Source organism: Microbispora sp. CA-102843 (genome assembly GCF_050936215.1).
GTDB lineage: Bacteria > Actinomycetota > Actinomycetes > Streptosporangiales > Streptosporangiaceae > Microbispora.
Genome location: NZ_JBNJNF010000001.1, coordinates 9,152,930 through 9,208,663 on the forward strand (window position 1 = coordinate 9,152,930; position 55,734 = coordinate 9,208,663).

Sequence of the window (55,734 nt, forward strand, 5' to 3'; positions counted from 1 at the left end):
TCGCCGTGCCGGCTCCGTCAAGACCGCCGGCGCCGTCCGGGCCCTCCACCGGGATCTGCAGGCCGCTCACTCGGCCGCCTTTCCTGTCTCGGGAATCATGAGCACCATCTGCCCGTCCACCTCGGCGGGCTCCGGCAGGACGGTCGTGATCGACCGGGGGCAGGCGAGCGCGTCTCCCGCCGACTCGAACGCCGCCATCTCGGCCAGCGTCTGGAAGGTGGGCGGCAGCATGTGCGCCGTTCCCGCTCTCGCGGCGGCCAGCGCGTCCCGTGGCCGCATCCAGGCCACCCCGGACGCCTCCCCGCCCACGTCACGCGTACGCTGCCCGGGAGGCAGGGCCGCCACGAAGAAGCGGGTGTCGAAGCGCCGGGGCTCCACGACCGGCGTGATCCAGTGCGCCCACGCCTTGAGCAGGTCGGACCTGAGCACAAGACCGCGCCGGTCGAGGAACTCGGCGAACGACAATGTGCGTGCGATCAGCGCGAGGCGGTCGGCCTCCCAGTCCGGGCCCGTCGTGTCCGTCACCACCGTGTCCGGGCCCGGCCCGGCCAGGAGCACGCCCGACTCCTCGAACGTCTCCCGCACGGCGGCGCAGACGAGGCCCCGGGCCGTGCTCTCGTCGGCCCGAAAGACCTCGCCCCACGCGGCGGGCGACGGACCCGCCCAGGCCACGGTGTGGTCGGCGTCCCGCGGGTCGACCGATCCGCCGGGGAACACGTAGGCACCGGCGGCGAAGGCCATCGTGGCCTTGCGCCTGAGGAGGTACACCTCCAGGGGGTCGTCACGCAGCAGCACCACCGTGGCCGCGTCCCTGGCGGGGATGGGAGCCAGGCGGCCGGCGAGGATCTCCCGTGCCCGCTCGCCGATCTCGCCGGGCAGCGGAAACCCCATGAGGCCCTCCAGAACAACGATCGGGTCAACCGGCCCCCATGCTCCCCCACGCCTTCGCGGAACCGCAAACCCCGGTTCCGGTCGGCCGGACGGTCAGCGGACCTCCGCGATGACCTCCACCTCGACCGGGGCGTCGAGCGGGAGGACCGCCACGCCGACCGCGCTCCTCGCGTGCTTGCCCGCCTCGCCCAACACCTCGCCGAGCAGTTCGCTGGCGCCGTTGACGACCTGCGGCTGCCCGGTGAAGCCGGGGGCGCTCGCGACGAACCCGACCACCTTCACGATCCGCACGACCTGCGACAGGTCGCCCACCAGCGCCTTGATGGCCGCCAAGGCGTTGACCGCGCAGATGCGCGCCTGTTCCTTGGCCTCCTCTGCCGACACCTCCGCGCCGACCTTGCCGGTAACGCCCAGCTCGCCCTTCACGAGCGGAAGCTGGCCGGAGGTGTAGACGTGGTCGCCCGTCCGTACGGCGGGCACGTACGCGGCCAGCGGGGGCACGACCTCGGGCAGCGCGAGCCCGAGCTCGGCGAGCCGCTCCTCCGGGGTCGCCATCACTTGGCCCGCTTCATGTAGGCGACCAGCTGCTCGGGGTTGGGCCCCGGGATGACCGAGACGAGCTCCCACCCGTCTTCGCCCCAGTTGTCCAGAATCTGCTTCGTGGCGTGCGTGAGCAACGGCACGGTGACGTATTCCCACTTGGTCATGGGCAAAGGCTATCGAGGCACGGCACGCCGGGGATGCTCAGGAACGCGGTTCGGGCCGGGGCGCGTGGGCGGGCACGTCGAACGGCGTGCCGGGCAGGTCGGCCGAAGCGTCGATGGCGGGCAGCTCCTCCAACGCCTCCTCCACCGGCTCGGGTTCGGCCGTGGTCTCCTGGGCGGCGACGGGCGTCTCGGCGGCGGGAGCCATCTTGTCGAAGAAACGCAGCAGCTCGACCGGCAGCGGCATGACAAGGGTGCTGTTCTTCTCCGCCGCGACCTCCACCACGGTCTGCAGCATGCGCAGTTGCAGGGCCGCCGGGTCGGCCGACATCTGCCGCGCGGCGGCGGCCAGCCGCTTGGACGCCTGGAACTCGCCGTCGGCCGTGATGATGCGGGCGCGCCGCTCCCGCTCGGCCTCCGCCTGCCGGGACATCGACCTCTTCATGCCTTCCGGCAGGGCCACGTCCTTGATCTCGACCCGCTCGATCCGGATGCCCCACGGACCCTCGGTCGGCTCGTCGATGACGGCCTTGAGCTGGGCGTTCAGGGCGTCCCTGTCGGACAGCAACTGGTCCAGCTCCGACTGGCCGATCACCGACCGCAGCGACGTCTGCGCCACCTGGGAGACGGCGAAGAGGTAGTTCTGGACGTTCACGACCGCCTTGATCGGGTCGATCACCCGGAAGTAGACGACCGCGTCGACGCGGACGGACACGTTGTCCTTGGTGATGCCCTCCTGCGCGGGCACCCCCATCGTGACGATCTGCATGTTCACTTTTTGCATGCGGTCGACGATCGGGACGATCAGGTGCAAACCAGGGCCCCGCACCTCCTGCTGGATGCGGCCGAGCCGGAACACGATCCCGGTCTCGTACTGCTGGACGATCCGCACGCCCCGGGCCACCGCGACGAGCAGGGCGAACCCCAGGACCACGACCAGCGTCAACAGCACCGACTCCACGGCCGGCACCTCCTTCGTCGACCCGATTGGGCGAACGCCCATTGTCGAACCCTTACCCAATGGACGCGCAAGCCGTACCTCGGGTTCCGGCTCGGGACGACCCCCGCGAATCGGCAGGTAACCCTTGGGTAGCCTTCCTCACGTGGGCGAGTGGAGCAGGCACGCCGACGGGAACCACCGCGCGACGATCCGCGCAAGCGATCTCGCCGGCCGTCCGGAGGAGGCACGGTGAGTCAGCCGACCAGCAGTCGCGGCGGGAGCAACGGGGAGGCCCGTGACACCGACTGGGACGGCGTGCGCCTGCACGTGGTGAGCGGCAAGGGCGGCACCGGGAAGACGACGGTCGCCGCCGCGCTCGCGCTGGCCCTGGCGGCGGGCGGGCGCAAGGTGCTGCTCGTCGAGGTCGAGGGACGGCAGGGCATCGCCCAGGCGTTCGACCTGCCGCCGCTGCCGTACGAGGAGCGCAAGATCGCCGTGGCGCCCGGCGGCGGGGACGTGTACGCGCTGGCCGTCGACCCCGAAGAGGCCATGCTCGAATATCTCGAGATGTTCTACGGCTTCAAGCGCGTGGGCAAGGCGCTGACCCGCATGGGCGTGGTCGACTTCGCCACGACCATCGCCCCCGGCCTGCGCGACGTCCTGGTCACCGGCAAGACCAGCGAGGCCGTACGGCGCCGCGACAAGCTGGGCCGGAGGGTGTACGACGCGATCGTCATGGACGCGCCCCCGACCGGCCGGATAGCCCGGTTCCTGAACGTGACGCAGGAGGTCGCCGGGCTGGCCCGGGTCGGGCCCATCAAGAACCACGCCGACCTCGTGCGGGGCGTCCTCGCCTCCCCGGAGACGGCCGTCCACTTCGTGACGCTCCTGGAGGAGATGCCCGTCCAGGAGACGCTGGACGGCATCGAGGAGCTGCGCACGACCGGCCTGCCGGTCGGCGGCGTGTTCGTCAACATGGTGCGCCCCAGCGGGCTGCCCGAGGGTGTGCTGGAGGCGGCCGGCCAGGGCCGGTTCGACTCCGCCGAGCTCGCGCTCGGCCTCAAGGCGGCCGGGCTGACGGACGGCAGGTCCGACGCCCCCGCGGTCGCCGAGGCGCTCGCCCGCGAGGTGACCGAGCACGCCCTGCGGACCGAGCTGGAAAAGCGCGAGCGCGTCGCGCTTGAGGAGGCCGGCGTGCCGCAGTACGACCTGCCGCTGCTGCCCGACGGCGCCGACCTGGCCGGGCTCTACGAACTGGCCGACGCCCTGCGCGCCCAGTGTGTGGCGTGAACAGTGCGCGGCGTGAACTTCGACCGAGTGAGAGGCTGAGCTGTGACCAGGACGGCGCCCGCGCTGGACATCGACGCGATCTTGGATGACCCGGACACCCGGATCATCGTGTGCTGCGGCTCGGGCGGTGTCGGCAAGACCACGACGGCCGCGGCCCTCGGGCTGCGCGCCGCCGAGCGGGGCCGCTCGGTGGTCGTCCTGACGGTGGACCCCGCCCGGCGGCTGGCCCAGGCGATGGGCCTGACCGAGCTCGACAACACCCCCAGGCGCGTACAAGGTGCGGACGGCGCCGGAAAGGCCGGCGGCGAGCTGCACGCGATGATGCTCGACATGAAGCGGACCTTCGACGAGATCATCGAGGCCCACGCCGATCCCGAGCGCGCGCAGCAGATCCTGACGAACCCCTTCTACCAGTCGTTGTCGTCCAGCTTCTCCGGCACGCAGGAGTACATGGCCATGGAGAAGCTTGGCCAGTTGCGCCGGTCGAACGAGTGGGACCTGATCGTGGTGGACACCCCGCCGTCGCGGTCGGCGCTCGACTTCCTCGACGCCCCCGAGCGCCTCGGCAGGTTCCTGGACGGCAGGCTGATCCGCATTCTCACGGCACCGGCCAAGGCGGGCGGGCGCAGCGCGTTCAAGCTGCTCAACGCCGGCTTCGGGATGGTCGCGGGCATCCTGACCAAGGTGATCGGGGCCCAGGTGCTCCGGGACATCCAGATGTTCGTCACCGCGCTCGACGCGGTGTTCGGCGGCTTCCGCCAGCGCGCCGAGCAGACGTACCGCTTGCTACAGGCCCCGGGCACGGCGTTCGTCGTCGTCGCCGCGCCGGAGCGCGACGCGATGCGCGAGGCGTCCTACTTCGTCGAGCGGCTGGCCGACGAGCGCATGCCGCTGGCCGGGCTCGTCGTCAACCGCGTGCACCGGCCGCTGGCGCCGTCCCTGTCGGCCGCGCGCAGCTCCGCGGCCGCCGAGGACCTGGACGCCAGGGGCGAGCACGAACTCACCGCGGCGGTGCTGCGGTTGCACGCCGGAAGAATGCAGCTCGCCTCCCGGGAGCAGCGTCAGCAGGAGCACTTCACCTCGGCCCATCCGACGGTGCCCATCGCGCAGGTGCCCGCGATGCCCGAGGATGTGCACGATCTGGCGGGACTGCGCCAGATCGGGCAACTCCTCGCGTCCTAAAGGCGTGTCGTCCGGCGTCCCGCTTCGCCGCGGGACGCCGCGCCGGGCTCAGCCGGCGATCAGTTCGTTGGTCCGCTCGTACTCTTCCTTGGCGCACTCCAACAGGTCGCGCCAGGACTCCACGTCCGGCCTGCGCCTGAGCAGCGCACGCCGTTCCCTCTCCGTCATCCCGCCCCACACCCCGAACTCGATGCGATTGTCCAGCGCATCGGCGAGGCATTCGGTACGGACAGGGCATCCACGACAGATGAGCTTGGCCCGGTTCTGGGCGGCGCCTTGCACGAAGAGTGCGTCAGGATCCGCACCTCGGCAGGCGGCACGGGAGGTCCAATCCGTGATCCACATGTTCGACCCCACTCCCCTTAGGTGGTCAGTCGTCGTTTCGGCCGACGGGCGCGGGCGTCGGGCCTCCTGGTTGCAGTAGCCGCAGAGGAGAAAGTACGCAACGAAACGATCGAACCGACATACCCCGGGGGGACCAAATTCGTGCATGGTCATGTCAGGCCATGTGGCCGGGAATGACTAGTCCCCCCCGCGAGGGGGTAATGCCGACCTGTGAGGTCGATGCCGGGAGAGTCGCCAAACGGACGTACCCTTGGATCCGTGCAAGCTCACGGCAAAACTCTGGCATCCCGGGCAGGTGCGGCCCTGCGTCTCATCGGCGCCGCGGGCGTCGCGGGAGTGCTGGCGGCGGCCATTGCACTACCCGCCGTGGGCGGGGCCGGCGTGACGGTCAAGTCGAGCATCGACACCCTGAGCCTCAAGCCGGCGGACCTCAACGAACCGCCGCTGCCCGAGAAGACGGTCCTCCTCGACGCGGACGGCAAGCAGTTCGCCCAGTTCTACTTCGAGAACCGGGAATCGGTCCCGATGGACCGCATCGCGCCGATCATGCGTAAGGCGATCGTGGCGATCGAGGACTTCCGCTTCTACGAGCACGGCCCGCTCGACGTCGAGGGCACGACCCGCGCCCTGGTCAAGAACATCACGACGGGCGGGGTGACCCAGGGCGGTTCGTCCATCACCCAGCAGTACGTGAAGCAGGTCCTGTTCAACCAGGCGGAGACCGACGAGGACAAGGCCGCCGCCGTCGCGCCGACCGTCGGGCGCAAGCTCAACGAGATCCGCTACGCGATGGGGCTCGAGCAGAAGTACGGCAAGGACGAGATCCTCAACCGCTATCTCAACATCGCCTACTTCGGCGCCAGCGCGTACGGCATCGAGGCGGCGTCCAAGCGCTTCTTCGGCAAGCACGCCTCCGAGCTGAGCCTGAGCGAGGCCGCGACGCTGGCGGGAGCCGTCCAGGACCCGAACGCCACCGACCCCAACCGGGGCAAGGCCTTCCGCGACCGGCTGCTGGCCCGGCGCAACGTCGTGCTCGACCGCATGGCCGAGCTGAAGATCATCACCGAGGCGGAGCGCAACGCGGCCAAGAAGAAGAAGCTGGGGTGGAAGGACAAGGAGATCCCCGGCGGCTGCGAGGAGAGCGAGTACCCGTACTTCTGCCTGTACGTGCGCAACGAGATCCTCAACGACACGCAGTTCGGCAAGACGCAGAAGGCCCGGCAGGACTTCCTGGCCCGCGGCGGCCTGACGATCAGGACCACGCTGAGCCGGAAGATGCAGAAGGCCGCGGAGAAGGCCATCAAGAACTACGTCTTCCCGAGCGACAAGCCGGTCGCCTCCGAGGCGCTCGTCGAGCCCGGCACGGGAGCCATCAGGGCGATGGCCTCCAGCCGGAAGTTCGGCACCAGCCGGAAGAAGAACGAGATGTCGATCAACGTCGTCGCGGACGCCCTGCACGGCGGCGGCACGGGCTTCCAGGCCGGATCGACCTTCAAGATGTTCACGCTGGTGACGGCGCTGAAGGAGGGCTACAAGTTCAACGACGGCTTCAACGTCGGCAGCACCTACACGGCGCCCAGCTACTCCGCGTTCAAGGACTGCAAGGGCAACTCCGTCGGCGACATCAAGACCCCGCTGCACAACGCGGAGGGCCACGGAGGGTTCCTGACCCTGCAGACCGGCACGTGGGGCTCGGTGAACACCTTCTTTCTCACCCTTGAGCAGAAGGTCGGCCTCTGCGACGTCGTGAAGACCGCCAAGGACTTCGGCATCAAGCGCGCCGACGGCGGCAAGCTCCAGGAGTTCGAGCCGTTCACGCTCGGGTTCAACGAGATGGACCCGGTCACCGTCGCCTCGGCGTACGCGACGCTGGGCGCCCGCGGCAAGTACTGCGCGCCGATGGCCGTCACCGAGATCACCGACCGCTTCAACAAGGTGACCTCGTTCAAGCCCGAGTGCAAGCAGGTCGTCGAGGCCGAGGTCGCCGACGCGGCCACGAGCATCCTGTCGGGCGTGTTCACCAAGGGCACCATGTCCGGTGTCGGCGGCATCGGCAGGGACGCGGCCGGCAAGACCGGTACGGGGGACGTCTCCCGGACCGTCTGGTTCGCCGGTTTCACCCCCGACCTCGCGGGCGCGGTCAGCCTCGGCGACCCGCGCGGCCCGGTCCGCTACCCGCTGAGCAACCGCGTCATCGGCGGCCGGTCGTACGGCTCGGTCTTCGGCGCCAGCATCCCGGGCCCGATCTGGAAGGCGACCTTCCTGTCGGCGCTCAAGGGCGTCGACGCCTCGTCGTTCGTCAAGCCGAATATGTCGAGGTTCGGCGGCTGCGCCCACCAGTGCGCGCCCCCGCCGAAGCCGAAGTCCGACCGGGGCGGCGGCGACGATCACGGAGACGGTCGCGGCGGCGACGGTCCCTTCAACGGCCGTGGCAACGGCCGTGGCGGCGGCAACGGCGGTGGCCCCGGTGGCGGCGACTCGCCCTTCGACCCGTTCGGCTGATCCTTTTCCCGATGGGCCGCTCCTCTCACCGGGAGCGGCCCATCGGCGTTTCCGGGCTCGGGCCGGACGCTCCAAGGCGTCCAGGTTTCGCCCGGACGCTCCAGGCCGTCAGGCGGACAGACGGGCGCGTACGGCCTGGGCGACCCGGCCGCCCTCGGCGCGGCCCGCGACCTTCGGGTTCAGGATCTTCATGACCTGGCCCATGGCCTTGGGGCCCTGCGCGCCGCTCTCGGCGAGCGCCTCGTCGACGAGCGCGTTCAGCTCGTCGTCGCTCAACTGGGCGGGAAGGTACTCCTCCAGGACAGCCTGCTCGTCCAGCTCCGCCTGGGCCTGCTCGGCCCGTCCTGCGCCCGCGAACGCCTCGGAGGCCTCACGGCGCTTCTTGGCCTCGCGGGTCAGCACCTTGATCACCTCGTCGTCGGAGAGCTCGCGGGCCTCCTTGCCGGCGACCTCCTCGACGTTGACGGCGGCCAGAGCCATCCGGATGGTCCGGACCCGTACCTCGGCACGGGCCTTCATCGAGGCCGCGAGGTCGGCCTTCAGCTTGTCCTTCAACGCACTCATGCGTCCATCTTGCCGTGCCCGGGCTCCCGTCTTCGCCAGGTTATGCGGGAGGCGGGCCGTACGTCGGGCATCATGGCTGTGTGAGGAAAGCAGCCGCGATTCCCCTGTCCATCCTCGGCCTCGGCGTGGCCGGTGTCGGCTACGCCACGGTGATCGAGCGAAACTGGTTTCGGCTGCGCCGGTTCGACGTACCCGTCCTGGCTCCGGGCCAGCGACCGGTCCGGATCCTGCAGATCTCCGACCTGCACCTCACGCCCCGGCGTCACCGGCTGATCACGTGGGTGCGGTCGCTGGCCTCGCTCGACCCCGACCTCGTCGTGAACACCGGCGACACGCTGGCGCACCCCGACGCGGTCGAGTCGTACATGTACGCCGTGGAGCCGCTGCTCGACCGGCCGGGCCTGTTCGTCTACGGCTCCAACGACCTCTACGCCCCCCGGCCGAAGAACCCCGCCCGCTACCTGTGGCGTACCTCCAAGGGGGACTCCCGGCAGCACGTGCCGACCCTGCCCTGGGCCGAGCTGGGCGCCGCGATGCGGGAGGCCGGCTGGCTGGACATGAACAACGCGACGGCCCGCCTCAAGGTGGCCGACCTCGACGTCCACGTGGGCGGCATCCACGACTCCCACATCGACCGGGACCGCTACGACGAGATCGCGGGCCAGGCCCCTGTCGACGCCGACCTGCGGCTCGGCGTCATGCACTCTCCCGAGCCGCGCAACATGTCCCGCTTCGCCCAGGACGGGTATCAGTTGCTGCTGGCCGGGCACACCCACGGCGGGCAGCTGTGCATTCCGTTCTACGGCGCTCTGGTGACCAACTGCGGCATCGACCGCGCCCGCGTCAAGGGGCTGAGCAGGCACGAGAGCGCATGGCTGCACGTCTCGGCCGGCCTCGGCACCTCGCCGTACGCGCCCGCGCGATTCGCCTGCCCGCCCGAGGCGACCCTGCTGACGCTCGTCCCCCGCCGCCCCGTCGTGCCGGATGACACAAGCAGCCGCAAAGTCCGCTAGACTTGCCGAGGCGCAGGACGGAAAGTCCAAGCGACCGGGGTGTAGCGCAGCTTGGCAGCGCGCTTCGTTCGGGACGAAGAGGCCGTGGGTTCAAATCCCGCCACCCCGACCATGTAGTACCAGCTGAGAGGCCGGTTCCGAAGATCGGAACCGGCCTTCTGCATTGCTGAGTGACTAACTGAGTGACTATGACCTTTATGGCCTCAGTCAGTGAGCAGACCGGACGTAGCCGAGCAACGCGAACCTGTCACACATACCGGGTACCGCCTACCTCAGATCATGTGCGAGCTGGAGGGGCGGCGCATGCGAGACAGCGCTAGACAACCAAGTGGCGCCACAAGAAGAGACGAGCAGTCGTTTGACGAGCTTCTAAGCGCGCCCAGCATCACGGATGCCGAAAGGAAACGGCTCCGGGCCGAGGCGACTCTTGGACATGCCGCCGCTCTCCTCGTGCTTCGCGGAGAAAAAAAGCTCGCAGAGCTCCTGCTACAGGTGAAGAACGCCGTTATCGAACGGGACTATCAAGCCGACGAGGACGACTTTTGGCTGGAGGTAGCTCCCGAATCTCAGCAACTCTTCACTGAAGAGGCGACGGACAAGCTGCGAGCGATTTGTATCGAAGTTTCACAGCGTCGCGGTTATGGCGTCGCATGGATGGGCATCCGCGAGATCATGCCGACCGTTGGACCTCAATGGCGGGAGCAGGTCCGCGAACGACTCTCCGGTAAGCGACAGACAAACCAGGGGCGTACCGTTCGACTAGAGTCCTCTGGGCTCAACGAAGATAATCTAGCCTTCACAAACAGCGGCGAACTTGCCGTGTATCGGGCACTCAAGCAAATGCAGGAAAAGGATTTTCCCGCCGAAGACACAATCGCGATATTCCCCCTTGCGGGAGGAAGAGTTCCCGGACATACCTGGGAACCGGACGTTCTTGTCACGTACAAGGGTCGAGTCGGCGTGCTAGAGATTGACGGCCCTCACCACAATGGCCGTCGAGCTCTCGATAATTCACGCGACCACTTGCTGCGAGACGCAGGGATAGCCTTCGTTGATCGCGTCACGGTGGAAGCGCTCGACAACCCCAATGAGTTGTATGCCGTACTGCGACGGTTCCTTAGACGTCTTGGGGATACCAAGTAACTCCAGCGAGGGGGCGACCCTGTGGGAGATCACCCCTCGTACAGCTACTCCTCTCGGAAGATGCGATCCATAGCTACCGCGCCAGCTTGCAGAACCGGACGGATCTGCTTCCGGTAGACGGCCTCCGTGACGGCAGTGCTGCTGTGGCCGACGAGCCGGGAGATCTCCTCCAGGGGGAGGCCGTTGTCCGAGAGCAACGAGACGAAGCTGTGCCGGAGCTCACGGGGCGTCCACTCGGCCGGGTTCACCCCCTCGGCGTCCTTGATGGCGTTGCGGAAGTCGCGCCGCACGTGCGAGGGATCGAGCGGAGTCCCCACCTTGGAGGCGAACACGAGGTTGTTCTCCTGCCACTTCTCCCCCGCGGCTTCCCGCTCCCTTTCCTGCTGCTCCCTCTGCCGCTGTAACGCGTCCAAGCAGCGCTTGGACAGAGCAAGAGTCCGGCGCGACTTACGTGTTTTGGTGTCGCCCCCGGCCCGCACAGAACGCCAGACGGCCACGTGCGGCGGCACGGGCGGATTGGCGTTCGGGTCACCTTCAATATCGACGTGATCCCACGTCAACGCCCTGAGTTCTTCCGTCCGTGCTCCCGTGAGCAGTGACAGGACGATGTAGGCGTACATCCGCGAGCCCTCGGCCGCCTTGAGTACGGCCTCCGCCTGAGCGAACGTTAGGGCCTTGGACGGGCGGCCTGCTTTGCCTTTCGGGACTGAACAGAGCGCCACCACGTTCCGCTTGACCTTGTCGCGGGCCATCGCTCGCTTGATTGCCCGGTTGAGGCACGAGTGAAGCCCTTGGAGGGTTCGCGTGCTCAGGGTCTTCGCCTTCTCGGCGAGCCACTTGTCCACGTCTTCCGCGCTGAGGTCCCGGAGCTTTCGAGCACCGAGCGCGGGAATGATGTGGGCATTGCACAAGATCGTGCAGGCGGTGACGGTGCCCTTGTCGCGTCCATTGAGCCCGTAGACCAGCCAGTCATTCACCGCGCGCTCCACCGTGTAATCTGCCGGAGCGATGGCGAGGCCGTCTTCGTAGTCGCGGAGTATCTCTTTGAGCTTGGCCTTGGCTTCGGTCTTGGTCTTGCCGCTGGCCTTCTTGACGATGCGCTTTCCGGCGGGGGTGTAGCCGACCGTCACCGAGGCGATCCAGCGTTGCCGCTGTTCGTCCCAGTGCAGGCCGCCGTCTCCCCGGCTGCGTCGTGCGGTCATGATGCTTTCGCCTCCTGTTCGAGCAGGGAGATGTAGTCGTCGATAGCCGAGGCCGGGATGAGCCGGGTACGGCCCTGGCGGACGGTGCGCAGACGGCCCGCCCGGATCTGCTCGTAGATCACGCTGCGGCTCAGGCTGAGCAGGCGCATCGCGTCACGGACGCGGTAGAGCCGCCGGTCGTCGCTCCCCGATTCGGTCATTCGGCCGTCCGCTGGGCGGCGATCTTCCGGGCCAGTTCGATGCGCTGGCGGAGCTGTTCGGCCAGGACGGCTTCACCAGGGGTGTAGCCGCTGCCGGCGAATCGCCAGTGAGCGAGCACGAGCGTGGTCTCTTCACCGGGATCGGGCAGGCCGTAGCGTTCGCGCGCCTGCTTGGCGCGGTGGGCGGTGCGCGCCTGCCTGAGGTCGAGGAGGCGGGTGGAGTAGCGGCGGCTCTTACTGGAGAAGTGGCCCCGGAAGCCGAGCATGTGCGCCCAGGGTCGGAGCCGAAGGCCCGCGAACTCCGGCCGCGCGCCGAGGTCCCAGCAGGTGCGGATCATGCGCCGGGCGTGGTCGGTGACGGGGAGCGCCTCCAGGTCGAGCCCCGGCTTGAGGCCAGTCCCCTTGCAGCGGGCACAGGTGACCAGCAGGCCCCGGCCCGAGGGGCGGGCCCCGGCCGCCGCAGGTGCCGCAGGACAGGCGGTGATCGACGGTTCCGGAGGCTTCCGCGCCCTTGGTGGCGTACTTGGCGATGTAGCCCGCCACCGCCTCCTCGCTGAGGCCGTCCAGATCCCGCGAGAGGAGGATGGGGCGAACGTCGAGCTGGTCACCCCAGCCGAGCAGGCGGGCGCCGATCGCGCTGTCCGGCGTGGAGATGTGAACCGCGCGGACAGCCAGCGGGATCGCCTCGCTGAGCAGGTCGGTGGTCGCCCACGCGGGCGGCCTGTCGGCCGGACCCTCCGAGCCGTCGAGCCGAATCACGGTGTGGAAGTGGACCAGGCCGCGCCGCTGATATTCGGCCACCTTGGCGAACGACAGCCGGACCTGCCGCGCGAAAGAGGTGCGGCTGATCCCGGCGAGCTTGGCCATCTCCCGGCGCAGGCCGAGGGTGAAGCGGTGCCACAGCAGGCCCGCATGCGCCTGCCAGAGCACCGCACCTGGGTAGTCGTAGCACTGTGGGCAGATGGGCTGCCCGAGAAGCTGGTCACCCGTGTCGTGGACCTCTGGGCAGCCCACCGGGTTCCCGTGCGGGCAGGTGCCACCGTTCTTGCGGGGGCGGCAGCGCAGCGTCTTGCCGTTACGCTCGCGCAGTGTGTGGACCGGCCCGAAGGACGGCGCGGTGAGGGTGGCGAACACGCGAGGGTGTTCGCTGACCTGTTCCGGCACGCCTTTGCCGCCGGACAGGCCCGCCCGGATGAGTTGGTAGGTGTCGGCCTGATAGACCTCCGAGCACGCGGGGCAGACCGACGCGCGGCGGTTCCCGCACGCGACCAGCAGGTGCCCGGACGGTTCATCGGCCGTCCGGTAGGAGTGCAGAACCTCGCCGGTCGCCGCGTCGATCACGTGCGATTCGCCGGCCAGGTGCACGGGGTGGGAGCAACCGCCGGTTGCCGCCACCATGGAGCGCCACCGCTCATAGCCGGGGTCGTTGAGGACCCGGACCATGTCGGTGAGCCATTCGGGGTGGGCGTCCGGTCCGTTCGTGGACGCCGGGTTTGCCTCCTCGTTCATCGTTGACCTCCTTACCTCGTTGCCGACAGGTAGTCCAAGACGTGCTACGTGTTCGGTCACATAGACATGTTAGCCAACACGTGCTACCTCTTGTAAAGACATCAGCGACGAGAAGAAGGGACAACGGCACATGGCCGAGGAGAAGGAAGCCGCCCGCTGGCGGATCATCGCCGACCTCTTGCGCAACGACGTGCTGGAAGACCACTACCAGCCCGGCCAGGCCCTACCGGGAGAGGCGTTCCTCGCCAGCGAGTACGCCACCTCTCGGCCGACCATCCGCAAGGCCATCGCTCAGCTCGCCGGAGAGGGACTGCTGACGGTCGCCCACGGACGCGGCACATTCGTCCGCCCGACCCCGGACCGCCGCCTGATCCTCACCGGCTGGCCCGATCACGAGGACCTGCTGAGCCCGGCCTACGACCCCGCCAAGCAAGGCTGGGAACATGTCACCGTCCCCAGCGAGGCCGAGCGCGCCCAGAGCAAGGTCACGCCGAACTCGGCGCTGTTCATGACCGCCGAGGGCAGCAGAGCCGACATCCTGGCGGTACGCCGGGGAACCATGGTCGTCTACCGCTACGCCTACTGGCAGCACACCAAGACCCGCGCCCGCATCCATCTGTCCTCGTACGTACTCGCAGACCAGGTCGCGACGATCAAAGGCGAAGGCTCAGGCCGGGAGATCGAATCCCACGTGGAGCCCGAGGACTACTACGCCCACTTGGAGAGGCAGCACGGGCCGCTGCGCTGGACCACCTCCGTCCACGCCCGGATCCCGTACGGCGAGACCTACGAGGATCTCGGCATGGAGCCGATCGGAACGCCCCTGCTGGTCGTGCGCCGGGTCATGCTCAGCCAGCACGGCCGCGCGCTGGAGTTCACCGAGATCGAAGCCCCAGGCGACCGCTTCGAGGCCGCATCCGTCAGCGACCACGACACCGCCGAGCCGGGAGGGCTCGCGGCCCTTCGGGTGTAGTGGGCTCAAAGTTTCTTTACTGGTTCAACGCGACGGCGCTCCGCGCCGCCGCTGGCGGCCCCACGCCCGCCCGCCGTCCGGGCGTGCGGCTCTCCGGCCGGTCCCGGACGTCGGCGGCTCGGGCCGCCCCGCCGCAGGAGCACCCCGCTGTACCGACCGAACCCGCCGACAACACACGCGCCCTCGCCCACCGCTCCGCCGCCGGCTCAACCACTCCCGCGGCTCTTCGAGTGCCTACGGCGTTGCGCCGGCCGCTCCACTCTGCACGTGGCAGAAGGGTTGAGCACCGTATCTCCCCCTGCCCCCCCGCCTCATTGTCCGTGGCCCTCGGTCGGCGTCAACGCCGCCTGTTCCCGTTGGGTGTGGGTTGCGGTGTACGACGCTGGCGGACGGACACGCGAAGACGGCGTTGACCCCTCAGTCGGGCCACTGGGGTTCGGCAGCTATCGGGGACAGGGGGAGGACTGGGCCAGGGCCGTAGCCCCGGGAAGGGCGCGGCGGCACGATACGGGGGCAACCTCCTCAACCCGGAGAAGAGGTCATCATGCCGCCGCGCCCGGTCTCAGGCAGGCCCGGCGATCACATTGACCTGTTGCGGGCCGCGGATTTTGGCGAGGTAGGGGGACGGCTCAGGGTGACGAGCCCGAACCAGGAGATAGTGATCGCTGATCCGTTTGGCAGCGCTGTCCGGAGCGAGCGCGTAGGTGAGCAGAGCCTGCCCCCGGCGGCTCGGATGCGGAGCCGTCCACCAGATGATCTCTCCGTTGGTATGGGCGACCAGGCCGCGCCAGACGGACACGACCACCCAGCACTCTCCCAGCGGATACACGTAACTGGGCACGTTGTGCCGCGCCAGCGCCACCGCGAGCCGCTCGGCGAGCGCAAGCGCCCTCACGCCAGCCCTCCGCCGATGCGCCGGACGTGACCGTATGCGGCAGGCGACATCTCGGCCTCACGCATCAGCTCGCGCAGCTCATCGAGGCTCGTCGCGTCGAGGATCAGCGGGTGGGGCACCGGCCAGGTGGCGATCGCATAGAAACGCCGACTCCCCAGACCGTAGGAGATGGCTCAGGCAAGTTCGGCCTGGTCGAGCCGGGCGGCGGCCAACCGCTCCTCAGCGTCCCAGTACCGGCGATGAACCTCATCACTTGGGCGTCCCGTCGCATGTCGTGCACTGGCATGCCGTCCCGGTTCCCTGCCCGGCTTTCCCGGATTGGTCTTAAGGTGAGCCACAGATCGCACCTCCAGTGTGCGGTTCAGGGACCCGTACGGCGGTGAGATCGCCTGCGGGTCCCGCTGTTCTTGGGCGTCGCTTCCATCACATCGCCGCAGATACGCCCGCTGACAGTGCGAGTAAGGGAGACTGAGGGAGACATGCGGGACGCCGAGTCTCCCCCGAGGTGTACGCGATGCGTGATCTACCGGGCTGGGCCGCACGGCTGCGCGCCGAACGACGGGAACGGCTGTGGACCCAGCGGGACATGGCCCGGCAACTCGCCGAAGCCGCCGACGCCCGCACCCGCGACCGTCTCCCCGAACGGGAATCCCTGATCCGCATGATCAAAGACTGGGAAGCGGGCAGGCACCAGCCCAAGGACCCCTACCGCGTCCTGTACAGCCGGGCATTCGACATCGAGGAAACCGAGCTGTTCAGCGAGCCTCAGACGCTCGCAGGCCGCGCACCCGCCGAGATCCTCAACGCTCTGCTGCGCCAGCCCGATCCGCTCAGCCCCACCACCGGCAGCAAGCGGCGACGGCTGGGTGAAAGCACCGTCGAGGATCTGACCGCCCGAGTGCACAGCGTCCGTCTGGCCGATGACGTGATCGCTGGAAAGGACCTCATCCGGCCGGCCTTCCGAGAACTGGACGCCGCCGTACGCGCCTACCGCCAGAGCACCTACACCGAAACTGTGGGCCGTGCTCTTCTAACAGTCATCGGGGAGTTCGCACAGATCGCGGGATGGGTGGCCAGCGACGCGGGAGAACACCAGAAGGCGGCCCACACCTACCGGCTCGGCATCAGGGCCGCCCACGAAGCCGGAGACCGCACGCTTGAGTCCAACCTCATCGGCTCGCTCGCCTACCAGGTCGCGAACGTCGGCGACCCCCAGGAGGCGACGGAGCTAGCCAGGACCGCCGTGGAGGTGGCTGGGCCGTCAGCACCCGCACGAGCCCGAGCACTGGCCTGGGATCGCCTGGCCTGGGCGGACACCCGAGCAGGCCAGGCACAGGAGGCGATGCGCGCACTCGGTAAGGCCGAGACCTCCCTTGCCGACCACGGCGACGAGGAGGAACCCGGCTACCTGTATTGGGTGGACGCGAACGAGCTAAAAATCATGGAGGCGCGTGCCTACACCGAGTTGCGCCGCCCCCTCCGGGCCGTTCCTCTGCTGACCGAGGTCCTGAGCCAGTACGACGCCACCCACACCCGTGAGTTCGCGCTGTACCTGTCCTGGCTCGCCGTAGCACTGGCGGACGCCAACGAGCCCGAGGAAGCCGCACGCACGGCCGCCCGCCTACTCGACCTGTCCGCGGACGTAGCCAGCGACCGCACCGCCCGCCGAGTAGCCGTCGCTCTCGAACGACTGAAGCCCTACCGCGACGTACCCCAGGTGAGGGAACTGCTGGCCAGCGCCCGACACGTAGACATCAGCGCACCCGAGGGCGAGTGACAACGTCTGCGAACAGGGCTTGCTGATACATAACCGCACGGCAGCACCGACGACGCCTAGAGCGTTGGCCGGACATCGTCTGGAGTAGGGGTAGAGGACCGCCGCAGATCACCGCAGACGCTAGGTTTGACAAGTTCAATTGAGCCGTACGATGGCTAATCAAACTTCGCAACCACCGTCTACACAGGGAGTCCAGTCGCTGGCAGAGGTCACCCAAGCCGGGCAACGCCCCAAGAGGCCTCAACTGACACTCCCCTCCGCCAAGGGGGACAACCCGAACAGGACCAGACACCCCCAAAGATCACCGCAGACGCTAGGTTTGACAAGTTCAATTGAGCCGTACGATGGCTAATCAAACTTCGCAACCACCGTCTACACAGGGAGTCCAGTCGCTGGCAGAGGTCACCCAAGCCGGGCAACGCCCCAAGAGGCCTCAACTGACACTCCCCTCCGCCAAGGGGGACAACCCGAACAGGACCAGACACCCCCAAAGATCACCGCAGACGCTAGGTTTGACAAGTTCAATTGAGCCGTACGATGGCTAATCAAACTTCGCAACCACCGTCTACACAGGGAGTCCAGTCGCTGGCAGAGGTCACCCAAGCCGGGCAACGCCCCAAGAGGCCTCAACTGACACTCCCCTCCGCCAAGGGGGACAACCCGAACAGGACCAGACACCCCCAAAGATCACCGCAGACGCTAGGTTTGACAAGTTCAATTGAGCCGTACGATGGCTAATCAAACTTCGCAACCACCGTCTACACAGGGAGTCCAGTGGCCGGCAGAGGTCGCCCAAGCCGGGCAACGGTCTACGAGAGGCTTGATCGGGCGTTGCAAGAGCTCAATCAGCGCCTAGGAGGCCTGCCTAGCCCAACAGAGGCGGAGGACATCTGGTCCGACATTTGGCATCTGGAAGCGCACCACTCCACTGCCCTTGAGGGCAACACCCTGGTGTTGCGCGAAGTGCAGACGCTGCTCGATCAAGGACGCGCCGTTGGTTCCAAGCCGTTGCGCGAGTATAACGAGGTGAAGGGCTATGGGGACGCCGCCAAGTGGGTCTACGGCCAGGCTTTAGAACCGGATGCGTGGAACGATGGTGAGCTCATCAGCCTGAGCGAACTGCGGCACATCCATCACACCGCCATGACACCTGTTTGGGATGTAGCCCCCCACCCTGACGCTACAGACCAGGAGGGACCAGGCAACTGGCGCCAGCATGACATCCATCCTTTTGCAGAAGGGATGACACCTCCCTCCTGGCCTCTTGTTCCAGCCCAGATTCAGACTTGGGTGAGCGATGTGTGCGCAACGGGAGCGAAGCTCGAAGCGAAGGAAGATATCGGACACCCACTCCCGGAAGAACTTGCTCGAATTCACAACGCTTTCGAACGCATACACCCCTTCATCGACGGTAACGGGCGGACTGGGAGGCTTGCACTGAATCTCATCCTGGTGCGACTTGGCTATCCGCCCATCATCATCTTCAAGAAGCAGCGCGACAGCTACCTGACAGCGATGCGCCGCGCCGACGCGGGGGACTACGGCACCCTCGGAGAACTGATCGCCCGCGCCATGGAGGATAACCTCAATCGCTTCATCGTCCCGAACCTCGCCGGACCAGCCCGACTAGTTCCTCTTGCGGCACTGGCTAATGAGGAGTTCAGCATCAACGCCCTCCGTCAGGCGGCGCAACGCGGCCGACTCAATGCAGTACAGGGCGCAGATGGCATCTGGAGATCCACCCGCAAGTCCGTTGAGGCGTACCGTGCTAGCAAGCACAAGCCGAAGACTAAGCCAAAAGACAAAGTCGACGAGAAAAGCCGCGACACGCCGCTCTTTTAGGCGCACTGCGCACACCTCAGCACCCGTCAGGCCTCCTGACGCGTAAGGCTAGAGTTGACCGTTCACGAGAGACCGTGACCTATCAAAAGCCGAGACCACGCTGCGGCGTGTGCAGGGTCACGAGAAATGTCGGCCAACACGCCGTCGCCCCTCGGTACCCGCGGAACTGAGTGACGAACTGAGTGACAACGGCCGCGGACGACCCCGGACGGCGGTGGATCACCGTGGATCGAAACAGCAGCTCACCGACACCATGGGTCCATATGCCGACCTGATCTTGATTGCTTCGGGACGAAGAGGCCGTGGGTTCAAATCCCGCCACCCCGACCAGGTAGTTGCAGGCCCTTGATCGTTTGTTAGCGTGGCGTTAGTGGTTTGAACCCGATCACGTAGCCGTTAGCAACCTCAGGCAGCCCTAAAACCCATCCGATCCCGCGCCCGGTTGAACCTCGACCTCAGGTCTGCGATACACGTGCCAGCTTCACGGGCTCACTCTGCCGCTCCCGCAGGGCCAGAACGTGCTGCTGGCGCTGTGGACCGAGCGGAGAGGTTGAGCGTCGTGATGTATCGGCAGTGGCACAGCCGGGGCCGCCGCCACCGGGATGGCGCGAGAAGATCTTCACCCGCGCAATGAGCAGCGGCCCGGGTTCAGGAGCGCCGAGCGCCCCCGTAAGCCTCGGCGCGAGGTGCCCATGCAGTGAAACGTGGTGGGTAGCAGGCATGAGGAAGCCTTCGGGGCGGACCGGCTGCAAGGGGAGGCCTTGTCGGCGTGCCTCACCATGACCATAAGCTTCAACAACTTCGGGCCACCTCTGTGGGCGGTCGAGGGCTTCGCCGCTGACGAAGGCGATCGTCGTCGGGGAGCTCCTGCTCGCGGCGGGTGCGACGACGGCCACATCGGCTGATGTCGTACGCGTCCCTGTGGTCTGCACGGTGAGGGCGGCGAGTTCGGCGGTGATGGCGTCGGCTGCGCACCCTACGACAATGAGTCATTTTCATCCTGATCACGCTGGTCAGGATGGCCGCAGGAGGCGGGCTGGCCGGACAAGTTGGGAGTGAGGTGAGGCTCCCGGTAAGACAGCAGTCGACCAAGATCCGATGCCCCAACCGGAAGCCTCGATGCTGTCTTACCCTGCCGCGATTCCCCTGTCGAACCGCACCCTTACCCGTCTGGCCGAACTCATCCGCGCCCGCCGCGCCGAACGCCGCAGCCGGTGGCGGCGCCTCACGCCAAGACAGCAGGCACTGCTGGTACTGGCTCACCTGCGGAACGGGGACACCTACGCCCGCCTGGCCGCCGGCTTCGCCATCGGCACCACCACCGCCTGGCGGTACGTGCGCGAGTCGGTCGACCTGCTCGCCGCCTTGGCCGACGACGTCCAGGCTGCCGCGCTCCGGGCCGCCCGTCTGGCCTACGCCATCCTCGACGGCACGCTCATCCCGATCGACCGGGTCGCCGACCAGAAGCCCTACTACTCGGGCAAGCACAAGCGCCACGGGGTGAACGTCCAGGTCCTCGCCGACCCCGCCGGTCGCCTGGTGTGGGCCTCTCCGGCTCTCCCCGGGGCCGTGCACGACCTGACCGCATCCCGCATCGTGGGTCTGATCGACGCCCTGACCGCCAACGGCGTCGTCACCTTCGCCGACAAGGGCTACCAGGGCGCGGGAGGCACGGTCCGCACCCCGTTCAAGCGCCACCGACACCGTCCCCAGCTGTCGCGCGGGCAAAAGGACGTCAACCGCGCCCACGCACGCATCCGAGCCCTCGGCGAACGCGCCATTGCGACCCTGAAAGGGTGGAAGTTGCTGTCAAAGCTCCGCTGCTGCCCTCACCGCGCCACCCCGATCGTGCAGGCCGTCCTCGTCCTGCAAGCCGTCGAAGACGACCGCTATTCAGGATGAAAAAGGCTCAATGATGATCTGCCCGGCGAATCGGGACCCGATGCTGGGCGGGGCCGATACGGGGGTGAGGCCGTCGAGTAAGGAAACCCGGCGATCGGCAGCCACGTACAGATCGCACCGATGTCCCGAAGCGACTACGCCGGGGCCGTTCGACCGCCTTAGAGGGTGTTTGATCCTGCGTGTTCTGTTTGCTTCGGGTTATGCGCCGCGCCAGGTGGGAGTGGATTCGCCGGTGAGGCACCTGAAACCACATCAGACGGAACGAAAAGGATCAAACCTGGCTTTGCCCCTCGCCGGGGCTTCGGGAGCACTGGGCCGAGATGCGGAGGCGGGGTGGGGCGCCGCGCGGATGCGATTCGCCCAGGCGGAGAGCGGCGGGGTGCCTATCACGCCTCAGGTGTGCTAGGTTGGATGTAGTTGCAGTTGTGGTACCCATGATGAACTTGTGTGCACCTGACGGTATGTAGCCTCTCAGGTGCATTTTTTTGTTTGCCGGTCTTCTCCGGGTGGGCCTCTATCGCGGCAACGCGGAATTCGTGACAGTGCGGATTTCGGCTACACCTATCAAGAGGAGATCAACATGGCTTCTGGCACCGTGAAGTGGTTCAACGCGGAAAAGGGCTTCGGCTTCATTGCGCAGGACGGCGGCGGCGCCGACGTCTTCGCGCACTACTCCAACATCATCTCTCAGGGCGGCTACCGCGAGCTGCAGGAGGGCCAGAAGGTGGCCTTCGATGTCACCCAGGGCCAAAAGGGCCCCCAGGCCGAGAACATCGTCGCCGCCTGACACTGACGCACCACGCAGCTGGGGCCCGCGCCGTAAGGTGTGGGCCCCAGCGCGTTGCTTTCGTGGTACCCGATGCGCCGTGACGGCCTCACACACCTGTCTGTTCTTCCGCCGCACACCGGATGGACCACTAATGGCTCCGGTTCGGGCATAAGTCCGCTCCAGCTCTCTGATCGGCATCCCAGCCGCCGTTCTTCTCGGCGAATGCCGACGATTTCGACACACGAGGCCAGGCTGTTTTCCGTCGGCTCGGCTCGTTTTTCTTCGGCTCGTGTCGCCATTCTTACGCTGCTCATCGCGCCGAGAATCCTTGACACGTGCCGCATCGAGGAAGGTTCTGCATTGAACCATGCAACTCGCAAGCACGACCGCTACTCCCCCACCCGCACGGGCGGCTCTGCCAACCCCGGCAGGGGCGACCGATTCGGCTCGTCGGTTCTGGGTCGTTCAGGCACCCCCAGGCGTTCCGGTGGTCACGGGCGGCGTCCCGCCGCGCTACAGGGGGAGTTCGCACTGCCTGTCACCGTCACCCCGGCCCTGCCGGCAGCCGCGACATTCGCCGAACTGAACATGCCGCCCGCGCTGACGAAGATGCTTACCAGCCTGGGCATGAAGGAACCGTTCCCGATCCAGGCGGCCACGCTGCCGAACTCCCTGGCAGGCCGGGATGTCCTGGGGCGGGGGCGCACCGGGTCGGGCAAGACGCTCGCCTTCGGCCTGGCCTTGCTCGTCCGCACCGCCGGGCAACGCGCCGAATCGCGGCAGCCGCTGGCCCTGATCCTCGTTCCCACTCGGGAGCTGGCCCAACAGGTCACCGACGCGCTCGCCCCGTACGCCCGGTCACTGAAGCTGCGGCTGGCCACCGTCGTCGGCGGTATGTCGATCAGCCGGCAGGCCCAAGCGCTGCGCGGTGGTGCCGAGGTCGTCGTCGCGACCCCGGGACGGCTCAGGGATCTCATCGAGCGCGGCGACTGCCGCCTCGATAAGGTCGGCATCACCGTGCTGGACGAGGCCGACCAGATGGCCGACATGGGCTTCATGCCTCAGATCACCCATCTGCTCGACCAGGTGCGCCCAGGGGGCCAGAGGATGCTGTTCTCCGCCACTTTGGACCGTAACGTCGACCTGCTGGTACGCCGCTACCTGACCGACCCGGTGGTCCATTCGGTTGACCCCTCGGCGGGCGCGGTCACCACGATGGAGCACCACGTGCTGCACATTCAAGGCGCCGACAAGCAGGCCACCACTGTGGAGATCGCCGCTCGGGACGGCAGGGTGATCATGTTCCTGGACACCAAGCACGCCGTGGATCGGCTCACCGAAAAGCTACTGGACAGCGGCGTACGCGCCGCCGCGCTGCACGGGGGCAAGTCCCAGCCCCAGCGCACCCGCACCCTCGCCCAGTTCAAGAGCGGCCACGTCACGGTGCTGGTGGCGACCAACGTCGCGGCCCGCGGCATCCACGTCGACAACCTCGACCTCGTCGTCAACGTCGACCCGCCAAGCGACCACAAGGACTACCTGCACCGCGGCGGCCGCACCGCCCGCGCCGGCGAGTCCGGCAGCGTCGTCACCCTCGTCCTGCCCAACCAGCGCCGTGCCATGACCCGCCTGATGGCCGACGCCGGTATCGTCCCGCAGACCAGTCAGGTCCGTTCGGGTGAGGCCGAACTAAGACGTATCACGGGCGCCCAGGCTCCCTCAGGGATCCCCGTGACCATCACCGCACCGGTTGTGAATCGTCGGGTGGGACGCAACGGCCGACGATTCGGGTAGCAGTTGGATGACCGCCCGGCGGAAAAGGACCTCGGAGGCTTTTGGGATACGCCCGGGTCCTGGGCGTATCCGGGGCCTGGCGGGTTCCTGCGAGATCGAACGCCAGGGTGCCTGTGTCACAACCTGATGAGTCGTCGTGATCATGCCATTTCGGCTGGGTAGCCGTGAGCCTTCGGAATGCTCGTTGTCTGGCTGTGGCCGAGGATGATGTCCGATGGATGAGGAAGACGGTTCCTCCGAGCGCTTCACCGTCTCGATAGGGCTGCACGAGGAATTCATCGTCGCGCGCGCGGCTGGCGAGCTCGACTACAACTCCGCGGGCCTGCTGCACCGCCAGGTGAAGAACGCCTGGCAGACGACACAGACCGCTGGGCTGGTCCTGGACCTGAGCGGCGTGACCTTCTGCGATTCCATGGGCGTCGGCGTGCTGGTGCTACTGCTGAAACAGAGCCGCGAACAGCAGAGCAGCTTGGTGTTGTCGAGCATTCCGCCCGTGATGGAGCGGATCTTGATGATTACGGGATTGCGGAGCGCGTTCCGGGTGGAGCCGTCGGTGGAGGAGACCATCCAGATGGTGCAGGCACCGTCCCGACCGGGGACATCGGACGAGGATGTCGACTCCCCATAACCATGGCGGAGAGGATTGGCCTGGCCCCTTGCGGCGGCCAGGCGCACAGCTCCCACATGCCGGTAACGCGATTGGAGATCAGGCGCAGGGGTGACGAAGCCGCCGGTATCAGTCTCCGGTCGTGCGGGCTTCGTTGATGCGCAGCGCCTCGGCGAGCTGGTCTTCCAAGATGATGATCCGGCAGGCGGCTTCCACAGGAGTGCCCCGATCGACGAGTTCCCGGGTGCGCGCAGCCAGGCGCAATTGGTAGCGGGAGTAGCGGCGGTGGCCGCCGCTGGAGCGTATCGGCTCGATCAGTTTGGCGGCGCCCAGAGCCCTCAGAAACGACGGGCTGACCCCGAGCATCTCCGCGGCCGTGCCCATGCTGTAGGCGGGGTAGTCCTCATCATCGAACCGGTCTTCGGCGCTGTGCGCGGTGCTGTGTATGGTCCTGACAGCAGCGCGCTCGTCACCGGCTAGGTGTGTTTGATCCATAGATACCTTTCATCATGCGAACAGGGGGCCCCGGCACCTGTAGCGCCGGGGCCCCGAAGAGTTCAACACCATCTACCGGCCATCTGGCCGGCTCACTGTTTTCCGCATCCGCCGTACTGAGCGGCGGGGGTGCGGGGATCGCGGATGCGTGACCGTAGACCACCTTCCTATCTGTGGAGCTGCGGTACCCGAGCGGCGAGACTCAGCCGGCAACGGGCGATCCTGATGGCGTCAAACACTCCCTTCATCTCTCTTTCCGGACCACTGTCCGGCTTCACCTGCGGCAGCGCGTCTACGATCAGGGCCCCTAACCACTGCGCTGGCCCGTCACGTCCGACCTTCTGCCAAAACTTCCAACTTCATCGCGCTCCGGGCAGTTCATCGTGGTGCTAGTACTTCCGCCGCCCGGCCGAACCGTTCCTTACGATGCGAGAAACACTAGCCCCGGCAGCAACAAATGTCTACTGTCGCGAACACAGATTTTCGGTGTCGAGCGCGGCAGCCCTTCCGGCGGCGCCGTTGACCAGCGCGAACGCCACCAACGCCGGCCCTCGTTCCAATCTCTCCGACCCCGCCCCCTGAGAGGGGGTTTGATCCTGTCTGTTCCGTCTGATGTGGTTTCGGGTGCCTCGCCAGGTGGAGGTGGATTCGCCGGTGAGGCGGCGGGCCATGAGGTCGATCATGGCGAGGTGGATCACGGCTTCGGAGCGGGCGGGCAGGGCTTCGTAGTCGCGGACCAGGTGGCGGTGGAGCATCAGCCGGCCGAAGGTGCGCTCCACCGTCCAGCGGCGTGGCAGAGGAGTGAATCCCCTGGTGGCGGGGTCTTTGGAGACGACTTCCAGGTTGATGCCGAGGGTGGCGCTGTGTTCGATGACGCTGGTGCGGTAGGCGCTGTGGGCCAGGTCTTGGTGATGGTGGGGCGGGTGGCGGCGACGTGGGTCTTGAGCCGGTATGACGCAACCCGCACCCGCGAGTTCGCGCTGTACCTGTCCTGGCTCGCCATAGCGCTCGCGGATGCCAACGAGCCCGAGGAAGCCCGCACGAACAGCCGCCCGCCTGCTCGACCTATCGGCAGACGTAGCCAGCGACCGCACCGCCCGCCGAGTGGCCGTCGTCCTCGATCGGCTGAAGCCGTACCGCGACGTACCCGAGGTGCGGAAACTGCTGGTCAACACACCAATGTACGGCCCTCTTCGATACGGCTGACGGATCAAGGACGACACCGGCCTTGATCTGCCCGGCAAGACCCACATGAACCGGCTGAACGATGCACGGGTAGGCCTGAAGCACCACGGCAACTTCCCCTGCAGCAGACCATTGAACAGTCGCGAGACGCCGTACGGAGCTTCTTCACAGCGGCCACACCGATGGTCTTCAACGTCGATTTCGACACCATCGACATGGTGGACCTCGTCACCCAGCCCAAGACCGCTCAGCTACTTCGCGAAGCCCAGACGCACGCGGACACCGGGGACTATGTCCAGGCCATGGCAGGCTTGTATCTGGCGTTGGATGCACTGCTCCATCACTACGCCTACTCCCCCGAGTGGCACCAGTGGTACCACTCACCATTCTCCTTCGGGCCTCGTCTCATGGCGTCGATGCTTGATAGGCCACACTTCGGCCCAGATGGGATAGAGCAACGGCTTGCCGATCTCTCGCAGATAGCGCGAGAGACCCAGGAGGCCATGCAGGTGATCGCGCTAGGCATCGACTTCCCCAGCTACATGCGGTTCCAGGTGCTTGCTCCCCAGGCGCACGGCTACATGGACCGGAGCCACCGATACAGCGTGACCAACTCAGTCGCGTCTCTGAGTGCCGATGACTACTCGTGGGCGCGAAACTTCGTGATCGAAGCCGCCCTCAACGCGGCCAGTGCCGATGAAGTCGTGAAGCTTGGTAACGCTCAGGTCGAAGCGAACTGGAACCCCGAGCAGCCGCCAGAGGAGCGGGAATGGACAGGCCCGGCTGGATCGAGCTCGTCGCCATGAGGAGGAACCATGTGTGACTCCTCAACTTAAAGGTCGGAACATAATCTGAATTATGTTCCTGTCTTAGCGATCTTGTTTGATGCGATCCGAGACGTGCAATCGCTACGGGATTGCCGTCCTTAGACGACTCGGCAGATTGCGGACACAACCCTCGACGAACCCCGCGGTAGCACCTAGCGTGCGAGGTGGTGATCAAACGACGGAGGAGCAGCCATGCAGTTCGAAACCATTCACGATACCCAGTACGGTATCGATCCGCGCACGCTGCAGGCGATGCGGTACCGCATCGACCACCAAGTGCCGTTCAGCTCCAACGTCGCCACATTTCACTTCACGCTGCGTGACCCGACCATGCGTGGCTACGAACCCACCCGCCAACACACCGAGGCCAGCACGGGTGTCGGCGTCTTCGTCGATGCGAACTTGAAGGGCAAGCAAGTCAGGGTTAACAACAGCCACTCGGAGTACGTCTTCGTTCACGGCGACTTCTTCACGGCCTTGGCCGAGTACGAAGAGTGGCCCAGCGTCTACATCATCGACTGGGTGTTCACTGAGCGCGCCGCCTGTAACGGAACCTGGTGGGGCAACAAGAGCATCCAGGCCGGATGCGCACAGCTGATCCAGAATCTGGAGACGAACCAGAAGTTCGGAAAGTGGGACCTCAACAGTCAGTACGACGACTACGAAGAACGTCCGGACATGAACATCACGATCGTGAACGCCTTCGACGCGGCCAGCGCCAAGACGGACATTCAGATGGCCGTCCGCGCCTACAAACGCAAATGATGCACTCCGGGTGCGCCTGGGCGCTCGACGAACAAGGATCCGCCTCATCGTCGGAACCCCTTAGGTTGTGACGGATACCTTCCGCGCGCCACCCCGAGGACGCAGCAACGCGCCCGACTCCTCCAGCAGCCGATGAACGAACCCATACGAACGGCCCGTCGCCACCGACAGCTCCCGAATCGACTCACCCGACGCATACCGGCGCTTCAACTCGGCCTTCAACGCCTCCCGCGCCGGACCCGTCACCCGCTGATGCTTCCGCAGCTTCACCGTCGAATCTCGGCGGCTTCCTGCCACCGGTCGTGAGCGCTTTTGCTACGAACGTCGACCACAAGTGCAGCGGCGGCGTGGCGCCGCGTGAGCGCGGTCACCGCGCGTGGGCGTCGCCGCCCTTTCGGTTGGAGATCATGCCTCGATGATGACCTGCGGGCCGCCATGCGCGCAACCACTATCCGCCCGGACCACCGCTGCTGGTGCCGGTTGCGGCGAGCGCGCCTTGCGGCTCGGGATCGGAAGTGGCAGCATGCGCCGATGCATCCATTGCGGCTGATCGAGTCGGCCCCGGGAAAGTACTCGCTGTTGCTGGACGCGGGAACCACACAGGTTGACGACGTGATCGAGGAACTCGGTCACGAGCCGAACGGATATTTCTGGGAAGGCGTCGCGCAGTTGCTCGTCGGCACCGAGGCCCCCGTCCTGGAAGGCCGGTTCTCGTACGACCCCGAAGGCGACATGTTCTGCGCGTACGGGAAGGACCGCGGCGCGCTGGAGGACCTGGGCACCCGGATGGCGGCCATCGCGACCGACGCCGACCGCATGCGGCGGCTCGTCGCAGCCGCCGAGGCGGACGGTTTCGAGTTCGACGACTGACTCGCCTGCTGCGGGTTCAGCGCCGGTAGAGGTTGCCGCGAGTGGCCGCGCACACGGCGACGGCGAGTACGGCCGATGTGGCGGCCGCTGTCCACAGCGGGGTGTGGTCCGGGCCGACGATACCGGCGTAGCTGTAGACGGCGTCGAAGGCGGCGTGGAACAGCGCGGCGATGAGCACGCTGCCGTCGGCCGCGTTGACCAGAGCACCGATGAGGACTGTGGTGCTGACAGTCAGCAGCAGGAAGCCGGCGAACGGCAGGCCGTTGTCGCTCGCGCCGGGCACCTGCAGCAGCGGGTAGTGCCACGCGGACCAGACGACGCCGAGCAGCAGGTTCGCCGGCACGGGGCGCATACGGGCCTGCAGCCGGGGCAGCAGCAGCCCGCGCCAGCCGGCCTCCTCGGTTAGCAGGAACAGGCCGATGCCGTAGCCGAGGTAGACCAGCGCCGACGGGAGGCTCATCATGACGCCGAGCCGCGGGTTGTGGCCGGCGGCCGCGGCGAGCGCCACGGCGGCCGTCGCTACGCCGATGGGGGCGGCCAGCGCCAGCAGGTAGGTGGTCGGCGGCACCCGCCAGGCGACGAGCCGGCGGCCGAGGTCGCGCAGGGCCGGACGTCCGCCGAGCAGCGCGGTGACCAGGGCGATGGACGGGGTGAGCACCCACAACGCCACGCCCTGCGGGAGCCGCCAGCCGATGAGGCCGTGCGCCTGGGCGATGGCCGATCCCCAGACCAGCCACGGCAGCGCGAACATCGCGGCGCTGACGGCGAGCAGGTGCGTGGTGCGGGCAGTACGGGCCACCATGAAGCCGGCCGCGGGTGACGGGCTGCCGGTGTGGGGGGTGAGCGCGGTCGTCATGGTGGGCGCCTTCCGTCTTGAAGTACCGAGGGAGTCGGTAACCACTGTCGACGCAGACGCCGCGGCGGTCATCGGGTGACGGATGGAGTGCCGGGCGACGTGGTCTCCACCCAGAGGTGGAGACCACGACCGGTCAGTCCACCCCGGCTCGGCCGGTGCGGAAGGCGTACGCGACCAGCGCCGCACGGTCACGGCAGCCGGTCTTGGCCAGCAGGTGGTTGACGTGGGTCTTGACGGTGGCTTCGGAGACGAACAGACGCTGCGCGATCTCGGTGTTGGACAGGCCCTTCGCGATCTCGGTGAGCACCTCGGTCTCCCGGGCCGTCAGGCCGTCGCCGGGCGGCGCCGGGGGCCCTGTCACGCCGACGGGCGCCCTGTGGGAGAGCGCCTCCAGCAGGCGCCGCTGTACCGAGGGGTCGAGCTGGGCCTCGCCGGAGGCGACCGCGACGATGGCGTCGCGGATCTGTTCCGCGCCGGCGTCCTTGGTGATGAACCCCCGGGCGCCGGCCTGTAGGGCGCCGAACACCCAGGTGTCGTCGGCGTACGTGGTGAGCACGACGACTCGGGCGCGACCGCCGGCCGCCACCAACTGCCGGGTCGCCTCGACCCCGTCGACGTTCGGCATGCTGAGGTCCATGAGCACGACGTCGGGTTCGGTGGCCGCGGCCTGGCGGACCGCGTCGGCCCCGTCCACGGCGGTGCCGACGACCTCGATGTCGTCGAGCAGGCCCAGCATCATCGCGAGCCCGTCACGGACCACTTTCTGGTCGTCGGCGATCAGGACTCTGATGCGGTCGGGTACGGCGGTCACCGGCTGATCTCCTCAGGTAGGCGGGTGGGCATGACAAGGTGGACACGCCAGCCATCGGGCGTGGGGCCGGCGTCGAGGTGTCCTCCGGCCAGTTCGGCGCGTTCGGCAAGACCGGTCAGCCCGAAACCGCCCGACGGCAGGGCGGTGGAGGGGACTCCGCCGGTGTCGAGGATTTCCACGCTCACGCGGTCGGATGCCCAGGTGAGGGTGACGGTGGCCTGCGCGCCGGAGCCGGCGTACTTGGCGGTGTTGGTCAGCGCCTCCTGCACCGTCCGGTAGACGGCGAGGCCGGACTCCGGCGGGAGCGTCCGCGGCTCGCCGGACACGACGAGGCGCGCGGCCAGGCCGGTGCCCAGCCGCGCCTGCGTGATCAGCTCGGGCAGTTGCCCGACTCCGGGCAGCGCGTCCCCGCGCAGCGTCGCGACGGCGCCCCTGGCGCTGACCATGCCGTCGCGGGCCAGCCGCTGCGCGGTGCCGATCTGGGCGACGAGCCGCTCGTCGGCGCCGGTCTTGTCGGCCAGCAGCCGGGCGCCTTCCAGCTGCACGGCCAGCCCGGACAGGGTGTGGGCGAGCACATCGTGCAGCTCGCGGGCCAGTCTGCCGCGTTCGGCGAGCACGGCGGCCTGCTCACGGGCGGCGCGGGCCGCGGCCTCTTCGGCCAGCAGCGCCTCCGCCTGCGTGTGGGCTTCGCGGCTCACCGCGGCGAACGCCGACGCCACGAACAGAAAGCACGCGCCGACCGCCCAGGTTGAGTATGGCGCTGACGGCGTGATCGGACGTTCGCCACTCCGTCAGGGCGGCCGCGACCGCGACGACCGCGCTGCCGGGCAGCGCGATCCGACGCGGCAGCCGCAGCCCGATCACGGCGATCGCCATGTACGAGATGACGAACCCGGGCCCGGACGGGTTCAGCAGGCCCAGGGCCGCGCCGCACAGGCCCGCGATGACGAGACATCCCACGAGCAGGCGCGTCTCGGTGACGCCGCGGGCCGCACCGATGAGCCACAGCGCCAGGGCCACCACCGTCAGCGCCGGTACGGCGACGCGCGCCGCCATACCCGGCGGCAGGCCGCCCGCGACCGTGCTCACCGCTATGGCCGCCGCGGTCAGCCGGGCGAGCGCGGCGAAAGTGCGACGGTGGTCGCTCGGCCGACGCGCGGGCGTCTGCGGCCGGTCCTGCGGTTTCACGCGTACGTCCTCCCGGTGGTGGCGGGCACAGTCCCGGTGGGTTCAGGCCGGTGGGTTCGGGTCGGTGGATGCCGCCGGGATGGGTCGCCGGCGGCCGCCGGACCGGCCCGCACGGCCTGGTCACGACGTTACGGCGACGGCGACGATGCCCGGCGTGAGGATCATGCGCAGCCTGGTCAGCGTCTTGGTGCCCAGATCGCTGTAGAGGACGTAGGCGAGCAGGCCGAGGTTGAGCTGGTACTGGCTGGTGGTCATCGGAGACTCCGCATTTCGGAGGGATTCTTCGCGGGGGTTCAGCGACACCCAGACTCCCAGCGGCCGGCCTCGCCGCCATCGGCGTACGGATTGATCCGCCCGGGCCGCTCGCTCCAACTGTGGGTTGAGAACCGCACCGTCACCCCCGGCCGTACAGACGACCGAACCCGCGAACCTCACGTGGAGGCGTTCGCGGGGTTCGAGTGGCGAGTCCGCCGATGCGACCGCGCTGGGGCGACTTCGCGGTGGCCCGGGCGACGGTGGCCCCAGAGCGTGCGTTCGGACAGGTCGGGCTCGACGTGTCCGTGAGACGTCGGGCGCGCCTACGGGGCGTCGGGGCGCCAGCCGGTGGCGTCCTGCTCGGTGATCTCGCGCAGGACCCGGGCGGGGTTACCGGCGGCGATGACGCGCGCGGGGACGTCTCGGGTCACGACGGCCCCGGAGCCGACGATCGCGCCGTCGCCGATGGTCACACCGGGGTTGATGGTGACCCCGCCCCCGATCCACACGCCGTCGCCGATCGTCACGGGCCTGGCGTAGCAGGCCCCGGCGACGCGCTCGCCGGGATCGATGGCGTGGTTGGAGGTGTAGATGCTCACGCGCGGTCCGAGCAGGACGTTGTCGCCGATCGTGATTCGTGCGCCGTCGAGCATGACGGCGTCGAAGTTGGCGTAGAAGCCGGCTCCGACGCTGATGTTGTAGCCGAACTCGCACCGGAAGGTGGGCTCGAAGTGGGCGCCGGGGCCGACGTGGCCGAGCAGGTCACGCAGGAGAGCCTCGCGCTGGGCCTGGGGAGCGCCGAAGCTGCCGTTGTAGGCGTTGGTGAGCAGCACGGCGCGCCGGCGGGCGGCGACCAGTTCGTCGGTCAGGTCGTTGTACATCTGCCCGGTGAGGATGTGGGCGCGCTGTGCCTCGAGGCTCACGGTTGTCTCCTGCCGCGTTCGATCTTCGTCGGCTGCGCGACCGATTCGGAGCCTGGCCGCGCAGGTGCCGGGTTGAGTGCTCGTCGAGGATCAAGTGTTGCGGAGGCCGGCGACCGACGCCGATGGGGGCCTCTCCTGTTGGCCGCATGACCTGCGGAACCGGCCGCGCGATTGACGTCACACGTCGCACCGAGCCAGGCGTCAGTCGGTACGTGGGAGGGCGAACCGCTGGGCGAACGCGGACATCTCGTCCCGCTGGCGCTCCGGTTCGGTAGAAGAGGGGCTGACCACGATGCGGGTCACGCCCTGTGCGGCGTACGTCTCGACGCGTTCGGGGGACATGTCGATCGACCCCCAGCGCGTGTGTTCCAGCACGTCGGGATCGCGGCCGGCCTCGGCGGCCGCGGTGCGGGCCAGTTCCCATTGGATGGCGCGTTCCTCCGCGGTGAGCGCGCCGCCCGGGAAGTAGCCGTCGCCACGCCGTCCAGCGCGGCGCGCGGCGGCCCGGCTCGACCCGCCCACGTGGATCGGAAGGTGTGTGACGCCATGGGGCTTGGGATAGCTGCACACGTCGTCGAACCCGAAGAACTCGCCCGTGAAGCTGACGCCTTTCTCGTCCCCCTCCCACAGCAGCCGCAGCACGTCGATGGCCTCGTCGGCACGGCGTCCGCGGGTGCCGAAGTCGACCCCCGTCGCTTCGGCCTCGCCGGGCAGGGTGCCCAGCCCCACGGTCAGCAGTCGCATCCGCCCCTTCGACAGCACGTCGACGGTCGCCAGGCGCTTGGCCAGGACAACCGGGTGGTGGTACGGCAACAGCAGCACGGCCGTGCCGAGCAGGAGGCGTCGCGTGGCCGCCGCGACGAAGCCCAGGCAGTCGAGCGGATCGGGGTAGGGCAGCGTCGGCGGGATCTCGAAGGAGCCGATCGCGGCACCGGGATACAGCACGATGTGTTCCGGCAGGTACAGCCCCTCGAAGCCGCAATTCTCGGCATGGCGGGCATAGGCGACGAGCGCGTCGGGGTCGAGCCCGCCCGCCGTGGAGTAACTGATCGCGAATTTCATCGGGGCTCCTCGGGCCGGTGGTTCGCGATCACGCTAGAACCTTGCCGCAGGCGTCAAGGCAAGGGCGGAGCCGTCTCAGGCCGGGTAGGCATGCGTCTCGGTGGCCTTGCGGCCCAGACCTACTGGCCGGGGGGAGGTCGAGGCCGGTGGAGTGACGTCGTCGAGCAGCGGGATCGGCCCGTGGAGGGTCTTGGTCGCCACGGTCTCTCATCTCCGAGCCAGCGCCAGATAGCGCTCATCGGTGTCGTGGTAGTCGAGCAGGGTCCAGCCGGCGGTGTGCAGCAGGGGACGGAGGTTGTGCTCGGCCCGTATGTCGTCGGGGGTGAGGGTGCGGCCGCGCCGTGCCGCGAGCACCGCACGGCCCACGGGATGGAACAGCGCCAGCCTCCCGCCGGGGCGGGTCACCCGGGCCAGCTCGGACAGCACCGCCCCCGGCTGGAGAACATGGGAGATCAGCCCGGAGGCCAGCACGCCGTCGGCCACGCCGTCGCGGAGCGGAAGCCGCCCGACGTCGGCGATCAGCAGCCGGCCGTACTCACCTCGTCCCCGCGCGCGGGCCGACCGGATCATCTCCGGGGTGACGTCCACGCCCACCACGTGCCCGCTGGCCCCGACCGCGTCCCGCAGCAGGGAGAACGCGCGGCCGGTTCCACATCCGGCGTCGAGGACCGAACCCCCGGCAGGCAGGGCCATCTCGGCGATCGCGGCGGCGAAGGCCGGGCCGTCGTCGGGATACTTCTCCTCCCAGGTGGCCGCCCTCGCGGCGAAGAACTCCCTGGTCTCCTCAAGGGATCGATCGTTCATGGTCTTCGGCTCCTCAGTGGAAGGAGGTGGATGAACGATTCGACCACGGTGCGGGCCTCGTCGCGAAGCCGAGCGCCCGTCCGCCGCCCCGCCGGACGTACGGCGCTGCCACGGGACGTACGGCGCTGCCGCGGGACGTGGTCAGGACGGCAGGGCGGCGGCGATCGTGCCGGTGGCCGCGAGGGTGACGCCCAGGCCCTCGATCTCGTCGCGACCGCTGTCGGTCAGGCGGGAGACGGCGTCCTCGGCCAGGACCAGGCGATAGTCGCGTTCACTGGCTTCGACCAGCGTCGCGCGGGGGCAGTTGGGAAGGTTGCACCCGGCGACGACGAGCGTGTCCACCCCCCACTCCCGGAGAATCTCGTCCAGCGGAGTCCGATAGAAGGCGCCCCAGCGGGGCTTGAACAGGGCGTACTCGCGCTCGCCCAGGCGCTGCGGGCGGCCGCTGAGCAGCAGGTCCGCGTCCAGCGGCGGGGCGCCGGGTGGCAGCAGCGGCTCGGCCAGGGCGCTGCCCGCGCTGCCGGGGATGACGATCCGGGCCCCGCTCGCCAGCAGGGACCGTCGGACGAGGTCCGCGTCGTGGCCGTCGGGGTGGTACAGACGGACGATGTGCACGATCGGCCGCCCGGCCTCCCGGAACGCCGCCGTCAGCTCGGCCATCGCCGGCAGCAACTCGCTGGTGCCCGGCACACCGTATGGCGCGTCGGAGAGGAAGTCACGCTGCACGTCGATCGTCAGCAGTGCCGACGAGGCCCAGTTGGGCGCCAGGTGGGGGTCGGTCACAGGCTCACCCTACGCCGGTGGATCATCGCCGACCGGCAGAGTGCCCGATCAAAGTGGCAGCGTGATCCGGTCGACGCACCAGTAGAGGCTGACCGCCACGATGGGGACCGACATGGCGGCGGGCACCCAGCGCACCGCGGAAGTACGGCGCAGCAGCACCAGCAGCGGGAAGAGCACCGCGATGATCAGCAGCTGGGTCGCCTCGATGCCGACGTTGAAGCTCAGCAGCGACAGGAGCAGCTCCCACGACCCCTTCTCGTCGATGTCCAGCGCGCTCGCGAAGCCGAGCCCGTGCACCAGGCCGAAGGCGAAGACGATCGGCAGCCGCCACCTGCCCAGTTTGTCCTCGTCGCGGCCCAGGAGGTTGGCGACGGCCACGACGATGATCGACACGGCGATCACCGGCTCGACGATCCCCGCGGGAACGTCCACGATCCCCAGCGCCGCAAGGAGGAACGTGATGCTGTGGGCGGCCGTGAACGCGGAGGCCGTGACGACGACGTCGCGCAGGCGGCGGGCGCCGATGAGCAGGGCGAGCAGGAAGAAGATGTGGTCGAGGCCGGACAGCAGGTGCTCGGCGCCCAGCAGGAAGAACTCCCCCACCTGGTTGGAGGCCCGGTGCTCGCCGACCCGCAGCGTCGGGTTCCCGGCGCTCAGGACCGCGGAACCCGTCGTGCCGTCGAGCGTGTAGCCGACGATCGTCTCCGTGCTGTGCACGAAGCTCTCGGCGTCCGGGAAGAGCGCACTTGAGATCGCGTGTCCTGCCCCGCCGTCGCCCGCGCAGTGGTAGTCGAGGGTCACCACCGCGAAGGCCACCTTGTCGCGGTCGCGCACGCCCGCGTCGCCCACCGGGGTGGGCGTGCAGGGCCTGTCGCCGTACGCCACGGCGAAGCGGCGCGTGACGTAGTCGACGACGGCGGCGTGGTTCTTCTTGAGCTGGCGGAGTTGCTCGGCCCGCTCCTTCGCGTCGTACGCCTCGGCGTACAGCCAGGCCGACTTCATGAGGAGGTCGTACTCCAGGTCGAGCACGACTTTGACGTCCGCGCCCGTTCCGGTCACCGTGGCGTGCGCCTTGGTGGTCGCGTTGTGCGCCGCCGCCGGAGCGGAGAACGCCATCAGGCCGCCGAGGACACAGGCGAGAGCGCGGACGGCGGCGGACAGCCTGCGAGACATGTCTCGTTCTCCAGGTTTCGAGGGGGTCCAGGTTCGAGGGGCCCAGGTTCGAGGGGCCCAGGTTCGAGGGGGAAGGCCGCCCCGGACGCTCCGCGCTGACGCGGGGGTCCGGGGCGGCGATGACGGTTACCTGCGGTGGAACCAGCGGTAGAGAGGCGAGTCCGGTCCCCACTTACCGGGGCGGCCGTGCTCGTCCTTCGTGACGAAGACGCTCGGCTCGGAGGCGGTCACGCCGCCGCCGGTGGAGCGTGCGGTGACGAACCAGGCGTAGGCCGTGTCGCCCTTGAGACGGTTCCAGGTCACCGAGGCCACCTGACCCGACGGGACCGTGCTCGTGCCGACGACCCGGGTGGGCTTGTAGATCGCCAGCGAGTCGGTCGTGAAGCTCGTCGTACGGGTGGTGAGATCGACCGGCAGCACCATGTTGTCCTCGCGGCCGTCGTAACGGCGCAGCGGGTCGAACTCGCCCGCGCCGAAGTCGTTCAGCAGCGGTGAGTAGGTGTCCACGGTCAGCTCGGCCCGCTTGACGTTGAACTGCAGCAGCCGGAAGAAGCTCGCGCCGAACTGGAGCTGGTCGTCCGGGTTGTATCCACCGACCTGGGTGAGCCCGAGGCGGTCGGCCGAGACCGTGTAGAACTGGTAGTCGGCCAGCAGTTCGACGACGCCCTTGCCGACCTGGCCGACCTTCGGCTTCACGTTGGTGGCCACGCCGTGCTCGTGCCCGGCGAGGATGAGGAAGACGTTCGGGTTCTTCTCGACCACCGTCTTGTAGAGCATCGAGCCGTCGGGCGCCGAGAATGCCGCGCCGCGCCCGTCCGGGTTGGTGCTCGGCACGAGGTAGTCGTGCGAGAGCAGGATGCCGTTGCGGTCGGGGAACCGCTTGAAGATGGAGTCGGCCCACTCGGCCTCCTCCCGGGTGACGCCGTACGACAGGCCGACCACGACGAAGTCCAGCCCGCCGGCGGAGAACAGGTCGTAGTGGTTCTGGTTGTCACCCTCCTTCCACGGCCCGCCGTACTCGGCGTGCTGCCAGCCCTGCGCCGCCGTCTGGTAGCGGCCGGGGCCGTAGTACTTGTTGTAGATCGCCTCCGGCCCGTCCTCGGTGCCCGACTGGTTGTCGTGGTTGCCGGCGATCACGCCGTTCGGGATCTTCGCCTCGTCCAGGACGCGCTGCTGCTTCGACGAGACCTCGAACTCGCCGACGACCTGCCGCTGCGTCGCCTCGTCCGCGGGCTTGCGGATGTTGTTCTCGATCAGGTCGCCGGTGTGCGCGACGTACGAGATCTTGCGCTGGTCCTTGTTGTCCTTGATCCAGTTGACGACCCCGGCGTACGCGGACTCCCACACCGCGCGCTCCTCGGCGGTCTCCTGCTCCACCGCGCCCTCCGACAGGTACTGCGTGTCGGTGAAGTGGACGATCGAGAAGTCGTACGTGGAGGGGTCGGCGAAGCCGTTCGGGTCACCGGGGTCGATGTCGTCGGCGAAGGGGTCCTCGCCCGTGACCATCACGTGGACCTGCTGCCCGTCGACGTACTGGTCGGCGACCACGGCGGTGAGCGCGGTCTGGCCCTCGGGGGCGCCGCGGGAGCTCGTCAGCAGATCCCACGCCCGGGTCTTGGTGTTCCACGCCCGCAGCGACACCAGGCGCTCGGGGTCGATGACGCCCTCCCAGCGCAGGACCGGGGCGTCCACGTGCCCCTTCACCTGGATGTCGTACCGCTGGTAGGTGATGTCCCGGCCGGCGGGCGCGTCGAGCGTCGCGCCGTCGGCAGGCTCCAGCCCCGCGGCCTTGACCTTCTTCTCGCCGGGCACCTTCAGGGTCGTGGGGACGGTCTCCGCCACGCCCTGGAACGCCTGGTTCGGGGTCAGGATGTCGGCTTCGGAGAACGTCGCCTTGACCTGGCCGCCGCCGGGCTCGGCGACCTTCGCCGAGAGCGTGACGGAGCCCGACACGTCGACGGCTCCGGACGCCGGGGTGAGCTCGGCGGGGGCGTCCGGGACGCCGGCGGACTCGAACGAGACCTCCCGGGTGGCGGTGTTGCCGAGCGAGTCAGCGGCGGTCACGGCGAGGGTGTGCGAACCGGGCCGCAGTCCGGGGCCCACCTGGGCGCCCAGCGCGATCGGCTGCCCGTCGAGCGTGACGTCCGGCCCGGACACCACGCCGGAGGCGTCCTCCAGCTTGACGTCCAGCACGACGGACGCGGTGATCTTCTCGCCCGCGGCGGGGACGCTCGTGGCGACCTTGGGCGCCGAGTTGTCGGTGATCAGCGTACGGGTGGCGGTCTCGCCCGTGGTCGAGATCGCGGCGAGGGTGTGCTTGCCGTCCTTGATCGCGGTGGTGTCGAGATCCGCGCTCAGGCCGCCGGCGGGGGCGTCCACGAGGAACTCGAGGTCGATCTCGGTCAGCAGGTTCACGTTGTCGCCGCAGTTGCCGTCGCCCATGCTGTAGGAGCTCTTGAGCATCTGACCGGTCGCCGTGCCCCGCACCGGGGTGAGGGCGATGTTCGAGATCGCGAAGTCGTCGCGGTTGTTGCCACACGACGTCGGATAGGTGCCGGTCACGAAGTCGATCGTGTTCCAGCCGGGCACGAGGTACTCGTTCGGGAAGGTGAAGTCGACCCGCCGGCTCACGAAGTCGCCGTCGAGCACCACCTTCCGCCCGTTCACGAGCAGGTAGTTCTGGTAGCGCGCCTCGATCGAGTTGGTGCCCACGGTGAAGCTGAGGGTCGCGTCACCCGAGCCGAGCGTCTGGACGACGTGCACCGCCGGGGCGTCGATCGTGTAGCGCAGTTCGACCTCGCGGAGGGCGGTCTGGCTGCTGCCGCAGTCGCCGTCGCCCAGGTCGTAGGACGGCTTGATGTCCTGACCCTTCACGGTGGCGCCGTCGAGGGCGAGGTCGAGATTGGCGATGGTGAAGTCGTCGCGGTCGGTGCCGCAGGACGCCTTCCAGTCGCCGGTCACGACCTTGACCGTGTTGTCGCCGGGCACCAGGAACCGGGCGGGAACGGCGACCGTGACGCGCCGGCTTGCCCAGGTGCCGCCCAGGTCGATGCGCTTGCCGTTGACGAGCAGGAAGTCGTCGTACTTGTCGTCGATCGAGTCCGCGCCCACGTCGAAGCTGAACATCGCCGCGCCGTTGCCCAGGGTGGCCTTCGTGGCGGGTTCCGCGCCGTCGACGGTGAGGGACGAGACGCCGCCCGCACCGGCGGCGGGCACGGTCGCGTGGATCGGCGTGGTGTGTGCCACCAGCGTGCCGTCCGTGGGCAGCAGCCGGGGCGCCCCGGCCGGGGCGTTGTTCACCGTCACGGTGTGCTTGACCGTGGCCCCGGACGCGGCCTTGGCGGTGACGGCGTGCTCGCCGTTGCCCAGCCTCGTGGTGTCCAGGTCCGTGGCGAGACCCGTGGTGCCCTGCGGGTCGCCCTTGACGAAGAACTTCAGCGCGGCCTGCTTGAGCAGCGCGGTGTTCGAGCCGCAGTTGCCGTCGCCGAAGGACAGGGTGTAGGGGTTGTCCTCCCCGTCCGCGACCTCACCGAGCAGTTCGAGGCCCACGTCGGACAGGACGAAGTCGTCGTAGTTGGTGCCGCACGAGCTCTGGATCGTCCCGGCGAAGATCTCGATGGTGTTCTCGCCCTTGACGAGGTGTTCGTTCGGGATCTCGATGGTCGCCCGCTCGTTCACGAGGTCGCCGATGTCGCTTCGGTAGACGCCGTTCACGAGCACGTAGTTGTGGTATCGCGCCTCCGTCGAGTTCGAGCCGACGTCGAAACGGAGCCTCGACACGCCCACCGTACGGGTGGCGTTCAGAGCGGTGCCGTCGACGGCCAGCTCGGTGACGCTGTCACCGGCCGCGGCCGGGACCGCGGCGACCTTGACCGTGCCCTCGATGTACGAACCGCCGGCGGGGCTGAGGGTGGGCGGGGTGGGGGAACCGGTCGGCGTCGGGCTTGGGCGCCCACGACTCGCTCCTCCCGGCTTCGGGTCGGCGTGCGCCGCCGTCACGACGCCGCTGACAAGCAGAGTCGCGACCATGGCGATCACGGCGGCCACGGCGAGACGCCCTCGCCTCCTCAGGCCTCCCAGCAGCTTTCTCGCTGCCACTGGCTGCATCAGGTGCAGTCCCTTCCATCACGTTGCATAAAGCGCCGGTAAAGCGGCGCGGTCTCGAGCGGTCACAGTGGATCTCGCGAGTGAACGAAGTGCGTGAAGAGACTGAAGCAAAGACGAACTATCGCCTCATTCTGGTCATCCGTTACGAATCAGGAACGACTAGGTCACAACGCCCGCAATTCCGCAAAGCACAACACTCTGCCGAACTTCGTGCAGATTTATCCCTGTATGTCCGGAAAGGGCACTTCTGCTGACAGAGCACCGGATGAGCGAGCGGCGGCCGTCGGGGATCATAGGCGTGGCAGGTCCCGGGACAGGAAGGCGGGCGCGATGGACTTCCGCGACGATGTGGATCTCGACGCGTCACAGGTGGAGGAGGGCGGTGGCGGGTTCCCGGGCGGCGGGCTCGCGATCGGCGGGGGCGTCGTCGGCGTCGTCGCCCTGGTCGTCGCCCTGCTCCTGGGCGTCAACCCGGCCGATCTCCTCAGCGGTGGAAACTCCTCGTCCGGCGGATCCACGGGCGCGCGTCCGGCCTCGGATCTGAGTGCCCAGTGCAAGAAGGGCAGCGACGCGGACCAGTCGGAGAAGTGCCGCGTGGTGGGTGTGGTCAACAGCGTCCAGAAATACTGGCGGGACGCCTTCGCCGAGCGGGGCAAGCAGCCGTACCGCAACGCGCGGACCGTCCTGTTCACCAACGCCGTGAGCACCGGCTGCGGCCAGGCGAGCTCGGCGGTCGGCCCCTTCTACTGCCCGGCCGACAGCCGGGTCTACCTCGACCTCGGCTTCTTCAAGGAGCTGGAGAGCCAATTCGGCGCCAAGGGCGGGCCGTTCGCCCAGGCGTACGTGATCGGCCACGAGTACGGCCACCACGTGCAGAACCTCCTCGGCACCACCCGGCGGGTCGGCGGCGACAGCCAGGGGGCGGACAGCGCCTCCGTACGGCTGGAGCTTCAGGCGGACTGCTACGCCGGGGTGTGGGCGAAGAACGCGGTCGACACGGGGTTCTACGAGAGCCCGTTCACCGCGGCGGACATCCAGGAGGCTCTGGACGCCGCGGCGGCGGTGGGCGACGACAGGATCCAGAAGCGCACCCAGGGCAGGGTGGATCCCGAGGGGTGGACGCATGGGAGCTCACGGCAGCGGGTGAAGTGGTTCACCACGGGATACAAGACGGGCGTCCCCGCCCGATGCGACACGTTCTCCGGCACCATCTGACGTTTTCCCTGCGTGCTCGACGCTTACCGAGGTTTTCCCGCCGCGAGCTACTGGCGTTCCCCTTGTGACGTGCATTGTGTGGGGAGACAGTCATCGCGGCGGCGGGGGGCATCCGATGACGCAGGGGCTGCACGAGTTCATGGCGGTGGCGGGCCCATGGGCCTACCTGGTGGTCGGGCTGATGGCCTGCGCGGAGACGGGCGCGCTCATCGGGCTCGTCGTGCCGGGTGAGCTCACCCTGTTGATGGCCGGTTTCCTCGCCTTCACGGGGCACGTCAGCCTGCCTCTCATGATGGCCGTGGCCGGCGTGGGCGCGGTGGCCGGGGATTCGATCAGCTACCAGATCGGCAGGCGGCTGGGGCCCCGTGTGCGCGACAGCCGGCTGGGCCGCCGGGTGAGCGCGGAGCGTTGGGACCGCACCGAGGACTACCTGCGGCGGCGCGGCGGGTGGGCCGTCCTCTTCGGCCGCTGGGTCGGTCTGCTGCGCGCCCTGGTCCCCATGCTCGCCGGCATGGGACGCCTGCCGTACGCCAGATTCCTCGCCTACGAGGTGCCCGGCGGCCTGGCCTGGGGGGCGGGCACCGTGGGGCTCGGGTACGCCGCGGGAGGCTCGTACGAGCTGGTGGAGCGGGTCTCCGGGCAGGTCGGCCTCCTGGTCGTGGCCGGCCTCGTCGTACTGGCCGTCGTCGGCCTGGGCGTCCGCCGGCTGATCCGGCCGCGCTCACCGGTCGCGAAGTGCGCCAGGGCCACTACGCCCTCCGGCCGCCCGGTGAAGGGGTGGATACAGCAGCGTTGAGGCGTTATCGCGATGCGGGCCGTGCCCGTGCGGTCAGCGACCATATGCTCCAGGCGAACCAGCCCACCGGGATCTCGATGAGGTGGGCGAAGAACCAGAACAGCAGCACCGCCGCCGTGGCCGCCCCGGGCTCGACGCCGAAGCCGATCAGCGCCAGCGCGGTCGCCGACTCGCTGATCCCCGATCCGCCGGGGGTGATGACGGCGGTGGTCAGCACCCGGTTGATCGCGAAGGCGGCGACCGCCTCGGGGACGGCGACTTCGGCGCCGGTCACCCGCAGGCACCCGATGAACAGAACGCACTGCAGCGCCATGTAGGCGACCATGCCGAGCGTCAGCCGGGGCCAGCGCGTACGAGTGATCTCGATGGTGGAGTGACGCAGGTCGAGCAGGAAGTCTCGCAGGCACGGCTTCCGCTTGAGCGGCAGGAACCGGACGACCCGATCCAGGCCCCGCCCCAGCAGGTCGGCCACCGCCTCCCGATGGAGGGCGGCCGACATGGCGACGACGACGCCGATGAGCAACGCGCCGCCGACCCCGGCGGCCGTCGCCAGCCGGCGATCCGGCATGTACCCCGCGCCGAGCAGGCAGACGAGTCCCACGGCGGGGAGCAGGAAGCGGGACAACAGGTTCCACACACCCGTCACGACCGTCGAGGTCACCACCGGCCGCCGTCCGAAGCCCCACCTGGTCATCATCGCGAAGGTCATGGCCACGCCCACGGCCCCGCCGAACGGCAGCACGTTGCTGGCACCGCTGCCGACGCAGTTGACCAGCAATGCCCGGCGTCTGCTCAACCCGGGCAGGGAGTCGCTCACCACGTGGGAGTACGCCCACAGCCCGGCCAGCCACAGCCCCGTGAGCACCGCCATCGCGCCCCAGCCGACCCGCACCAGGCGCTCGTCGAGCTGCCCCCAGGTGACTCCCGTGATGTGCGGAAGGAAGGAGATGAGCACGGCCGCCAGCGCCAGGGAGATCAGCGACATGACGACCCTGCTGCGGGACGCGCGACTCGCAGCCACCTCTGCTGCCTCCGCCGGAATGGTCTCCACGCCGATTCGCCGCCCCCTCGCACCGTGTCCGCTTCGCCCGTATATGAGAGTCAAATGGAGAACAATCCCAAACCTGCACATTTGAGCAAAATTGACGGCAAGCTTGCGGAAAACCCTGCCCAGCGACCGCGGCAACCGCTTGCCGGGCGGCGCTGATCACCGGAAGAGCGATCTTTACGGGCGGCCGGAACCCGGCCACCGCGCTTGATCGTTCAGGTGGGCGGCTGACACACCTCATCGACCGTCGACAGGGAGAAACACGTGGTCTTCAAGCGGATGCTGGGCGCTCTCGGGGTGGGCGCCCCCTCGGTGGACACCGTACTGACCACCCCACGAGTCCGGCCGGGCGGCGTGCTCACGGGCGAGGTGAGACTGTCCGGCGGCGACTTCGACGCCGAGATCGAGGACATCACTCTCGGCCTGGTCGCCGGGGTGGAGATCGAGCACGGCGACGGCGAGAGCGCGGGGCTCGGGGAGTTCTCCCGCGCCCGGGTGTCCGGTCCGTTCACCCTGCGCGAGGGCGAGAACCGGAGCATCCCCTTCCAGATCCCGGTGCCGTGGGAGACCCCGATCAGTGAGATCGACGGGCAGCGCCTGACCGGCATGGCGCTCGGCGTGCGCACCGAGGTGTCCATCGCGAAGGCCGTCGACAAGGGCGACCTCGACCCGGTCGCCGTCGAGCCGCTCCCCTCGCAGCTTCGCGTCCTGGAGGCGTTCCTCCAGCTCGGTTTCGCCTTCAAGTCGGCCGACCTGGAGGCCGGCCACCTGTACGGCGTGCGCCAGGAGCTGCCGTTCTACCAGGAGATCGAGTTCTACCCGCCCCCGAGGCACGCCGGTGTGGTGGGGGAGGTCGAGCTCACCTTCGTGGCCGACCCCGCAGGTCTGGAGGTGATCCTGGAGGCCGACAAGCGGGCCGGCCGTTACTCCGGCGACGCGATCGGCCGCTTCCGCGTCGGCCACGAGGACGCGGCGCGCATGAACTGGCCCGGTGAGATCGACCGCTGGCTGACCGGGCTCAGCCAGTACGGCGCCCAGCACGGGGCACCGTACGGTGACCACCACGGCGGCTACGAGCCCGGTTACGGGCACGGCTATGCGCACGGCTATGGGCACGGGGACCACGGGCACGGCGGCCACTACGAGGGCCACCACCCCCACCACCAGGAGCACCGCAGCGGCCCCGGCTGGGGCGCGGTTGCCGCGGCCGGCGCCGCCGGGATCGTCGGCGGCCTGGTGGCCGGCGAGATCGTCGAAGAGATCTTCGAGGACGACGAGGACGAGGGCGGGGACGGCGACTGGTAAGGCCCCACCCGCCACCTCTCCGCCCGGGACGGCACCGCCAGGTACGGCCCCGGGCGGGGAGCGGGGAGGCGAGGCCGTTCGCCGCCCGCGACATTGCCATCGCTTGATGTGTCGTCGTCCACAAGCGTGATCAGCGGAGTTGTAGCGTGGCAGCGGTCACATTAAGTGACATCACGCAAACAGGAGGTTACGCATGATCCGTCGACTACTCCTGGCCGGCGCGGCCTGCGCCGCCGGACTCGTCGTCATGGCGCCGATCGCCGCCTCGGCGGAGACGGCCACCCCGCTTCAGTCGGCCACGACCGCACAGGCCGACCTTCCGGGTCACGCCGGCGGGTGGGGGCACGGGTGGGATCACCCCGTGGGTCGCCCCTGGCACGGTGGCTACAGTGGCTACTGGGGCCGTCCGCTCGGCTACTGGAGCCGCCCGCTGGGCTACTGGAGCGCCCCGGTGGTCCTCGTGGACGGCCTCTACGGCGACGACTGCGGGGCCGACTACTACGCCACCCCCTGCGACTGATCCACGGCGATCGGGGACCTCATGAGAGATCCCGCCTGAGGATCGCACGCACAACCCTCGATCGAGCATGCGCTCGGCGGGGGATTTAAAAACCCCAGGTTGTCAGCAAATTTTGCTGACAACCTGGGGCCAAAGCCGGCCGCAATCCCCAGATCTTCGGATACCTTTCGTAGCCATTCCGTCTCTCTTCGTGCATGGCACGACTTCCTCGATCCGGAGCGCGCGATGAACGGCCACGACAGACCACGCTCTCCCCGGAGTACGGGACGAGCACCTTACGGCCCCGGCCGCACGGCCCGGCCCAAGCCGCCGCCCTACGCGCCTCCCGGGCGGGGCGACAGCACCGGTGGCGAACCTCTCAGCCGGCATGAGCCGGAACCGGAGCCCTCCCCGCTGCCGAAGGCCAGGCGCCATCGCTTCCTGACACGGCCCAAGCTGATCCGTTCAGCGATCGTGACCGCGGCCGCCGTCCTGACCGCCGTGAGCGTCTGGGCGAGCACCGACGCCGCCGGTCCGGTGCCGGGCTCGCCCCCGCCCGCCGGCACCGTGACCACGACGGTCCCCGATGTCGCGATCCCACCCACGACCTCTCCCTCGATGCCCGCGCAAACGCCGCCCGGCCACCGCTCCCGCTCAAGGCACGACCGCTCAAGGCACGACCGCTCAAGACACGGGGGGAAGGCCCTGCCGATGCGGGCCCGGCGGCATCACGGCTCCACTCATCCGTCGAGGCACACGCGTCCTCGCCTGCATGAACCCGACTTCTGCGGTCTCCTTCCGCCTCACCAGCGGCCGTCCTGCGAAGACGTGCCGACTCCCTGACGCCGCCTTTCGATCTCCTCCCATCGACTGAGGACGGCAGCCGCCCCCATCGACTCCGGCAAGTCCGCCTGGCACGTTCCAGACGTTCCGGGGCTCACGTCGTTCGCCGGACGAAGGCGCGGGTGACCGCGGTGCCGGCGTCACTCAGGACAGCGGCCAGTTCCTCGGTGATGAGGGTCTTTTCGACGGCAACCGTGATCTCCTCCGTCGCGAACTCGGCCACGGCGAGCTCATGGCCGAGATCTCCGGTTCTTCTGATGCGGACGCGGAGCGCCGGCATCGGGCGTGCGTCCTCGACGGGCTGAAGCAGCTTCAGCGTCGCCGCGCCGATCTCGTCCATGGGGATGGTCAGCTCGGGGGCGAACTGCCTCTCGTCGACATAGGCGATGATCCGGTTGCCTTGAAGTGCGTGGTGGATTACTGCCGGGGAGCTATGCAGCAACTGGGCGCGACGGAATTCCACTGATGGTTGCGACGGTGATGACACGAATCATCCACCATATCCTTTCTGTGCAATCACGTCCCCGATCGTTTCGCTGCTCGATGCCAGGAAAGTTTGACGCATCAGCACCGGCGAAGGCGACCGTGCATCCGGAAAATCACTTTTCCTCCCTTTCCGGCTCGGCCGCGCTGTTGATCGCCTGCATGAGTTCATCGGCGAGGCGTGCGCACTGTTCAGATGTATAACCCGCGGGCACGCGGAAGATCAGGCGTTCTCCGGGGCCGGTCCGAACGTCGGCGATATCCCACCCAATCCACTGGCTGATAGCCAGTGCCTTGACGCTGTCCGGATCCATCTCGAGCCCGGCCGCGAGAGCCTCCAGGCGCCACAGATCAGGCATGCGCGAGACCCGGCCGCTCAGCACGTCGGTTATCCACTGGGCGGTGAGGCTTTGACCCGTACTCCCACTCACCGACCTCAGCGCGAGCGTACGGATGCTCATCCCCTTGTCCGCCACATAGCCGCGGATGCAGTCGCTCAGGGGGGTGGGGGGCTGGTCGGGTGTCACGCGCTGCGACGGCATTCGGTTGTCAGCTCCTCGACTCTTTCTGGCCGCGATCACCACCATCATGCCCGCTAGATCCTGACGACAGGGAGCAAACCCCAACGAAGCCAGGGACCAGTTGTGTCAACAAGATGCGTCATAAAACGCCGTCCTTCACAAGATTTATTCGCGGAAACCTTTCGTTTTCACGTGCACCCGTGCGCTCGGTCGGATTAGAGTGCGACCTGCAGTCGGGACGTCAGCAGAATCTGATGATGAAGTTTCCATCGGAGAGGTTCGCTATGGCGGGAAAGCCGCAGATGCACCTTCGGAGCGTGGCGCTCTTGCGCGCCTTGATGATCGGTCGCAGTCACAGCGTGGCCGATTTCGCTCGCCAGGCAGCCGTTACCAGACAGTGCATCGACGGTCTGCTCAAACGAGGCACGTGCCGCCGCACCACGGCGGACGCCATCGCGGCAGCAGCGGGGGTGCGGACTCTCGACCTTTTCCAGCCCTCCGTGTCGTCAAAATCTGCTGACAGAAATGGGGACTCGTGATCGCATTACGCGTTTCCGATCCGGGGTCACCCCTGATCCTCGGCGGAGGCTCTCACGGGGAGTCCGACTCGAACCGCCTCGACTGCAGTCCTGCGCATCCCGCTTCGCCGTCGTCACACCGCCGGCTTCCGGGATGCGTGTTCGATCCGACAGCAGCACACCTCACGAAAGGAATCGTCTCTTGACGATGAAGAAGGCCCTCCTCACGGGGGCACTCGCCACCGCTGCCCTGATCGCTCCCGCGGTGCTGGCAGCCGAAGCCGCGAGCGCGGCGAGCACGGCGTCGCAGGCGACGAGCAGCGTCTCCCGCCAGGTCGACACCCCCAGGCGCGGCCCGGATCCGCGCGCGGACATCCGCGTCCATCAGTTCATCCTGAGGGGCAAGACCTACATCCTCCCCAGCTGCCAGTACGTCGTCAACGGCGGCGTCTACATCTCGCCGTCCTGCGGGGCGGGCCTGACCAAGCCGGTGTACATCCTGTCCGGCCGCACCTACGCCCTGCCGGGCGACTGGTGCGACCAGGCCGTCACCGGCCTGCCCGGCCGCTGGTACGGCCTTCCCGGCTACCAGCTCGGCACCGGTATCCACGAGTACGTCGTGGCCGGCCGCACCTACATGCTTCCCAGCTGTCAGTACGTCGTCAACGGCGGCGTCTACGTCTCGCCGTCCTGCGGGGCGGGCCTGACCACGCCGGTCTACATCGTCGGCGGTCGCCAGTACCCCCTGCCCGGCAGCTGGGGCTGCGACTCGACCATCGGCCTGCCCGGCCGCTGGTACGGTCTCCCCGGCCGCGGGTACTGGAACCCGGGCCACAACTGGGGCGGCGACCACTGGGGCGGCCACTGGGGCAACGGCACCTGGGGCGGCCACGGCGGTCCTGGCGGCGGCTGGGGCGGCCACGGCGGTCCGGGTGACCCCGGTCACGGCGGTCCTAGCGGCGGCTGGGGCGGCCACGGCGCTCCCGGTGGTCCGGGCGGCGGCTGGGGCGGCCACGGCACTCCCGGTGGTCCCGGCGGTTCCGGCGGTCCCGGTCAGGGCGGCCCCGGTCAGGGCGGTTCCGGCCACGGCGGCCCCGGCGGTTCCGGCGGCCCCGGTCAGGGCGGCCCCGGTCAGGGCGGTTCCGGCGGTTCCGGCGGCTGGGGACACCGCTAACCGGTCACCTCGTGTCAGCCGGCGCGGTGAACGGGGACGCCGCAGCGCCGGCGACGACAGCACCGAAATGCTCTCGGCGAGTGCGCGCCACCGCCGAGAAAGGCGAGGGACGTGGGGGTAACTAGTGGACGTCCCTCGTCCGGTTCGCGGCGGAGCTGCCTTCCGGGACACCGGATGATCGTTTGCATTCCGCCCCGCTACCTGGAGCAGGGGCGCGAATGGAAACGCGCCGCGAGAGAGCGGCTGCGACCGGCATCGTCGCAGCCGCTCTCCTTGTTTCGTCTCACCTGTGGACCGTACCCGCGTCCCGATCCCGTCACCCCGCAACGTGGCCCGCGTGACGGCCCCGCGGCCGAGCTTCGCCCGGGGACGAACCCTGGTACGGCCTCCGACGAAGGGAACCCCTCCGATGACCTTGGACTGGTGCATCGAGGTGGCGCTGCTGGGCCTGTTAGCCGCCTCGGCCTGGCCCCCATCCCGAGCCGGCCTGACCCGGCAGCAGCCGCGCCTGCTCGGCGACGTCGTCGAAGCCGAGTTCGACCAGCACCTGCGCCTGTACGTGCTCACGCACGTCCGCGCCGATGGATCCACCACCACGCCGCTCGTCGCCGATTGGGACCAGATCACGGCGTACGCCGCACAGTGCTCCAGCGAGATCGGCACCCTCTATGTATGCGTGCTGCACGGCGTGCAGAAGTGGTACTGGCAGTGGGGCCTGATGACCGACGCCCCGGCCGACGCGTCCGGAGGAAGGCGGGACGGGCGCCCGCGGCACGCGAAGCCGTACGGGTGCCGGCGGAGGCTCGACGCAGTGCTGGAGGAACTGGCTGAGCGGCGCACACCTCCGGTCTGCCGGTTTCGCCGGCGTCCCAGAACCATCGGGTGATGAACGCCCGCGGGGTTGCCTGACCTCCGTGACGGTGCCCCCCCTCAGCATGCCGCTCCGGCTCAGGCACCGAGCAGCGCGGCGACCGCGCCGGTCGTCACCGGGTGCCGGGCCAGCAGGGCCCGCACCTCGCCGTTCTCCTGCCCCGCGCTCCCCCACTCCGCCGTGCAGCCGAGCAGCGCGGCCACGGCGTCGCACGCCCGCGGGTGCCGGGTCAGCAGCGCGGACACCGGCCCGCTCGGCGCGGGTGCCGCCCCGGCCTTCCGTGCCGGTCCGGCCGGCCGCTCCCACGGCGGGGTCCATGTGTCCAGCTCCGCCAGCGCGCCGGGGAAGGTCCGGCCGGCCTCGCGGACGAGCACAGGGACCAGCTCCGGCGCGTGCCGGCGCAACGTGGTGATCAACGTCGGCAGCCACGGCAGCAGGACGGGGTCTGGCAGCCGTGCGAAGGCCTTCGACAGCGCCTCGACCACGAACGGCGCGAGGCCGGGGACGGGTTCGAGCGCCTGGACGAACCCGCTCACATAGAGCGGATAGGCCGGGACGACGAGCGGGTTGGCCAGCAGCTCGTCGCAGCGGGCGCGCAGCTCGTCCCTGGTCAGCAGGCCTAGCTGTGTCTGCGCCGCCCACAGCAGCGCGACCTTGGCCGGTGCCCGCGGGTGCGACTGCCGTACGGCCAGTTCGAGCTGGGCCCGGTCGCAGCCCAGCGACAGCGCGAGGCTCTCCAGCGTGAACAGGAAGCCGAGCATCGCGCCGACCTGGCGCACGCCGGCGTCGTCGTCGGCGAAGGCGGTGGGCAGCAGCGTGCAGTAGTGGGCGTACCCGGCCGTGACGAAGTCCTCGCACCAGGCGGGCAGCTCCGGTTCGCTCGCCCGGTAGTAGGTCAGCAGCCGCCTGATCCGGCGCAGCACCTCGGGTGCGTCGTCCACGGTGCGCTCGGCGGCCAGCAGCTCGACGGCGCGGGCGCCGAGCTCGCCGGCGAGGCGGCGGCCGCCCAGGTAGAGGATGGCGTCCTCGACGGCAGCGAGCGCGACTCCCGCCGTGGCCTGGGGGTCCCACGCCTTGCGGCGCAGCCGCTGCTCCAGCACCTGCTCGACCGTGACGCCCTCGTAGCCCAGCTCGATGATCTCCCGCTGGTGCCGGCCGAGCGCCACGTCCCAGCTCTCCTGGATCGGCCGCTCGCCGAGGCGGCGCGCCCCCATGATCGGCCGGATCGCGCCGTCGGGCAGCAGGTGACGCAGCGTCCACAGCAGGTCGGAGCACGGCTCCAGCTCGGGATCCGCCTTGAGGTCGAGCAGCACCCGCTGCTGGGTGCGCCTGGTCAGGTCCAGCCCGAGGGGCTCCAGCCGGTCGTACACGTCGCGGGCCAGCGGGGGCAGCGCCTCGTAGCCGACCATCCCGATCTTGTCGCCGCCCAGGAGGATCTCGCACAGGCGGCGGACGTCCCGGCGGCCCGGCACGACGTCCTTCTCGATGCAGGTGACGGCCGCGTCGGCGAAGTCGTACGGCGTGGGCCTGGCCCGGCCGCGCAACCCGGCGAGCAGGATCGACGTCTCGAACACGGCGATGGCGTCGGCCGTGCTGGCCAGATAGCCGTTGCGGCGGGCCAGCCGCACGATGTCGACGCACCATCCGCGCAGTTCGTCCTCGTCCAGGCCGTCCAGCGCGGGCGGGGTGGCGAGGAACCCCGCCAGCCGGTCGGCCTCCGGCTCGGCGGCGACGGGCGGTGCGGCCTTGGGCGTGGCCTTGGCGGCCCGCTTCCCGCGTCCGCCCTGCTGCCCCTCCAGCCGGAAGGACGTGACGCCCCCGCGCTTGACCGCCTTGGCCCAGGTGGCGGCGGCGATCGACACCGAGCCCTGAGCCAGGCCGAACTGCGCCTCGATCGCGGAGTGGCTGGAGGGGATCAGCCCGTACAGCCAGCGGGTGCCGGTGCGCGGGCCGATCTCGTACGGCGCCTCGGACCGCAGGCCGAACTCGGCGATCGTGCTGACGGCGTGGAAGGCCCCGCACACGTACAGGCAGTCGGCGGGGTCGGCGCCCGACGCGGCGAGGTGCTCGCGGATGCGCGTCCACATATAGCGCTCGCGTTCCTCGTCGACAGGCAGGCGGTCGTCCCCGTCGGGGCGCAGCCGCCGGAACAGGCTGCCGACCAGCGCCATCGCCTGGCGGTAGGTGTCGTAGTCGGCCCCGGTCAGCGGCTGCTCGACGTACTGGTCCCACCACTCCGACCAGTGCCGCACCTTGCCGTGGTGCAGCAGGTGCTTTTCCAGCTCGGCGAAGCGCGGTCGCAGGTCGCCGATCTCGACGCCCACGGCGTCACCCTGCAGGGCCGCCTCATCGCCGTGCCCGTCCTCGACCGAGCCGGACTCCCGCGGGGCCGGACCGCCGGTCTCGCCGTCGGTCTCCTGAGGCAGCCACTGGAAGACGTGGTCCACCGAGCGGTCGACCAGCACCACCTCGACGCCGGGGGTGTCGAGCGCGTACGCGATGGCCTGATACTCCGCCGACGCCTCCGTGACCGGCGCGATCACGCTGAGCGGTCCTGAGCCGGCCGGGAACCCGTCGAGCTGGGTGGCGAACGCCTGCAGCGCCACCGGCAGCCGGCAGTTGCGCAGCTCGTCCAGGAGCGGGCGCAGGTCCTCGCACAGCTCCAAATAGACGACCTTGGGCCGCTTGTCGCGCAGCCGCCGGGTCATGGCGAGGGCGGAGGCCGGCGAGTGGTGGCACACCGGGAAGATCTCCAGCTCCTCGCGCAGCATGCGGTCGACGTCGTCGACCATGCCGGACAGGATGGCGGGCAGGGCGTCCTTGCCGCCGGAGAAGGCCGCGGCGGCGTCGAGCAGCTGCTCGCGCAGGGCGTCGAAGGTGCTCATGACAGCGTCGAGATCGCCTGACGGCCGCCGTCGAGGAACCGCGTCCACTCGCCGCCGTCGTTCTTGCTGCGCGGTTCGACCACGCCGTGCCAGTACTTGTTGAGGATGGCGAGGTCCTCCGGGGCGCGCCTGGCCAGCGAGCCCACCAGGGCGCCGGCCAGCGTCTCGGCGCGCAGCGTGCGGTCGCCGAAGAAGTTGCTGTGCAGGATGGCGTCCTCCAGCACGCCGATCTGCTCGGCGGTGGACAGGGCCGACTCCAGCTTCTCGTCCTCGCTCGTGGCCGACGCCGCCGCGGCGCGCAGGTCGGCGAAGCTCTGCAGCAGGATGTCCAGGAGCGCGGGCGGCACGTCCAGCTCGATGTGGTGCCGGCGCAGCAGTTCCGTGGTGCGGAAGCGGACGATCTCCGCCTCGCTGGCCTTGCTCGTCACCACGGGGATGCGGACGAAGTTGAACCGCCGCTTCAGCGCCGAGGACAGGTCGTTGACGCCCCGGTCCCGGCTGTTGGCGGTGGCGATGATCGAGAACCCGGGCCTGGCGAACACCGTGTTGTCGGTGTCGAGCTCGGGAACGGAGACGTACTTCTCCGAAAGGATCGAGATCAGGGCGTCCTGCACGTCGCTGGTGGAGCGGGTCAGCTCCTCGAAACGGCCGATCATGCCCTGCTCCATCGCCGTCATGATCGGCGAGGGGATCATCGACTCGCGGGACTGGCCCTTGGCGATCACCATCGAGACGTTCCACGAATACTTGATGTGGTCCTCGGTGGTGCCCGCCGTTCCCTGCACGACCAGGGTGGAGTCGCGGCAGATGGCGGCGGACAGCAGCTCGGCCAGCCAGCTCTTGCCGGTGCCCGGGTCGCCGATCAGCAGCAGGCCGCGGTCGGAGGCGAGCGTCACGATGCTGCGCTCGACGAAGCTCCGGTCGCCGAACCACTTCTGCGGGATCTCGCGGTCCAGGCCGTCGGACCGCTCGCTGCCCAGCACGAACAGCCGGACCATCCGGGGGCTGAGCCGCCAGGAGAACGGCTTGGGGCCGTCGTCGATCGACTCCAGCCAGTCGAGCTCCTCGGCGTACTTCACCTCGGCGGGCGCACGGAGCATCTCATTGGTCATGTAAGGGGGTCTCCTAGGCGAGGAAGTTCTTGAGTTCGAACACGAGCTTGCGAATGTGGCCCGAGATCACCGGCGTGCCCAGGTCCTTGAGCTTCTGCCGGAACCACGGGTTGACGCTCTGCTGGCCGCCGCTGTCCACCGAGCCCACCGGGATGAGCCGTACGCCGGATCGGTGCAGCGCCTCCATCCCGGCGTAGACGGCGGCACAGTTCCACTCGTAGAAGTCGGAGATCCACACGACCACCGTGTTGCGGGGGTCGGCGACCTTCGGCTGGGCGAGGGCCAGGGCGGCGGTGCCGTCGGTGCCGCCGCCGAGCTGGGTGCGCAGCAGCACCTCGAACGGATCGTGCACCCACGGGGTGAGGTCGATCGCGCGGGTGTCGTACGCGACCAGATGCACGTCGACCTTGGGCAGCCCGGCGAAGATGGACGCCAGGATGGTGCAGTTGACCATCGCGTCGACCATGGAACCGGACTGGTCGACCACCACGATCATCCTGGCCGGCGTCGTACGCCTCGCGGTGCGCCGGTAGTAGAGCCGGTCGACGTAGAGCCGCTGGTCCTCGGGGCTGTAGTTGGTGAGGTTCTTCCAGATCGTGCGGTCGAGGTCGAGGTTGCGGAACACCCGCTTGGGCGGCACCGATCGGTCGATCACGCCCGCGCTGGCCTTCTCGACCTGTGTGCGCAGCACCTCGGCGACCTCGTCGACGAACCTGCGGATCAGCGCCTTGGCGTTGGCCAGCGCCACGCCCGACAGGTTGGCCTTGTCGCGCAGCAACTGCTCGACCAGCGACATGCTGGGCGTGAGCTGCCGCGCCAGGGCCGGGTCGGCCAGGACCTCGCGCAGCCGCATGCGGCTGACCAGCTCGGCTTCGATGCCGGCCAGCGCCTTGGCCAGGTCGTCGTCGCCGATCCTGACGCCGGCCCCCGGCCCGAATCCGGCCGTGGGCCCGGACCCTGGTTCCGTCCCCGGTTCGCCGCCGGGCTCTCCCGGTGTCGCGCCCGTTCCCGCGCCTGTTCCCGCGCCTGTCCCCACTCCGGGCGCAGGCCCGCCGCACAGGGCCCCCTTGAGCCAGGCGGCGTCCCGCTGCCAGGTCGCGAGCTGGGTGGCGCTGACGTCACCCGCACCGGTGGCGAAGACGTTGAGCAGCAGCTTCGAGACCAGCGCAGCCCGGCGCACCTCGCCGCCCGGCACGTGCTCGCCCGGCGTGAGCAGGGTCTCGAACTCGGCGGCCAGTTCGGGGAAGCGCTGCACCAGCGAGTCGATGGACACGGCCGGGTCGAGCAGCCCGGGGGGCAGGCCCAGGTCGCCGACGACCGCGACGCCGGCGGTCTCCAGCGCGGGCTGCTCCTCATGGTCGAACAGCCGGGCGAGCAGCCGCCAGTAGAGCACCTGACGCCGGTTCCGGTCGGCGCTCGTCAGACCGTCCTCGCCGACCGTGGAGTCGCCGACCGTGGAGTTGCCGACCGCAGGGGTGCCGATCGTGGAGATGTCGCTCGTGAAGATGTCGTCGTTCATCGTCGCAGCAACCGTCCGGCTCGTTCCCGCAGCACGGTGACCGCGTCGGCGGCCCGGGCCTCCGCCTTGGCCGCCTTGGGGTCGGTGGGCCCGAGCGCCCAGTCGCCGGTGGCGACCACCACCGCCTCGCGCTTGACCTTCGCCTGCACGGCGAGCGGCTGGAGCGTCCATCGGCCGCCGTCCCACCGGACCAGTCCCACACACGCCGACGAGGCCGCCACCAGCTTGGGCGTGAGCGGACCGCAGTCGGGCAGCCGTTCCGCGTCCACGGCCAGGATGGTTCCGCCCAGGTCGAAGGAGCCGTCCTTGGTGACCTTGTAGCCCTCCACCAGCACGGGTTCGGCGATCCGTACGGGAACGCGGTCGAGGGGCGGCACCGCCGGGGCGAGCGCGCCGGGCAGGCACAGCCGGGCGGTGGCCAACGGGTCGGCGGGCTTGCTCACGAAGGCGCGCTCGTCGTGCCAGACGAGGTCACCGCTGTCGAGCAGGGGCACGTCCGCGATCTCGATGCTGCGGCGGTCGGCCAGCGCGGCCAGCAGCACCTTGTGGCGCTGCGGCAGCTTCCACAGCGCGGAACCGACGATGGTGTCGACCTTGGCGGCCGTGACGGAGGTGCGCACCAGCCGGGACCTGCCGCCGTCGGCGGGTTCCAGGACGGCGTGCACCTGGAACTGGACGGCGGTGCCGTGCTCGTGCACGTCGACGCCGAGCACCAGCAGCCGTCCCGACACCATGGCGGCGGGCTGGGGCTCGCCGGTCAGGACGCCGTCCTGCGACAGCAGCAGGGCGCGGGTCCA

At 68.8% G+C, this 55,734-nt stretch carries 56 protein-coding genes and 1 tRNA gene (2 of these 57 only partly in view); 22 read left to right on the forward strand and 35 right to left on the reverse strand.

Annotation, left to right across the window (positions count from 1 at the left end):
• From ACQEVJ_RS42650 to ACQEVJ_RS42670, 5 genes are all read right to left on the reverse strand, one after another.
• Positions 1-70, reverse strand: the 5' portion of a protein-coding gene (locus ACQEVJ_RS42650) for an MBL fold metallo-hydrolase (RefSeq protein ID WP_433110825.1). The gene continues 740 nt to the left of window position 1, outside the view; 70 of the gene's 810 nt are visible here — the first part of the coding sequence; it begins with the start codon at positions 68-70; its stop codon lies off the left edge, out of view.
• Positions 67-891 carry an NUDIX hydrolase gene (locus ACQEVJ_RS42655; RefSeq protein WP_433110827.1) on the reverse strand — a complete coding sequence of 275 codons (825 nt, stop codon included), beginning with the start codon at positions 889-891 and terminating at the stop codon, positions 67-69. Before ACQEVJ_RS42655 ends, ACQEVJ_RS42650 begins: the two co-directional genes overlap by 4 nt.
• A 93-nt stretch (positions 892-984) precedes the next feature.
• A complete protein-coding gene (locus ACQEVJ_RS42660; RefSeq protein ID WP_433110829.1) occupies positions 985-1,446 on the reverse strand; it encodes a RidA family protein in 462 nt (153 codons plus the stop codon).
• Positions 1,446-1,598: a DUF4177 domain-containing protein gene (locus tag ACQEVJ_RS42665; protein ID WP_143737071.1), complete on the reverse strand. Its 153-nt coding sequence runs from the start codon at positions 1,596-1,598 to the stop codon at positions 1,446-1,448. The genes ACQEVJ_RS42660 and ACQEVJ_RS42665 overlap by 1 nt, the downstream gene beginning before the upstream one ends.
• Before the next feature lie 37 nt (positions 1,599-1,635).
• The gene (locus ACQEVJ_RS42670) at positions 1,636-2,598 is read right to left on the reverse strand and encodes a slipin family protein (RefSeq protein ID WP_433110832.1); all 963 of its coding nucleotides are present in this window, start codon (positions 2,596-2,598) and stop codon (positions 1,636-1,638) included.
• 186 nt (positions 2,599-2,784) lie between these two features.
• On the opposite strand from ACQEVJ_RS42670, the gene ACQEVJ_RS42675 reads away from it, so the two are divergent.
• Together ACQEVJ_RS42675 and ACQEVJ_RS42680 are read left to right on the forward strand one after the other, a co-directional pair.
• On the forward strand, positions 2,785-3,825 hold the full coding sequence (locus tag ACQEVJ_RS42675) for an ArsA family ATPase (protein WP_433110834.1): 1,041 nt from the start codon (positions 2,785-2,787) through the stop codon (positions 3,823-3,825).
• 42 nt (positions 3,826-3,867) lie between these two features.
• On the forward strand, positions 3,868-5,007 hold the full coding sequence (locus ACQEVJ_RS42680; protein ID WP_433110836.1) for an ArsA family ATPase: 1,140 nt from the start codon (positions 3,868-3,870) through the stop codon (positions 5,005-5,007).
• 48 nt (positions 5,008-5,055) lie between these two features.
• Here ACQEVJ_RS42680 and ACQEVJ_RS42685 read toward each other — a convergent pair whose 3' ends face one another.
• A complete protein-coding gene (locus tag ACQEVJ_RS42685; RefSeq protein WP_139573991.1) occupies positions 5,056-5,352 on the reverse strand; it encodes a WhiB family transcriptional regulator in 297 nt (98 codons plus the stop codon).
• A gap of 258 nt (positions 5,353-5,610) precedes the next feature.
• Between ACQEVJ_RS42685 and ACQEVJ_RS42690 the strand changes: the two genes are divergently transcribed.
• A complete protein-coding gene (locus ACQEVJ_RS42690) occupies positions 5,611-7,854 on the forward strand; it encodes a transglycosylase domain-containing protein (RefSeq protein ID WP_433110839.1) in 2,244 nt (747 codons plus the stop codon).
• Positions 7,855-7,962: 108 nt separating this feature from the next.
• Here ACQEVJ_RS42690 and ACQEVJ_RS42695 read toward each other — a convergent pair whose 3' ends face one another.
• Complete coding sequence (locus ACQEVJ_RS42695) at positions 7,963-8,418, reverse strand: GatB/YqeY domain-containing protein (protein WP_433110841.1); 456 nt, start codon at positions 8,416-8,418, stop codon at positions 7,963-7,965.
• 80 nt (positions 8,419-8,498) lie between these two features.
• On the opposite strand from ACQEVJ_RS42695, the gene ACQEVJ_RS42700 reads away from it, so the two are divergent.
• From ACQEVJ_RS42700 to ACQEVJ_RS42710, 3 genes are all read left to right on the forward strand, one after another.
• Complete coding sequence (locus ACQEVJ_RS42700) at positions 8,499-9,431, forward strand: metallophosphoesterase (protein ID WP_433110843.1); 933 nt, start codon at positions 8,499-8,501, stop codon at positions 9,429-9,431.
• A 35-nt stretch (positions 9,432-9,466) separates the two neighbouring features.
• Positions 9,467-9,543, forward strand: a tRNA-Pro gene (locus ACQEVJ_RS42705).
• Positions 9,544-9,923: 380 nt separating this feature from the next.
• Entirely contained in the window at positions 9,924-10,574 is a 651-nt protein-coding gene (locus ACQEVJ_RS42710; protein ID WP_433110845.1) for a hypothetical protein, read from the forward strand.
• Positions 10,575-10,618: 44 nt separating this feature from the next.
• Here the strand turns inward: ACQEVJ_RS42710 and ACQEVJ_RS42715 are convergent, their stop codons facing one another.
• The 4 genes from ACQEVJ_RS42715 to ACQEVJ_RS42730 are packed head-to-tail and all read right to left on the reverse strand — an operon-like array spanning position 10,619 to position 13,485.
• Complete coding sequence (locus tag ACQEVJ_RS42715; protein WP_433110847.1) at positions 10,619-11,776, reverse strand: tyrosine-type recombinase/integrase; 1,158 nt, start codon at positions 11,774-11,776, stop codon at positions 10,619-10,621.
• Positions 11,773-11,976 (reverse strand): helix-turn-helix domain-containing protein, encoded by a 204-nt coding sequence (locus tag ACQEVJ_RS42720; RefSeq protein ID WP_433110849.1) that lies wholly within the window; start codon positions 11,974-11,976, stop codon positions 11,773-11,775. The genes ACQEVJ_RS42715 and ACQEVJ_RS42720 overlap by 4 nt, the downstream gene beginning before the upstream one ends.
• A complete protein-coding gene (locus ACQEVJ_RS42725; RefSeq protein ID WP_433110851.1) occupies positions 11,973-12,314 on the reverse strand; it encodes a replication initiator in 342 nt (113 codons plus the stop codon). Before ACQEVJ_RS42725 ends, ACQEVJ_RS42720 begins: the two co-directional genes overlap by 4 nt.
• Entirely contained in the window at positions 12,211-13,485 is a 1,275-nt protein-coding gene (locus ACQEVJ_RS42730; RefSeq protein WP_433110853.1) for a replication initiator, read from the reverse strand. Before ACQEVJ_RS42730 ends, ACQEVJ_RS42725 begins: the two co-directional genes overlap by 104 nt.
• Positions 13,486-13,615: 130 nt before the next feature.
• Here ACQEVJ_RS42730 and ACQEVJ_RS42735 point away from each other — a divergent pair, with 130 nt between their 5' ends.
• Positions 13,616-14,458, forward strand: a complete 843-nt coding sequence (locus tag ACQEVJ_RS42735; RefSeq protein ID WP_433110855.1) for a GntR family transcriptional regulator — start codon at positions 13,616-13,618, stop codon at positions 14,456-14,458.
• 562 nt (positions 14,459-15,020) lie between these two features.
• Here ACQEVJ_RS42735 and ACQEVJ_RS42740 read toward each other — a convergent pair.
• Positions 15,021-15,353, reverse strand: a complete 333-nt coding sequence (locus ACQEVJ_RS42740; RefSeq protein ID WP_433110856.1) for a hypothetical protein — start codon at positions 15,351-15,353, stop codon at positions 15,021-15,023.
• Between the two features lie 514 nt (positions 15,354-15,867).
• On the opposite strand from ACQEVJ_RS42740, the gene ACQEVJ_RS42745 reads away from it, so the two are divergent.
• From ACQEVJ_RS42745 to ACQEVJ_RS42770, 6 genes are all read left to right on the forward strand, one after another.
• Positions 15,868-17,130: a transcriptional regulator gene (locus ACQEVJ_RS42745; protein WP_433110858.1), complete on the forward strand. Its 1,263-nt coding sequence runs from the start codon at positions 15,868-15,870 to the stop codon at positions 17,128-17,130.
• A gap of 831 nt (positions 17,131-17,961) precedes the next feature.
• Positions 17,962-18,972, forward strand: coding sequence for a Fic family protein (locus ACQEVJ_RS42750; RefSeq protein WP_433110860.1), 1,011 nt, complete (start codon positions 17,962-17,964; stop codon positions 18,970-18,972).
• 1,119 nt (positions 18,973-20,091) lie between these two features.
• A complete protein-coding gene (locus ACQEVJ_RS42755) occupies positions 20,092-20,874 on the forward strand; it encodes a transposase family protein (RefSeq protein ID WP_433110862.1) in 783 nt (260 codons plus the stop codon).
• Between the two features lie 580 nt (positions 20,875-21,454).
• Entirely contained in the window at positions 21,455-21,661 is a 207-nt protein-coding gene (locus ACQEVJ_RS42760; protein WP_433110864.1) for a cold-shock protein, read from the forward strand.
• Between the two features lie 342 nt (positions 21,662-22,003).
• Positions 22,004-23,437 (forward strand): DEAD/DEAH box helicase, encoded by a 1,434-nt coding sequence (locus tag ACQEVJ_RS42765; RefSeq protein WP_433113260.1) that lies wholly within the window; start codon positions 22,004-22,006, stop codon positions 23,435-23,437.
• 214 nt (positions 23,438-23,651) lie between these two features.
• Positions 23,652-24,065, forward strand: coding sequence for an STAS domain-containing protein (locus ACQEVJ_RS42770; RefSeq protein WP_433110866.1), 414 nt, complete (start codon positions 23,652-23,654; stop codon positions 24,063-24,065).
• Positions 24,066-24,173: 108 nt separating this feature from the next.
• On the opposite strand, the gene ACQEVJ_RS42775 is transcribed toward ACQEVJ_RS42770, so the two are convergent.
• A complete protein-coding gene (locus ACQEVJ_RS42775) occupies positions 24,174-24,428 on the reverse strand; it encodes a MerR family transcriptional regulator (protein ID WP_433113263.1) in 255 nt (84 codons plus the stop codon).
• A gap of 572 nt (positions 24,429-25,000) precedes the next feature.
• Positions 25,001-25,711 (reverse strand): hypothetical protein, encoded by a 711-nt coding sequence (locus ACQEVJ_RS42780; protein ID WP_433110868.1) that lies wholly within the window; start codon positions 25,709-25,711, stop codon positions 25,001-25,003.
• Between the two features lie 195 nt (positions 25,712-25,906).
• On the opposite strand from ACQEVJ_RS42780, the gene ACQEVJ_RS42785 reads away from it, so the two are divergent.
• A complete protein-coding gene (locus ACQEVJ_RS42785; protein ID WP_433110870.1) occupies positions 25,907-26,530 on the forward strand; it encodes a hypothetical protein in 624 nt (207 codons plus the stop codon).
• A gap of 213 nt (positions 26,531-26,743) precedes the next feature.
• On the forward strand, positions 26,744-27,316 hold the full coding sequence (locus tag ACQEVJ_RS42790; RefSeq protein WP_433110872.1) for a hypothetical protein: 573 nt from the start codon (positions 26,744-26,746) through the stop codon (positions 27,314-27,316).
• 60 nt (positions 27,317-27,376) lie between these two features.
• Here ACQEVJ_RS42790 and ACQEVJ_RS42795 read toward each other — a convergent pair whose 3' ends face one another.
• Positions 27,377-27,586 (reverse strand): helix-turn-helix domain-containing protein, encoded by a 210-nt coding sequence (locus ACQEVJ_RS42795; protein WP_433110874.1) that lies wholly within the window; start codon positions 27,584-27,586, stop codon positions 27,377-27,379.
• Between the two features lie 261 nt (positions 27,587-27,847).
• Here ACQEVJ_RS42795 and ACQEVJ_RS42800 point away from each other — a divergent pair, with 261 nt between their 5' ends.
• Positions 27,848-28,186: an Imm51 family immunity protein gene (locus ACQEVJ_RS42800; RefSeq protein ID WP_433110876.1), complete on the forward strand. Its 339-nt coding sequence runs from the start codon at positions 27,848-27,850 to the stop codon at positions 28,184-28,186.
• 16 nt (positions 28,187-28,202) lie between these two features.
• On the opposite strand, the gene ACQEVJ_RS42805 is transcribed toward ACQEVJ_RS42800, so the two are convergent.
• The 12 genes from ACQEVJ_RS42805 to ACQEVJ_RS42860 form a co-directional block, all read right to left on the reverse strand.
• Positions 28,203-29,042, reverse strand: a complete 840-nt coding sequence (locus ACQEVJ_RS42805; protein ID WP_433110878.1) for a CPBP family intramembrane glutamic endopeptidase — start codon at positions 29,040-29,042, stop codon at positions 28,203-28,205.
• Positions 29,043-29,175: 133 nt separating this feature from the next.
• A complete protein-coding gene (locus ACQEVJ_RS42810; protein WP_433110880.1) occupies positions 29,176-29,853 on the reverse strand; it encodes a response regulator in 678 nt (225 codons plus the stop codon).
• Complete coding sequence (locus ACQEVJ_RS42815) at positions 29,850-30,551, reverse strand: sensor histidine kinase (RefSeq protein WP_433110882.1); 702 nt, start codon at positions 30,549-30,551, stop codon at positions 29,850-29,852. The genes ACQEVJ_RS42810 and ACQEVJ_RS42815 overlap by 4 nt, the downstream gene beginning before the upstream one ends.
• Positions 30,481-31,041, reverse strand: coding sequence for a hypothetical protein (locus tag ACQEVJ_RS42820; RefSeq protein WP_433110884.1), 561 nt, complete (start codon positions 31,039-31,041; stop codon positions 30,481-30,483). Before ACQEVJ_RS42820 ends, ACQEVJ_RS42815 begins: the two co-directional genes overlap by 71 nt.
• Positions 31,042-31,161: 120 nt before the next feature.
• The gene (locus ACQEVJ_RS42825; protein WP_433110886.1) at positions 31,162-31,296 is read right to left on the reverse strand and encodes a hypothetical protein; all 135 of its coding nucleotides are present in this window, start codon (positions 31,294-31,296) and stop codon (positions 31,162-31,164) included.
• Positions 31,297-31,619: 323 nt separating this feature from the next.
• On the reverse strand, positions 31,620-32,219 hold the full coding sequence (locus tag ACQEVJ_RS42830) for a sugar O-acetyltransferase (protein ID WP_433110888.1): 600 nt from the start codon (positions 32,217-32,219) through the stop codon (positions 31,620-31,622).
• Between the two features lie 201 nt (positions 32,220-32,420).
• Positions 32,421-33,281, reverse strand: a complete 861-nt coding sequence (locus ACQEVJ_RS42835) for a TIGR03619 family F420-dependent LLM class oxidoreductase (protein WP_433110890.1) — start codon at positions 33,279-33,281, stop codon at positions 32,421-32,423.
• Between the two features lie 75 nt (positions 33,282-33,356).
• On the reverse strand, positions 33,357-33,482 hold the full coding sequence (locus tag ACQEVJ_RS42840; protein ID WP_433110892.1) for a hypothetical protein: 126 nt from the start codon (positions 33,480-33,482) through the stop codon (positions 33,357-33,359).
• Positions 33,483-33,488: 6 nt separating this feature from the next.
• Positions 33,489-34,085: a class I SAM-dependent methyltransferase gene (locus tag ACQEVJ_RS42845; RefSeq protein WP_433110894.1), complete on the reverse strand. Its 597-nt coding sequence runs from the start codon at positions 34,083-34,085 to the stop codon at positions 33,489-33,491.
• 141 nt (positions 34,086-34,226) lie between these two features.
• The gene (locus tag ACQEVJ_RS42850) at positions 34,227-34,868 is read right to left on the reverse strand and encodes a cysteine hydrolase family protein (protein WP_433110896.1); all 642 of its coding nucleotides are present in this window, start codon (positions 34,866-34,868) and stop codon (positions 34,227-34,229) included.
• Positions 34,869-34,916: 48 nt separating this feature from the next.
• Positions 34,917-36,041: a HupE/UreJ family protein gene (locus tag ACQEVJ_RS42855; RefSeq protein ID WP_433110898.1), complete on the reverse strand. Its 1,125-nt coding sequence runs from the start codon at positions 36,039-36,041 to the stop codon at positions 34,917-34,919.
• Positions 36,042-36,167: 126 nt separating this feature from the next.
• The gene (locus ACQEVJ_RS42860; RefSeq protein WP_433110900.1) at positions 36,168-40,088 is read right to left on the reverse strand and encodes a metallophosphoesterase; all 3,921 of its coding nucleotides are present in this window, start codon (positions 40,086-40,088) and stop codon (positions 36,168-36,170) included.
• Positions 40,089-40,478: 390 nt separating this feature from the next.
• On the opposite strand from ACQEVJ_RS42860, the gene ypfJ reads away from it, so the two are divergent.
• Together ypfJ and ACQEVJ_RS42870 are read left to right on the forward strand one after the other, a co-directional pair.
• Positions 40,479-41,363, forward strand: coding sequence for a KPN_02809 family neutral zinc metallopeptidase (ypfJ, locus tag ACQEVJ_RS42865; RefSeq protein WP_433110902.1), 885 nt, complete (start codon positions 40,479-40,481; stop codon positions 41,361-41,363).
• A 115-nt stretch (positions 41,364-41,478) separates the two neighbouring features.
• Complete coding sequence (locus ACQEVJ_RS42870) at positions 41,479-42,159, forward strand: DedA family protein (RefSeq protein WP_433110904.1); 681 nt, start codon at positions 41,479-41,481, stop codon at positions 42,157-42,159.
• A 4-nt stretch (positions 42,160-42,163) separates the two neighbouring features.
• Here ACQEVJ_RS42870 and ACQEVJ_RS42875 read toward each other — a convergent pair whose 3' ends face one another.
• Positions 42,164-43,180 (reverse strand): lysylphosphatidylglycerol synthase transmembrane domain-containing protein, encoded by a 1,017-nt coding sequence (locus ACQEVJ_RS42875; RefSeq protein ID WP_433110906.1) that lies wholly within the window; start codon positions 43,178-43,180, stop codon positions 42,164-42,166.
• A 291-nt stretch (positions 43,181-43,471) separates the two neighbouring features.
• Between ACQEVJ_RS42875 and ACQEVJ_RS42880 the strand changes: the two genes are divergently transcribed.
• On the forward strand, positions 43,472-44,512 hold the full coding sequence (locus ACQEVJ_RS42880) for a sporulation protein (protein WP_433110908.1): 1,041 nt from the start codon (positions 43,472-43,474) through the stop codon (positions 44,510-44,512).
• A 193-nt stretch (positions 44,513-44,705) separates the two neighbouring features.
• Positions 44,706-45,032, forward strand: coding sequence for a hypothetical protein (locus tag ACQEVJ_RS42885; protein WP_433110910.1), 327 nt, complete (start codon positions 44,706-44,708; stop codon positions 45,030-45,032).
• 314 nt (positions 45,033-45,346) lie between these two features.
• Here ACQEVJ_RS42885 and ACQEVJ_RS42890 read toward each other — a convergent pair whose 3' ends face one another.
• From ACQEVJ_RS42890 to ACQEVJ_RS42900, 3 genes are all read right to left on the reverse strand, one after another.
• Positions 45,347-45,616 (reverse strand): hypothetical protein, encoded by a 270-nt coding sequence (locus tag ACQEVJ_RS42890; protein ID WP_433110912.1) that lies wholly within the window; start codon positions 45,614-45,616, stop codon positions 45,347-45,349.
• Positions 45,617-45,948: 332 nt separating this feature from the next.
• Positions 45,949-46,317: a hypothetical protein gene (locus ACQEVJ_RS42895; protein ID WP_433110914.1), complete on the reverse strand. Its 369-nt coding sequence runs from the start codon at positions 46,315-46,317 to the stop codon at positions 45,949-45,951.
• A gap of 136 nt (positions 46,318-46,453) precedes the next feature.
• Entirely contained in the window at positions 46,454-46,927 is a 474-nt protein-coding gene (locus ACQEVJ_RS42900; RefSeq protein WP_433110916.1) for a hypothetical protein, read from the reverse strand.
• Between the two features lie 651 nt (positions 46,928-47,578).
• Between ACQEVJ_RS42900 and ACQEVJ_RS42905 the strand changes: the two genes are divergently transcribed.
• Together ACQEVJ_RS42905 and ACQEVJ_RS42910 are read left to right on the forward strand one after the other, a co-directional pair.
• A complete protein-coding gene (locus tag ACQEVJ_RS42905; protein ID WP_433110918.1) occupies positions 47,579-48,550 on the forward strand; it encodes a hypothetical protein in 972 nt (323 codons plus the stop codon).
• A 409-nt stretch (positions 48,551-48,959) separates the two neighbouring features.
• Positions 48,960-49,436, forward strand: a complete 477-nt coding sequence (locus ACQEVJ_RS42910; RefSeq protein WP_433110920.1) for a hypothetical protein — start codon at positions 48,960-48,962, stop codon at positions 49,434-49,436.
• A 62-nt stretch (positions 49,437-49,498) separates the two neighbouring features.
• On the opposite strand, the gene ACQEVJ_RS42915 is transcribed toward ACQEVJ_RS42910, so the two are convergent.
• The 4 genes in view from ACQEVJ_RS42915 to ACQEVJ_RS42930 are tightly spaced (at most 13 nt apart) and all read right to left on the reverse strand, a layout consistent with a single transcriptional unit that may run on beyond the window.
• Positions 49,499-52,306, reverse strand: a complete 2,808-nt coding sequence (locus ACQEVJ_RS42915; protein ID WP_433110922.1) for a DUF5682 family protein — start codon at positions 52,304-52,306, stop codon at positions 49,499-49,501.
• A complete protein-coding gene (locus ACQEVJ_RS42920; protein WP_433110924.1) occupies positions 52,303-53,418 on the reverse strand; it encodes an ATP-binding protein in 1,116 nt (371 codons plus the stop codon). The genes ACQEVJ_RS42915 and ACQEVJ_RS42920 overlap by 4 nt, the downstream gene beginning before the upstream one ends.
• A gap of 13 nt (positions 53,419-53,431) precedes the next feature.
• Positions 53,432-54,937, reverse strand: a complete 1,506-nt coding sequence (locus tag ACQEVJ_RS42925) for a VWA domain-containing protein (RefSeq protein WP_433110926.1) — start codon at positions 54,935-54,937, stop codon at positions 53,432-53,434.
• Positions 54,934-55,734, reverse strand: the 3' portion of a protein-coding gene (locus ACQEVJ_RS42930) for a hypothetical protein (protein ID WP_433110928.1). It continues 633 nt past the right edge of the window; 801 of the gene's 1,434 nt are visible here — the last part of the coding sequence; the start codon falls outside the window, past its right edge — the gene reads right to left on this strand; it ends in the stop codon at positions 54,934-54,936. Before ACQEVJ_RS42930 ends, ACQEVJ_RS42925 begins: the two co-directional genes overlap by 4 nt.

Bases quoted from the DNA above. Each gene is read 5' to 3' on its own strand.
- ACQEVJ_RS42655 (WP_433110827.1), bottom strand. From the start codon at position 891: ATGGGGTTTCCGCTGCCCGGCGAGATCGGCGAGCGGGCACGGGAGATC.
- ACQEVJ_RS42660 (WP_433110829.1), bottom strand. From the start codon at position 1,446: ATGGCGACCCCGGAGGAGCGGCTCGCCGAGCTCGGGCTCGCGCTGCCC.
- ACQEVJ_RS42665 (WP_143737071.1), bottom strand. From the start codon at position 1,598: ATGACCAAGTGGGAATACGTCACCGTGCCGTTGCTCACGCACGCCACG.
- ACQEVJ_RS42670 (WP_433110832.1), bottom strand. From the start codon at position 2,598: ATGGGCGTTCGCCCAATCGGGTCGACGAAGGAGGTGCCGGCCGTGGAG.
- ACQEVJ_RS42685 (WP_139573991.1), bottom strand. From the start codon at position 5,352: ATGTGGATCACGGATTGGACCTCCCGTGCCGCCTGCCGAGGTGCGGAT.
- ACQEVJ_RS42695 (WP_433110841.1), bottom strand. From the start codon at position 8,418: ATGAGTGCGTTGAAGGACAAGCTGAAGGCCGACCTCGCGGCCTCGATG.
- ACQEVJ_RS42715 (WP_433110847.1), bottom strand. From the start codon at position 11,776: ATGACCGCACGACGCAGCCGGGGAGACGGCGGCCTGCACTGGGACGAA.
- ACQEVJ_RS42720 (WP_433110849.1), bottom strand. From the start codon at position 11,976: ATGACCGAATCGGGGAGCGACGACCGGCGGCTCTACCGCGTCCGTGAC.
- ACQEVJ_RS42725 (WP_433110851.1), bottom strand. From the start codon at position 12,314: ATGATCCGCACCTGCTGGGACCTCGGCGCGCGGCCGGAGTTCGCGGGC.
- ACQEVJ_RS42730 (WP_433110853.1), bottom strand. From the start codon at position 13,485: ATGAACGAGGAGGCAAACCCGGCGTCCACGAACGGACCGGACGCCCAC.
- ACQEVJ_RS42735 (WP_433110855.1), top strand. From the start codon at position 13,616: ATGGCCGAGGAGAAGGAAGCCGCCCGCTGGCGGATCATCGCCGACCTC.
- ACQEVJ_RS42745 (WP_433110858.1), top strand. From the start codon at position 15,868: ATGCGTGATCTACCGGGCTGGGCCGCACGGCTGCGCGCCGAACGACGG.
- ACQEVJ_RS42755 (WP_433110862.1), top strand. From the start codon at position 20,092: ATGCTGTCTTACCCTGCCGCGATTCCCCTGTCGAACCGCACCCTTACC.
- ACQEVJ_RS42760 (WP_433110864.1), top strand. From the start codon at position 21,455: ATGGCTTCTGGCACCGTGAAGTGGTTCAACGCGGAAAAGGGCTTCGGC.
- ACQEVJ_RS42770 (WP_433110866.1), top strand. From the start codon at position 23,652: ATGGATGAGGAAGACGGTTCCTCCGAGCGCTTCACCGTCTCGATAGGG.
- ACQEVJ_RS42775 (WP_433113263.1), bottom strand. From the start codon at position 24,428: ATGGGCACGGCCGCGGAGATGCTCGGGGTCAGCCCGTCGTTTCTGAGG.
- ACQEVJ_RS42785 (WP_433110870.1), top strand. From the start codon at position 25,907: ATGGTCTTCAACGTCGATTTCGACACCATCGACATGGTGGACCTCGTC.
- ACQEVJ_RS42790 (WP_433110872.1), top strand. From the start codon at position 26,744: ATGCAGTTCGAAACCATTCACGATACCCAGTACGGTATCGATCCGCGC.
- ACQEVJ_RS42800 (WP_433110876.1), top strand. From the start codon at position 27,848: ATGCATCCATTGCGGCTGATCGAGTCGGCCCCGGGAAAGTACTCGCTG.
- ACQEVJ_RS42805 (WP_433110878.1), bottom strand. From the start codon at position 29,042: ATGACGACCGCGCTCACCCCCCACACCGGCAGCCCGTCACCCGCGGCC.
- ACQEVJ_RS42825 (WP_433110886.1), bottom strand. From the start codon at position 31,296: ATGACCACCAGCCAGTACCAGCTCAACCTCGGCCTGCTCGCCTACGTC.
- ACQEVJ_RS42835 (WP_433110890.1), bottom strand. From the start codon at position 33,281: ATGAAATTCGCGATCAGTTACTCCACGGCGGGCGGGCTCGACCCCGAC.
- ACQEVJ_RS42845 (WP_433110894.1), bottom strand. From the start codon at position 34,085: ATGAACGATCGATCCCTTGAGGAGACCAGGGAGTTCTTCGCCGCGAGG.
- ACQEVJ_RS42855 (WP_433110898.1), bottom strand. From the start codon at position 36,041: ATGTCTCGCAGGCTGTCCGCCGCCGTCCGCGCTCTCGCCTGTGTCCTC.
- ypfJ (WP_433110902.1), top strand. From the start codon at position 40,479: ATGGACTTCCGCGACGATGTGGATCTCGACGCGTCACAGGTGGAGGAG.
- ACQEVJ_RS42870 (WP_433110904.1), top strand. From the start codon at position 41,479: ATGACGCAGGGGCTGCACGAGTTCATGGCGGTGGCGGGCCCATGGGCC.
- ACQEVJ_RS42885 (WP_433110910.1), top strand. From the start codon at position 44,706: ATGATCCGTCGACTACTCCTGGCCGGCGCGGCCTGCGCCGCCGGACTC.
- ACQEVJ_RS42900 (WP_433110916.1), bottom strand. From the start codon at position 46,927: ATGATGGTGGTGATCGCGGCCAGAAAGAGTCGAGGAGCTGACAACCGA.
- ACQEVJ_RS42910 (WP_433110920.1), top strand. From the start codon at position 48,960: ATGACCTTGGACTGGTGCATCGAGGTGGCGCTGCTGGGCCTGTTAGCC.
- ACQEVJ_RS42915 (WP_433110922.1), bottom strand. From the start codon at position 52,306: ATGAGCACCTTCGACGCCCTGCGCGAGCAGCTGCTCGACGCCGCCGCG.
- ACQEVJ_RS42920 (WP_433110924.1), bottom strand. From the start codon at position 53,418: ATGACCAATGAGATGCTCCGTGCGCCCGCCGAGGTGAAGTACGCCGAG.
- ACQEVJ_RS42925 (WP_433110926.1), bottom strand. From the start codon at position 54,937: ATGAACGACGACATCTTCACGAGCGACATCTCCACGATCGGCACCCCT.